Origin of the sequence: Xanthomonas sp. NCPPB 1325 (assembly GCF_041477645.2) — a bacterium.
Classification (GTDB): domain Bacteria; phylum Pseudomonadota; class Gammaproteobacteria; order Xanthomonadales; family Xanthomonadaceae; genus Xanthomonas; species Xanthomonas cannabis.
In genome coordinates this window covers 1,551,690-1,609,360 of sequence record NZ_CM192985.1, presented here as the reverse complement: position 1 = coordinate 1,609,360, position 57,671 = coordinate 1,551,690, and the positions used below count along the sequence as shown (strand labels likewise).

Genomic DNA, 57,671 nt, shown 5'->3' with positions numbered 1-57,671 from the left:
ACGCTGTCGTCGGTACCGGTACCACCAACCGTGACTGGTGGCCCAAACAGCTGCGCGTGGATCTGCTGAGCCAGCATTCGAACAAGTCCAACCCGCTGGGCGAGACGTTCAATTACGCCGAAGCCTTCAAGCGCATCGACCTGCAGGCGCTCAAGCAGGAACTGCGTGCGCTGATGACCGACTCGCAGGACTGGTGGCCGGCCGACTTCGGCCATTACGGCCCGCTGTTCGTGCGCATGGCCTGGCATAGCGCCGGCACCTACCGCATCGGCGATGGGCGCGGCGGCGGCGGCCGTGGTCAGCAGCGGTTTGCGCCGCTCAACAGCTGGCCGGACAACGTCAGCCTGGACAAGGCGCGCCGGCTGCTGTGGCCGATCAAGCAGAAGTATGGCCAGTCCATTTCCTGGGCCGACCTGATGATTCTCACCGGCAATGTCGCGCTGGAGTCGATGGGCTTCAAGACGTTCGGCTTTGCCGGCGGCCGCGAAGACACCTGGGAACCGGACCAGGACCTGTACTGGGGTCGCGAGACCAAGTGGCTGGGTGGCGACGACCGCTATTCGCGCGGCTCGCCCGGCGTGGACGAAGCGCACGGCGTGCTGGTCAAGGACGACGACAGCGAAGTGCCGCACACGCGCGATCTGGAAAACCCGCTGGCCGCCGTGCAGATGGGCCTGATCTACGTCAACCCGGAAGGTCCGGACGGCAACCCCGACCCGATCGCTGCCGCGCGCGACATCCGCGACACCTTCGCGCGCATGGCCATGAACGACGAAGAGACCGTGGCCCTGATCGCCGGTGGCCACACCTTCGGCAAGACCCACGGTGCCGGCCCGGCCGACAACGTCGGCGCCGAACCGGAAGCCGGCGAACTGGAAAGCCAGGGCCTGGGCTGGCACAACCGCTACGGCAGCGGCAAGGGCGCCGACACCATCACCAGCGGCCTGGAAGTCACCTGGACCACCACGCCGGCGCAGTGGAGCAACGATTTCTTCGACCACCTGTTCAAGTTCGAGTGGGAGCTGGGCAAGAGCCCGGCCGGCGCGCACCAGTGGGTGGCCAAGAACGCCGAGGCCATCATTCCCGATGCGCACGACGCATCGAAGAAGCACCGCCCCACCATGCTGACCACCGACCTGGCACTGCGTTTCGACCCTGCGTACGAAGCCATCTCGCGGCGTTTCCATCAGCACCCGGAGCAGTTTGCCGACGCCTTCGCACGCGCCTGGTTCAAGCTCACCCACCGCGACATGGGTCCGCGCTCGCGCTACCTGGGCCCGGACGTACCGGCCGAAGAATTGCTGTGGCAGGACCCGGTACCGGCAGTGGACCACGCGCTGGTCGACGCGCAGGATGCGGCCGCATTGAAGCAGACCATCCTGGCCTCGAGCCTGAGCGTGGCGCAGCTGGTGTCCACCGCGTGGGCCTCGGCCTCCACCTTCCGTGGCTCGGACAAGCGCGGCGGTGCCAACGGCGCCCGCATCCGCCTGGCACCGCAGAAGGACTGGCAGGCCAACCAGCCTGAGCAGCTGGCCAAGGTGCTGGCCACGCTGGAGCGCATCCAGGCCGACTTCAACGCCGCGCAATCGGGCGGCAAGAAGATCTCGCTCGCCGACCTGATCGTGCTGGCCGGCAACGCCGCGGTGGAACACGCGGCGCAGGCCGCCGGCCACAGTGTCACGGTGCCGTTCGCACCGGGCCGCACCGATGCCTCGCAGGAGCAGACCGATGTCGAGTCGTTTGCCGTGCTCGAACCGGTGGCCGATGGCTTCCGCAATTTCGCCAAACGCAACTACGCGGTGCCGGCCGAAGCGTTGCTGATCGACAAGGCGCAGCTGCTCACCCTCACCGCACCGGAGTTGACCGTGCTGGTCGGCGGCCTGCGCGTGCTGGGCGCCAATGCCGGCGACACCCAGCATGGCGTCTTCACCACCCGTCCCGGCGTGTTGAGCAACGACTTCTTCGCCAACCTGCTCGACATGCGCACCGAGTGGAAGGCGACCTCCGAAGCGAAGGACCTCTACGAAGGCCGCGACCGCGCCACCGGCGAGCTCAAGTGGACCGGTACGCGCGTGGATCTGGTGTTCGGCTCCAACTCCATCCTGCGTGCAGTGGCCGAGGTCTATGCCAGCGGCGATGCGCAGCAGAAGTTCGTGCACGACTTCGTCGCCGCCTGGACCAGGGTGATGCAGCTGGATCGATTCGATCTGGCGTAAGCCGCTGGATCGTTCGGCCTGATTCAGGCCCTGGCAATCAGACAATGCCCCGGACAACCGGGGCATTTCTTTTGCGCGACTTCCCGATTGCAGCGGCCATGTGTCGCCCTGCTGGCCCATCGAGCACGGCAGGGACAAGGTGCCAGACCGCTAGAGCGCGTCGATATCGCCCAATGCAGTGATCAAGCGGCGTGCGCGCTTGTCGGGCTTGCCCTCGGGCGCACGGTAACCGGTGCGTTCGGCAGCACGTTGCAGCCGCCACTGCGCACGCGCCTCGCGCGATGCCTCGCCCTCCACGTACAGGGCCTGCGCCACCGGCGCCGGTCCGCGTACGTCGCTGAGCCCGGCCACCGTGATCTCGAAGATTTCACCGCCCCGGTCGATACGCATATGCTCGCCGCAGCGCAGGCTGCGCGAGGGCTTGGGGCGCTGCCCGCCCACGTCCACCTTGCCGGTGTCGACCGCGTTTTTGGCCAGGCTGCGCGTCTTGAAAAAGCGCGCGGCCCACAGCCACACGTCCAGCCTGACTGTCGTGCCCTGTTCCAGCTCCGGATTCATGCGTCTTGCTGTCTCGCTCTGCCTGGTAACCGATGTTTGGGCAGCCACCCGGAACTCAAGCTGGGCCGTCGCCGCGGCCATCTGGGTCGATCGCCAGTTCGATGCTGGACGCTCGCCCCCATCCGCCCTACGGGCACCTTCCCCCGCAGGCGGGGGAAGGGAGCACTGCCAGCCCGCGCGGTACAGATCACACAAGCCCATTACGGTTCAATCAAGGCACCGCAATTCAAACAAGCCCATGACAGTTCAATCAACGCACTGCAGTTCAAACACGCCCATGACAGTTCAACAACGCGCTGCAATTCAAACAAGCCCATTACGGTTCAAGCAAAGCACCGCAGTTCAGACAAGCCCATTACAGTCCAAATAACACACTGCAGTTCAAACAAGCGCTCGGCCACATCCCTTCTCCCGCCTGCGGGAGAAGGTGGCGCGCAGCGCCGGATGAGGGACACTGCGGCTGCGCAGCTGAGAGAAGCAGCACAGCCCCCCGGCCAAGGCTGCATCGCTGACGGTGAATACGGAGCTCCCCCAACCGAGGTGCGCGCGCAAAGCGAGCACTGCACTGGATCTCACCCGCGCAATGCTAGGGTGCGCAACATCCGCATACCGATACAACCGCGATGCCCAAATCCGCTGTCCTGACCGAAGGCCCGATCGGCAAGAACCTGCTGCTCTTCGCACTGCCGATCATGGCGGGCAATATCGCCCAGTCGCTCAACGGCTCGGTCAACGCGATCTGGATCGGCCGCTACCTCGGCGAAGAAGCGCTGACCGCGGCAGCCAACGCCAACAGCATCATGTTCTTCCTGATCGGCTCGGTGTTCGGTATCGGCATGGCGTCCACCATCCTGATCGGCCAGGCGATGGGCGCGCGCAACATCGCCCAGGCACGCAAGGTCATGGGCACCAGCGCCAGCTTCTTTGGTGGGCTGTCGGCGCTGATCGCCGTGCTGGGCTGGTTCCTGGCGCCGCATCTGCTCACCGCGATGGGTACGCCCGCTGCCTCGCAGACGCTGGCCGAGGAGTATCTGCGCGTGATCTTCCTGGCGATGCCGACGCTGTATCTGTTCGCCTTTCTATCGGCAGCGTTGCGCGGTACCGGCGATGCGCGTACGCCCTTCCGCTTTCTGCTGCTGTCGGTGCTGCTGGATATCGTGTTCAACCCGTTGCTGCTGTTCGGCATCGGCCCGTTTCCGGCGCTGGGCATCGCCGGTGCTGCCTGGGCCACGCTGATTGCGCAGGTGGTTGCGCTGGCCGGCCTGCTGATCTATCTGCGGCACAAAAAACATGTGCTGTGGCTGGGACGACGCGACCTGCATCTGTTCCGGATCGATGCTGCCATCCTGCGCGCGCTCGTCGTCAAGGGCGTGCCGATGGGCCTGCAGATGGTGATGATCTCGCTGGCGATGATCGCGATGCTGTCGCTGGTCAACGGCTTCGGCACCGACACCGCCGCCGCGTTCGGCGCGGGGCTGCAGCTGTGGAACTACGTACAGATGCCGGCAATGGCGGTCGGCGCCGCCTGTTCGACCATGGCTGCCCAGAACGTGGGTGCCGGCCTGTGGTCGCGGGTGGATACCGTCGCCCGTACCGGCATCGCCGCCAACTTCCTGATGACGGGCCTGCTGATCGTGCTGTTGATCCTGTTAGACCGCTGGACCCTGGCCCTGTTCCTGCCCGAAGGCAGCGCCACCCTGGAGATCGCGCGGCATCTCAACCACATCGCGATCTGGTCGTTCCTGTTGTTTGGCGTCAGCTTTGTGGTGTCTGGGGTGGTGCGCTCCACCGGTGCGGTGATCCCACCGCTGTTGATTCTGGCGTTTTCGCTGTGGGGCGTACGCGTGCCTCTCGCAAATATCCTGCTGCCGCATCTGGGCGCAGACGCGGTGTGGTGGAGCTTCCCGATCAGTTCGACCTGCTCGATGCTGCTGTCGCTGGCGTACTACCGCTGGGGCGGCTGGCGCAAGGCGCGCATGCTGACCACGCCGAACCACCCTTCCGTACTGGCAGCGGCAGCCGAGGTACCCGCACATCCTGCATCGCCGGTTGCCGACCCCGCCCCCATTGCCGAGCCGATCACCGAGCCAACCCGGACACGCTCGCGCTGATGCATGCACGCTGATCCGCGCATGCCGGCCGCAGCCAAGCCACGTGATCGATGGCGATGCGCTGCATTGACCGGCCTCAAGCTGCGACTTGAGAACGGCTAACAAGACGTAGCACGCGGTTGTCAGGTGGCTGCGGGCATCGCGGCCGGAACCGCAGTGCGCGGGTGGCACATGCCGACTTCGAGCGCTCTCGCCATTCCGGTTCCACAAACGCAAACGGCCGCCCAAGGGCGGCCGTTTGGCAGTGGCAGATCGATGAGACCTGCCAGCAGTGTGGCTTACTCGGCCTTGGCAGCAGCCTGGCGAGCGGCTTTGGCCTGCGCAGCGGCGGCCAGATCTTCCTTGATGCGGGCGGCCTTGCCTTCCAGGCCACGCAGGTAGTACAGCTTGCCGGCGCGGACCTTACCGCGGCGCTTCACTTCGACCGAGTCGATGATGGCGCTGTGGGTCTGGAACACGCGCTCGACGCCGAAACCGTGCGAGATCTTGCGCACGGTGAAGGCGGAGTTCAGGCCGGCATTCTTGGTACCGATCACCACGCCCTCATAGGCCTGCACGCGCTCGCGGTTGCCTTCCTTCACCTTGACGTTCACCACAACGGTGTCGCCCTGGTTGAATTCCGGCAGCTTGCGCTGGATCTGGGCGGCTTCGAAGTCAGCCAGGATGGTCTTGTTGAGTTTGCTCATGGTGGGCACCGCGTGTCTGGTGATATTGGACCGGCAGTCGCCGCACGGCGATTGCTCGAGGTTCGTAAGAGGGCCAGACGCAAGGCTGGCCAGCAAGCCGCATATTGTACCCCAATCAATTCTTCAAGGGCTAGGGGTGCGCCCTTATTTCTCGTCGTCCCGGGTGAGTTCGCGGCGAAACTCCTCCAGGAGACGACGATCGTGCTTGTCCAGGCCTGCCTCGTCGAGCAGATCGGGACGACGCAGCCAGGTCCGGCCCAGCGACTGCTGCCGGCGCCAGCGCGCAATCGCGCCATGGTTGCCCGAGCGCAATACCTCGGGCACATCGCCCCAGGCATGCGCCGACGGGTGGCTGTAGTGCGGGCAGTCCAGCAGGCCCTGCGGGCCTTCAAAACTGTCCTGCGCAGCAGATTCGGCGTCGTTCAACACGCCGTCCTGCAGCCGCGTCACCACATCCACAAGGACTGCAGCGCCCAACTCGCCACCGGACAACACGTAGTCGCCGATGGAGATTTCCATATCCACCGCGTTGGCCAGGAAACGCTCGTCCACCCCTTCATAGCGCCCGCACAGCAAGACCATGCGCGGCAACTGCGCCAGCTCGCGCGCGAGGGGCTGGGTGAGCGGACGTCCCTGCGGGCTGAGATAGATCACCGGCGCCGGTCGCGCGTCGGCGGCCTGCACCGCATCCAGACAGGCCCGCAACGGCTCGATCAACATCACCATGCCGGGCCCGCCACCGAAGGGACGATCGTCCACGCGGCGGTAGTTGCCCTGCGCATGGTCGCGCGGATTCCAGCCCTGCAGGTCCAGCAGACCGCGCTCCTGCGCCCGCCCGACCACGCCGAACGCCGCGCACTGCGCGATGAACTCCGGGAACAGGCTGATGACGTCGATGCGCACGGGAATCGGGAATCGGGAGTGGAGAATGGGTAGAGCAAAAGCGGCGCCGGGGCACCGCTTCGATCAGAAATCCGGGTCCCAGTCGACCACGATCAGATTGGCCTCGAAGTCCACCGATTTGACGAACTCCGGCAGCACGAATGGAATCATCCGCTCGCGATCGCCGCGCACGACCACCACATCGTTGGAGCCGGTGGAAAACAGGTGCGATACCGTCCCGAGCTTGACGCCCTCGACGGTTTCCACCTGCAATCCTTCCAGATCCACCCAGTAGTATTCGTCGGGCTTGGGCGGCGGCAAGGCGCTGCGGGCCACATAGATTTCGGTGCCATGCATGGCCTCGACGGTGTCGCGGTCGGTCACGTCGGGAAACACCGCGATCAGATTCTTGCCCTGATCACGTCCCCGTACGCCGCTCACGACCGACTCCTGCCCCGATGGCGTGCGCACGACCCACGGCTGATACCGGAAGATCGCACTGCGCGGTTCGGTCCAGGATTCGAGCTTCAGCTCACCCTTGACACCAAAAGCGCCGACAATCCTGCCTAACAGGATGCGGCGCTCGGTCGGCTTCATCTGTGTCGACTCTGGCCGGGCAAACACGCCCGGCCTCAAGATCAGGCCGCAGCGGCCTGGGACTTGGATGCTTCGCGATACAGGTTACGCACCTTGTCGGTCAGCTGTGCACCGTTGCCGACCCAATGGTCGACGCGGGCGATATCTAGCACGACGCGCGGTTCGGCGCCCTGCGCAACCGGGTTGTAGTAACCCACGCGCTCGATGTTGCGGCCGTCGCGCGCGCTGCGCACGTCGGTCACGATGATGTGGTAGAAGGGACGCTTCTTGGCGCCGCCGCGGGTCAGTCGAATCTTGACCATGGTGTCGTTTTCCTGAGTTGCCCAGTCGCCAGAGTGGCGCGGTAAGCCGGCGATTATAGCGGGCTCCCTCGGCGAAGCCAAGCCAGCCGGTGTTTTTGCTCAGATCCCTTGCCAGGCCTGGGTTTGCAGCGCCCGCTCCAGCACGGGCAGCTGCGCGGCAACGGCCGACCACTGCGCCGGGCCCATGGCCACGATGGCCTGCTGCCCCCGCGCATTGCAGCTGAAGCCACCGTCGAAGCTGGCGAGCTCGTCAAGGGCAACCGGGCGGGAAGTCTGCGCGATCCCGAGCGCCCGCAGCCCGGCGTGCAACAACCGCTGCTGGGTGCCGTCCAGCGCCGGCCCGGCCGGCCAGACCACCCTGCCCTGCTGCCAGAACCCGACATTCCAGAACGCCCCTTCCAGGACATGGCCCTGGGGATCGACCAACACCGCATCGTCAACGCCGGCGGCCATCGCCTGGCGACGCAGGTGCAACAGCGCGAAGGTGCCGACGTGCTTGCACTGCGCCTGCTCGCGCACATGCGTGACTGCGTGCACGCGCAGCGCGGCATCGGGCAGTTGCGCGGCCGGCGATAGCGAAATCAATACATCCAGCGCCACCTGGCGCAATGGATCGCGCAGCGCAAACGCCTGCGAAAACACGGTGATGCGCACGCTCGCATCCGCGCGACCGGCACTGGCCAACGCCGCGCGCAGATACGTGCGCACCAGCGAGGCATCGATCGGTGCGCCGAACAGGGCGGCACTGTCGTGCTGCAGCCGTTGCAGATGCAGATCCAGCCCGCGCACGGCGGCGTTGCGCACCTGCAGCGTCGTGAAGTGCCCGTAGTTGATCAGGGCGGCCGCGCCGAGTTGCTGCGCGGTTGCTGCCTCGCCATTACAGAAGATCAGCGACACAGCAGTGCCTGCGTCTGCTCCCACCACTGCACGACCAATTGTGCGGCCGGCTGCGCCGGCGCCATCCAGGCCGACTGGCCTGCCCAGGCCTGCATCGCCTCCAGACGGTTGTCGCGCGCCGCTGCCTGGCGCATCGCGGCGGTCAGGCCGCGCTGCACCGGATATGGCGCAGGCGGCGGCGCATCCGCCGCAGTGGCGGCGCGCACGTAAGGGGTGAGCAATGCCCGCCCCAACCGACCTGAAAATGCGCGGGTTGGCCGGGTATGTTCCGGCTCGGCGGCAGCCAATGCATCGGCCCAGGCGCCGGGCAAGGCAGCCTCGGGCGTGCGCAGCAGACCGGTGCCGATCTGCACTGCACTGGCGCCCAGCGCCAGCGCCGCGGCAATGCCGCGCGCGTCGGCAATCCCGCCCGCGGCGATGACCGGGATCTCCAGGCCATCGACCAGCCGCGGCAGCAGGGCAAACAGTCCGGTCATCTGCTGCGCGGCGCGGCTGGCATCGAACGCGCCGCGGTGACCGCCAGCCTCGGCGCCTTGCGCGACCACGGCATCGGCCCCGGCCGCCTGCGCCGCCAGTGCTTCCTCCAGCGTGGTGGCGCAGGCGAACCAGGCGATGCCCGCATGCTTGAGGCGCGCAACCTGGTCGGGTCGGAACACACCCATGATCGACGAGGCCACTGCCGGGCGCGCGTTCAGCAATGCATCGAATTGCGCGTCGAAATCGGCTGGCATTGCATCGCCTGCTGCCTCCGGCACTGGCGGCCCCCACTGCGCAAGAAACACCCGCAGGCGCGCTTCGGCAGCGGCATCGCGGACAGGCGCCGGATCGGGAATCCACAGATTGACTTGCGCAGGCCCGGCACTTGCCTCACGAAAGGCGGCCATCCACGTCACGATGTCCTGCGGCTGCGACAACACCGCACCCATCGCGCCCATGCCACCGGCATTGGCGACCGCTGCCGACAACGGCACCGGACAGGCGCCGGCCATGGGGCTGAGCAGGATCGGCAGGCGCAGGCCGAAGCGTTGCTGGAAGGCATCGACGTTAGGGAATCTGGTCATCCACCACCTCGGCGGCCACGAGACGGAGCATGGTAACCGCGATGGACGGATGCGGATGCCGACACGCGCAAGACGGTCGTTCGCGCATGCACTGCGTGCGGCACGTTGCGTCTGGAGCGGCCACCAAACGTGGCAACCGTGATCAGGTGGACATGCAGTTGCCGGTGCATACCGCTGCTACATGCCGCAGCGAGCTCCGGCCGCCCCATGTGGCGCCGAGCACAGTGGTTCGTTCTTCACTCTCTCAATCCACCGGCACCGGCATCACTTGCCGGTACCAGTCTTCGACCCAGACATCCTGCAACGCGAACGCACGCAAGCTCAGAGGACGCTGCAGGTAATCACCCCACACGCGCAGGTCGACAACTGCAGTAACGGCTTGCTGGCGCCATGCCGGCGGGCCGAACAGCCGCAGTTCCAGGCAGTAATCGCCATCGACAGGACAGGTCATCTGCATGCAGGCGGCCGGTGCCGCGCTCGCCCATGCATGCACCAGATCCGGCCCACGCACGAGCTTGAACACACGCACCTCGCCCTGCGTGCGACCGGTGCATTGATCGGGCAACGGCAACGGGCGATCGAAGTGCTCGCCGGCCCAGGCCAGTTCCAGCGTCAGCACGTCGCCCTGGCTCAGGCGCAGGAAGTAACGGTAAAGATGGGTGTTTTCGGCACGCCACGACGATGCTGGATCGGAACCTGCGGACACATCCCAGGCATCGTCGGCACTGGCGAACAACAACCTCGAGCCAGCGGGCGCGCCGTGCACGGGCACTGACGGCAGATGCGCCTGCGACTGCAGCTGTGCGTCGTCTTCGAGATGCACCACCGCCGCGCCGTCGTCACGACGCGCGTATCGCATGGCCGACCCGAACGTGGGCTGCAGCGGCAGTGCCAGCCGATCCGGCTCGGGCACGCGCAGCCAAAGCGCGACCACGCCGGGGCACGTTCCATAGGCCTGGCCGATGCCGATCGAATACACCCCGGAGCGGGTGACCGGCACGTCCACCTCGCCATCGGCGGGCACCTCCCACCACTGCGATTGCGTGCCACCCGGGTGCCATACATCGCCGCGCCACGCGGCTACACCTGCAGCATCGTTGGCAGGATGGAACGCCAGCACGAGATGGTCGCCCGCACGCAGGAACACCTCGACCGTGGTGCAGATGTCCTGCCGCGGGTAGCGTTCTTCTTCGTATGGCGCCACGTCGACGATATGGCGCCGCCACTGGCGCACCGACGTGTCGTGCACGTGCTGCGCGACGACGCGTTTGGCGGCTGCGTCGCGTCGCGGCAGGCGAGCGATGGCCGGCGTACCGCCGATGCCGCCGCCAGTGCCGCCACCCTGCGCGTCGGAGGTGGGGGTCGACGCCGGTGCTACGACCGGCCGCGCGCCAAACAGGCGGTCGATTCCTGCGACCACCAGTGCGATACACAACCACAACACAACGCTTGCCGGCAGTAACGCCCACCCTGCCGTTAGCTGCCACGCCAGCACGAGGGCCAGCGCCAGATGCACGCAGTGCGCGCCTGCGGATGTGCTCACAGCGCGCGCGACCTGCGCAGGTTGCTCAACGGAACGGCATGCCGCCGCGGCCGCCCATGGCACCCATCATGCCCTTCATGTTGCGCATCAGGCCCTTCATGCCGCCGCCGGCCAGCTTGCCCATCATCTTTTCCATCTGCTGGTACTGCTTCATCAGCTTGTTGACGTCGGCCGGCTGCATGCCCGAGCCGCGTGCGATGCGGGCACGGCGCGAGCCATTGAGCAACGCCGGGTTGCGGCGCTCCTTCTTGGTCATCGAATTGATGATGGCAATCATGCGCGGCACTTCCTTGCCGGTGACCTGCTGCTTGACGTTGTCCGGGATCTGGCCCATGCCCGGCAGCTTGTCCATCAGCCCATGGATGCCACCCATGTTCTGCATCTGCTCGAGCTGCTCTTTCATGTCGTTGAGGTCGAACTTCTTGCCCTTGGCGACCTTGGCAGCGAGCTTGGCGGCCTTTTCCTGATCGACGCTGTGCTCGACCTGCTCCACCAGCGACAGCACGTCGCCCATGTCCAGGATGCGGCTGGCGACGCGATCGGGATGGAACACATCCAGGCCGTCGGTCTTTTCGCCGGTACCGACGAACTTGATCGGCTTGCCGGTGATGTAGCGCACGCTCAGCGCGGCACCGCCACGGGCGTCGCCGTCGGTCTTGGTCAGCACCACGCCGGTCAGCGGCAGCGCCTCGCCAAAGGCCTTGGCGGTGTTGGCCGCGTCCTGGCCGGTCATCGCATCGACCACGAACAGGGTTTCGGTGGGGGTGATCGCGGCGTGCAGCGCCTTGATCTCGTCCATCATCGCCTGATCGATCGCCAGGCGACCGGCGGTATCGACCAGCAGCACGTCGGCAAACGACTTGCGTGCGTCGCTGATGGCGGCGCGCACGATATCGACCGGCTTCTGCGAGGCGTCGGACGGGAAGAACAGCACGCCGACCTGCTCGGCCAGGGTCTTGAGCTGCTCGATCGCGGCCGGTCGGTAGACGTCGGCCGAGACCACCATGACCTTTTTCTTGCGCTTTTCCTTCAGATGCTTGGCGAGCTTGCCGACCGTGGTGGTCTTGCCCGCACCCTGCAGGCCGGCCATCAGGATGATCGCCGGCGCCGGCACGTTGAGGTTGAGGTCGGCCGCCGCCGCGCCCATGACCGCGGTGAGCTCGTCGCGCACGATCTTGATTAGCGCCTGGCCGGGGGTCAGCGACTTGAGCACTTCCTGGCCCACCGCGCGCACCTTGATGCGTTCGATCAGCGCCTGCACCACCGGCAGCGCGACGTCGGCTTCCAGCAGCGCGATGCGCACTTCACGGGTGGCTTCGCGGATGTTCTCCTCGGTCAGGCGGCCGCGGCCGCGCAGGCGCTCCATGGTGCCGGAGAGACGTTGGGTAAGGGACTCGAACATGCGCAAGGGACCGCGTGAGGGGAAACGGGCACCGATTATAGCGGCACCAGCCAACGCCCCGCCCCAATCGACCCGCCGGCCGAAGCGAGCCAATCCAGGGCAAATCCCTCCGGCTCGGCAGTCCCTGCAACCAGGGCAGCAGCACCGCAGAGACCCGACGTCAGCGGCCACGCCCGCAGGCAGGCTTACCCATACCCACTCGCTACCAACCAGCACACTTGCCTGCCCGCCCATCCCCACCCCCTGCCCGGCTTTCCCGAATCCCGATTCCCGAATCCCCGCCCCACCAATATGCGAAACTTCCACGATGACAATCGTTCTCATCGCGTTCGCCCTGTACCTGCTGGCTGCCGCCCTGCTCACCCGGGCGGTGCTGCGCGATGGCAACCAGGCCCCTGCGCGCTGGTTGGCGCCGGCGCTGGCTGCAGTTGCGCTGCACGCCGGCTATCACGTGGTGGTGGCGTTCCGCACCGCGGGCGGGCCGGACATGCATTTCTTTGCCGCGCTGTCGCTGACCGGCCTGGGCATGGCGGCGTTGACCGCGGTGTTCGGCGGGCGCGGCCGCATGGCCGCGGTGGGCGTGGTGGTGTTTCCGTTGTCGGCGATCCTGCTGGCCTGTTACCACGCCTACGGCCATGAGCCGAGCGCAGACCTGGGCTGGCGGCTGGAACTGCACGCCTGGATGGCGCTGCTGGCCTACGCCACCCTGGGCATCGCCGCCCTGCTGGCCATCATGCTGTGGCTGCAGGAGCGGGCGTTGCGGCGGCGCGACTTCCATCCCTGGCTGCGCGCGCTGCCTCCGTTGACCGAACTGGAAACCCTGCTGTTCCGCACGATCACCGTCGGCTTCGTGTTGCTGAGCCTGACCCTGCTGACCGGGCTGCTGTTCGTGCAGGATTTCCTGGCGCAACGATTGCTGCACAAGACCGTGCTCAGCATCCTGTCGTGGATCGTGTTTGGCGCGCTGCTGGTCGGCCGCTGGCGTAATGGCTGGCGCGGCACCAAGGCCGTGCACTGGACGCTGACCGCCATGGCGCTGCTGGTGCTGTCGTTCTTCGGCAGCAAGTTCGTGATCGAACTGGTGCTGGGGCCGCGCTGATCGCGCAGGCGGGCGCTGCCTGCCATGCAGCGAGTCCTGCACGTGGCCGGCCGCTTGTGTCCTGCAGACCCGGTGCCCGTGTGACGTACCGCACCTGACCAGAGATCACCCCGGCGATTCGGCCCGAACCGACAGACGCGAACAAGCCGCGCCGGCGGTCGGCTGACACGCGGTTGCGCGGTGCACGGACGGCACGGACGGCGCGGACCAGCCACAAGGACGCAGGACCCGTGCCGCCCCTCGACATCGGTCGCGCCTGCCCGATGGTTGCGCAATGCGTGGGTCGGCGGATTCAGGGCATCTGCCTGGACCCTGTCAGCGCTGCTCAGCCATCGAGTGCAGCGCTGACCGCCTCCCACGGCTGGTCCGGGCCTGGCGTGGCGAAGCGATAGACGATGCGGCGGCGATGAACCTCACCGGGACGCAGGATGGTCGAAGGAAAGTTGGCGTGGTTGGGGGCGTCCGGGTAGCTCTGCGGTTCCAGGCACACCCCGCGGCCCAGGCCCGGATGATGCGCGTCCAGATGCTGCCCCTCGTAGACCTGCACCGCCGGCGCGTCGCTGAGGATGCGCATGGCCACGCCACTGTGCGGCGAGTACAGCTCGGCGACCCGGTCGGCGCCTGGCGCCAGCACCAGACACTGGTCATAGCCCTTGCCGAGCACGACCTGCGGATGCGCCGGGTCGATCCGCTCGGCCAGCGCGGCCGGGTCGCGGAAATCGAACGGTGTGCCGGCCACCGACGCGATCTCCCCGGTCGGGATGGATTCTGCGTCCACCGGGAGATAGCGGTCGGCAGGCACCCGCAGCACCTGCGCTGCGGCACGCCGCTGCGGGTCGCCGGACAGATTGAAATACGGGTGATGGGTCAGGTTCAACGGCGTGGCCGCGTCGCAGCGGGCTTCGAAGTCCAGATGCAGGCTGCGCTGCTGCAGCGCAAGCCGGGCGCGCACCTGCAGATTGCCGGGGTAGCCCTCTTCGCCGTCGGGCGAGTCGTAGCCCAGCAGCACCTGATCCGGTGCCTGCTCCAGTACCGTCCAGACCCGCCGCCCGAACCCGCGCTCGCCGCCGTGCAACTGATTGCGCCCCTCGTTGGCGGCCAGCGTGTGGGTCACCCCGTCCAACGTATAGCGTGCACCGCCGATACGATTGCCGAAGCGGCCCACCAGGATGTTGAGGCTGTCGCCATCGGCGGCGTAGGCAGGCAGGTCCGGCAGACCCAGCAGCAGCGGCACCACGCCCTGCGCGGTGGTCAGCCGCAGCGCGTGCAGGATGCCGCCGTAGGTGAGGACGTCCGCCTCCAGCCCGTCGTCGCTGCGCAAGCTGAGCGCGTGAACCTCGACACCGTCTGGCAACTGCCCGAACACTCGCTGCATGAATCGCCCCACTGCGGATGGAAGCCCGCGAGCATAGCCGCGTCGCGCGTCCGCCGACCATGCCCTCGCGCACATCCTGGCCTGCCGAACGACGACCAGGCCGCACCGCATCGCGCGGGCGCGGCAGGGTTCGCCAGCGGCGAACGCGATGCAGCGACACAGCACCACCACTGCCACTACGCTACCGGCATGCGGCTGCGCCGGCAGTGCGCCAACACCTCGACCCACCCCTACAGGAGCGCCCCGCCGATGCATTGGATCTCCCTCGCGTTGCAGACCTCACGCCGGCGGCTGCTGCCCGCGCTCGTTGCCGTCACCCTGGCGACCAGTGCCTGCATCGCCTGCGCTGCCGAGGTCGAGGTGACCGGTAGCTTGCGTGCGGACCAACCCGGTGCACAGGTGTCGCGGCAGCTGTTCGGGCAGTTTGCCGAACACCTGGGTACCGGCATCTATGGCGGCGTGTGGGTGGGCGAGGACGCCTCCATTCCCAACACGCGCGGCTACCGCAACGACGTGCTCGCGGCGTTGAAGGCCATCGCGGTGCCCAACATCCGCTGGCCGGGCGGCTGCTTTGCCGACGAATACCACTGGCGCGACGGTGTCGGCGCGCCGGCCAGGCGCCCGATCCGCGTCAACACGCACTGGGGCGGCGTGGAAGAGTCCAATCGCTTCGGCACCCATGAGTTCATGGACTTCACCGAGCTGCTCGGCACCCAGGCCTATATCGCCGGCAATGTCGGCAATGCGGCGCCGGACGAGATCGCGCAGTGGACCGAATACATGACCGCCGACACCCGCTCCAGCCTGGCCAGCGAGCGCCGCGCCAACGGCCGCGATGCGCCCTGGCAGGTGCCCTACTTCGGCGTGGGCAACGAGCTGTGGGGTTGCGGCGGCAACATGCGGGTGGAATATGCCGCCGACGTGTATCGGCGCTACCAGACCTTCGTCAAGGCGCCGGCCAATCAGACGCTGCGCAAGATCGCGCCCGGCCCCAACAACGACGACTATCACTGGACCGAGGTGATGATGCGCGAAGCCGGCACGCTGATGGACGGCCTGAGCCTGCATTACTACACGGTGCCCGGTGGCTGGCCGCCGCGCGCCTCCTCGACCGATTTCGACGAAAGCGCCTGGATCGACACGCTGTCGCGCACGCTGGTGATGGACGAATTGATCACCAGGCACAGCGCGATCATGGACAAATACGACCCCGGCAAGAAGGTGGCGCTGGTGGTCGACGAATGGGGCACCTGGTACGCCGGCCTGCCCGGCGCAAACCCGGGATTCCTGCATCAGCAGAACAGCCTGCGCGATGCCCTGGTGGCGGCATTGAATATCGACATCTTCAGCAACCACGCCGAGCGCGTGCGCATGGCCAATATCGCGCAGATGGTCAACGTGTTGCAGGCGATGATTCTTACCGATGGCGACAAGATGGTGCTGACGCCGACCTACCACGTGTTCGCCCTGTACAAGCCCTATCAGGACGCCACCCACCTGCCGCTGCAGTTGCAGACACCGCACTACCGCCACGGCAATACGCAGGTGCCGGCGGTGCACGGCTCGGCAGTCAAGGCAAAAGATGGCCATGTGTATGTCGCGCTGACCAACCTGGACGCAACTGCACCCGCCAACGTCAGCGTGGACGTGCAAGGCCTTGCGCCGCAGCATGTGGAAGGACAGATCCTCAGTGCGGCGGCGATCACCGCGCACAACAGCTTCGCGCAGCCGCATGTGGTGGAGCCAAGGCCGTTCAACGGTGCACGCGTGCAGGGCAAAGCCTTGACGGTGGCACTGCCCGCGCATGCGGTGGTGATGCTCAGGCTGGACTGACGCGGCATGAGATCGCTCGACAGGCGTGCCGCTGTCGAGGCGTCTGCAGGTGTCGGGTCGGCCTCCGGCATGCCTGGAGCAACGCCGCCGGTCGCTGCGCTGCTGCGGTTCTACGCCGAGCCCGGCACCAATGCCGGCTCGGTCAGCCGCCAGTCCGGTGGCAGGCGCTGCAGTACGTGCTCCATGAAGGCGCGCACCTTCGGGGTGAAGTCGCGGCGGTCGGCCACGCACAGATACAGGCGCAATGGTTCGAGTGCGGCCTGGCCGGTGTCGGCGCTGTCGGGGGTGAACAGCTGCTGCAGCTGGCCGCGCTGCAGGTACGGTTGCACGACGAATGCGGCCAGCCGCGTGATGCCGCCACCGGCAGCGGCCATGGTGGCCAGCGCATCGACGTCGTCGCTGACCAGCGCCTGGCCAAGCTGAGGCTGGAAACGCACGCCGTCGCGTATGAAGTTCCAGCGCAGGAAGCGGCCATCGGCCGGATAGCGCAGCAGCAGGCAGTCGTGATACTTCAGCTCGTCCGGCCGCGTCGGTGTGCCGCAGCGGGCCAGATACTCGGGCGCGGCGCACACCACGAACGGCACCTGCGCGATACAGCGCGCCACCAGGCCGTCTTCCAGTTGCGCCTCGATGCGCAGGCTGACATCCACGCTTTCCTGCGCGTGCTGCACCACCCGGTCGGTGCACAGCAGCTCGATCTCCAGCTGCGGGTACTGCTGGCGCAGCGCCGGCAGCATCGGGGCCAGCACATGACGCGCGAACGCGGCGGTGCTGGCCACGCGCAATCGGCCTGCCGGTGCCTGCTGCGGGCCGGCCACCAGTTGCCGGGCACGCTCCAGGTCACGCTCCAGCTGCCGCACCTGCTCGAAGTACACCGCGCCGCGCTCGGTCAGTGCCAGGCTGCGGGTGGTTCGATGCAGCAAACGCACGCCCAGGTGCTGCTCCAGACGCGCGATGTTCTGGCTGACCGCCGCAGGGCTGACGCCGAGCAGCTTGGCCCCGCCGGCAATGCTGCCGGCATCGACCGTGCCGACAAAGCTTCGAATCGACTGAAGAATATTCATTAGTTGAGCAAGTATCGCGGCGCGATTCGTAAGATTTACTTACGTAAGCCGCAAGCTTACGCGATCTACCCCGTGCGCCACGGCTGCCCTAGAGTTCGGCCATCCCGCCGCTGTGCGGCAACCGAGGTCCTGCCATGTCGTCGTCCCCCTCTTCGTCTGCGATGGTGCGCCCGCGCTGGAAGCTCGGCGCGCGCGCCACGCCCTTCGTGTTTGCGCTCTACATGGCCGCGATCATGGCGCTGCTGATGTGCCTGGTCATCACCGGCATCACCACCGGGCCCACGCCGGACCTGGTGTGGCGCGCGCTCGATGCCTATCGCATCGCCATGCCTACCGCGTTCTGCTGCGTGCTGGTGGTGCGGCCGCTGGTGATCCGCCTGGTGGCCTGGACCGTGCACGCAGGGCACTGACGAGGCGCACCGCGCTGTTTGCCTATCGCCACGGGGGTGTCGCCTCGAACGCATGCGGCGATCGCGTGCCTGGACGAAGGCAGCGCGCACGGCTGCCCCGCATGCGCTTGCAACCGCTTCAACACGATGCACCTCCCATCGCTCGGCGTACGACTGCGCGACGGCACGCAACACGCATGCCCACTCCCGTCCGCCGCTGTTGCCACGCAACATGCCGCAGGCGCCATCTGCGACCGGCGTCATGCCAATGATGAAATATTCCGGAATGAACACCACGGAACTGAAACGCCGCGTTCAATTGCGTTGACTCCGACGTAGCCACTGCGCAGCGTCGCTCCTCCACGGACCGTCCGGTCCATCGTTGGAGACACGCATGCGCGCCTTACGTAGCGTCACCGTGCAGTTCGCTGTTGTGCTGGGCATGGCCCTGACACCGGGTGCGCATGCGCAGACACTGGTGTGGGAAGACAACTTCAACGGGCCCGGCATCGACGGCAGCAAGTGGACCTACGATGTCGGCAATGGCTGTCAGATCGGCCTGTGCGGTTGGGGCAATGGCGAGATGCAGTACTACACCAGCCGCCCCGACAACGCGCGCATCGAAAATGGCCGGCTGGTGATCGAAGCGCGTCGCGAAGCCTTCGGCGGAATGCCGTTCACGTCGGCGCGGCTCAAGACCGAAGGCCGCATGCACTTCCAGTACGGCACGCTGGAAGCGCGCATCAAGACACCGGTGGTGGGCAACGGGCTCTGGCCGGCCTACTGGATGCTGGGCACGATCGGCGTGTGGCCCGGGCGCGGTGAAATCGATCTGATGGAAGCCGGCATGGCTGCCGCGATCGCCAACGGCACCGTCAACCGCCGCATCGGCGCGGCCGTGCACTGGGACTACAACGGCTCGCAAGCCGATTACGACACCAGCTACACCAGCCCGGTGAACCTGCACAACGATTTCCATGTGTATCGCATGACCTGGGACCCGCAATTCATCCGTATTTCGATCGATGGCCAGCACTATTTCGAATTTGCGATCTCCAATATCGAGGGCGCCTCGTTGCACGAGTTCCATCAGCAGCACTACCTGCTGCTCAATCTCGCCGTCGGAGGCACCTATACCGGCGTGACCTCGCCGGCCGCAGTGACCGCGCCGCTGCCGGGCAAGATGGAAGTGGACTACATCCGGCTGTATCAAAACCCCGGGGCGCAGCTGTACGTAGGCAACCAGCATGCCGCGCCGGCGGGACGCTTCGGCGTATTCACCGACCAGACCGACACCAGCGCAGGACTGACCCTTGGCCAGGATGCCGAGCTGTACCTGTGGAACAACCTCACCCCGATCGCGCAGGCGCCGTTCGAGGGCCGCAACGTGATGGCCTACCGTGCCAACGCCGGTGCCTGGTACGGGTTGGGGATCCAGAGCGATTACCGCAATCTGGCGGCCTATGCGGGCGGCGCGCTCAAACTGCAGGTGAAGACCACGACCGCCTCCCCCTTCAGGATCGGCATCAACACCAGCTTCGGCGACAGCTGGGTGGCCATTGCGCCCGGTGGCAATCAGTACGGCGTGGTGCGCGATGGTGCCTGGCACGAGGTCACGATCCCGCTCGGCGCATTCCACGACCTGGATCTGCAGGCGGTCAGACAGCCCTTCATGCTGGCGGCCGATGCGCCGGCAGCGCCGGTGGAGATCGCCATCGACCAGGTTTACTACCAGAGTCGCTGAGCCGCCGTTGCAACGCTGCCGCACGCGTTCAGGCGTTGGCGGCAGCGCCCTTCAGCATGTCGATGAGCTGACGCAGGCGATAGGGTTTGGGAAGGAAATCCACGTGCGGCGGCAGTGGCGGCAGCTGCGCCTTGGCAAAGCCCGAAGCCAGGATGACGCGCGCGTCCGGCAGCAGTTGCGCCACCTGCTCGCTCAGTTCGATACCCGACATGCCATTGGGCATGCGGATGTCGCTGAACACCACATCGTAGGGGCCGCTGTCGCGCAGCATGCGCAATGCACCATGCCCGTCGTCGGCGGTGTCGACACGGATGCCGGCATCGCGCAGCGCCTCGCCGATCAACTCGCGCAGTTCTTCTTGATCTTCCACCATCAACAGGCGCAGGGATTCAGTCATGCTCGGCCTCCTCGATGGCCGGAAGAAACAGGGTCACGGTGGTGCCGCACCCGGGTGCGGTGTCAAGCTCGACAAAGCCGCCGGATTGGGAAGCAAAGCCATACACCTGGCTCAATCCCAGGCCGGAGCCCTTGCCGACATCTTTGGTGGTGAAAAACGGCTCGCTGGCGCAACGCGCCACCTGCGCCGACATGCCGGGGCCGTCGTCGCGCACCGCGATGCCGACGTATGCACGTGGCACGCCGTGCGGATCGGAGGGCGCCGCGCGCCGTTGCGCGGCAGTAGTCAGCTCGATCGCGCCACCGCCGGGCATTGCATCGCAGCTGTTGAAGACCAGATTGAGCAGGGCCGCTTCCAGCTGCCCGGGGTCCACGCGCACATCCGGCAGCGCATCGGCGAAGGTCAGCGACAACCCGACGCCTGCCGGGCAGGCGCGGCGCAACAATTCCAGCGAGCGCGTCACCACCGCGTTGGCCGCGTGACGTTCCGGAATCAGGCGCTGGCCGCGCGCAAACGCAAGCAACTGGCGCGTCAGCAGGGTGCCGCGATCCACGGCGGTCTGTGCGGCCTCCACCAACATGCGGGTGCGCGCATCCTCGCCGGCGCGCAACGCGATCAGGTCGAGGCTGGTCACCATCACGGTGAGCAGGTTGTTGAAGTCGTGCGCCATGCCCAGCGTCAGCCGGCCCAGCGCCTCGGTTTTCTGCGAGTGCAACAAGGCCTCCTGGGCATGTTGCAGCAGGCGCTGCGCTTCGTGGCGCTCGGTGATGTCACGGGTGATCTTGGCAAACCCCACCAGCACGCCGAATTCCAGCACCGGCTCGATCACCACGCTGGCCCAGAAACGGCTGCCGTCCTTGCGCACACGCCAGCCTTCGGCGGCAAGGCGCCCCTGGCGCTTGGCAATTTCCAGGTTGCGGGCGGGCTCGTCGCGCTGCACGTCTTCGGGAAGATAGAAACGCGAAAAATGCGAGCCGAGCACTTCGGCGGCGGAATAGCCCTTGATCCGCTCGCCGCCCGGGTTCCAGCTGCGAACATACCCGCCGATGTCGAGCATGTAGATGGCGTAATCGGAAACGCTCTGCACCAACAGCTGGCACTGCCGGCTGTCGTGCGACAGCGGGCCCGCGTTGTCGATGACCGTTTCCGTACCCATTTGCGCGAGGTTCCCGGAAAAACGCGCGACGTTAGTGACGTTGCCGTGAAGGGTACGTGCAAGCCAACCCGGCCGCAAAAGCGTCAAAAACCCGGCGATTGGCGCGTGAAACTTATCGGATACCATGACTGCCCCCTTTCGTCGGTGCGTGCGCCTCATGCAGAACATCTCGACCACACGCGACCGCTGGGTGTGGGTCATCGCGGGGGCCTTGATGGCGGGAACCCTGGGCGTGGAGTTGGTGACGCCCCTGGGTTATGCGGTGTGGCTGACCTATTTCATGGCCGTGGGCGTGACCGTTTTCCAGAATCGCCCGCAGGCGCCGCTGGTGGTGGGTGTGCTGTCGTGCGTGCTGTTGGCGATCGGGTTCCAGCTGGCGCCGCCGAGCACCAATTCAAGTTTTTCCTCGATCAACCGCAGCATCGGTGGCGTGTCGTTCCTGGCGATGGCGCTGGTGGTGACGCAGGCAATCCGTGCCCGGCGCCAGGCCGAATTCGCGCTGTGGCTGCAGCAGGCCGAGAACACCGTCGAGGCGAGCCTGCGCGGCGATCAAAGCCCGGAAGATCTGGCCGACGCTGCCCTGCGCGCGCTGTGCGACACGCTGGATGCGCAGGTGGGCGCGCTGTATCGCATCGAAGGCGAGCGCCTGCGGCTCACCGGCGGCGCGGCGCTGCCGGCAGATATCCCGAAGACCCTGCCGACCAATGCCGGCCAATGGGGCGAGGTGCTGCAGCGTGGCACGGTGCGCCGGGTGCGTGGGGTGGAGGCCGGGCATCTGCAGATTGCCTCCGGGCTGGGCCAGAGCGCATGCACGGAACTGCTGCTGGCGCCGGTCACCGCCGACGGCCGCGTGATCGGCCTGGTGGAACTGGGCCGCGTCACCGGCGCGCAGACGGCCGGTTCGCGCGAACAGGAGCTGCTTGCCCGTTGCGGTGAAAACATCGGCCTGGCGCTGCGCACCGCGCTGCTGCGTGCGCAGCTGGTGGCCTTGCTGGAAGAGACCCAACGCCAGAGCGAAGAGCTGCAGACGCAGCAGGAAGAACTGCGCGTTGCCAACGAAGAGCTGGAAGAACAAAGCCGCAGCCTGCAGCAATCGCAGAGCGATCTGGAGCAACAGCAGGCCGAGCTGGAACAGACCAACGTGCAGCTGGAAGAACGCACCCAGGCGCTGGAGGCGCAGAAACAGGCCTTGTTGATCGCGCAGAATCAGCTGGTGCGCAACAGCAACGAGTTGTCCACCGCCTCGCGCTACAAGTCCGAGTTTCTGGCCAACATGTCGCATGAGCTGCGCACCCCGCTCAATAGCGCACTGATCCTGGCCAAGCTGCTGGCCGACAACAAGGACGGCACGCTCAGCACCGAACAGGTCAAGTACGCCCAGGCAATCCTGTCGTCCAACAACGATCTGCTTGCGCTGATCAACGACATCCTGGACCTGTCCAAGATTGAAGCCGGGCACGTGGAGCTGGCCGACGAAACCGTGGCGACCGGTTCGGTGCTGCAGCGGCTGCGCGAGACCTTCGAACCGTTGGCACGGCAAAAAGGCCTGAGCCTGGAGATCGGCGCCGACGCCGGTGCGCCGACCCAGCTGGTGGTGGACAACCAACGTCTGCAGCAGATCCTCAAGAACCTGCTGGCCAATGCGATCAAGTTCACCGAGCATGGCACGGTGAGCCTGTCGGTGCAGGCGCATGCGCCAGGGCGCGTGCTGTTCAAGGTCAACGACACCGGTATCGGCATCGCGCGCGAACAGACGGAGGTGATCTTCGAGGCATTCCGTCAGGCCGATGGCAGCACGCGGCGGCGCTATGGCGGCACCGGGCTGGGCCTGTCGATCTCGCGCGATCTTGCGCAACGCATGGGTGGCAGCATCGCGGTGGACAGCGAACCGGGACGCGGCAGCTGCTTCACGCTGGAACTGCCCGTCGACGGCGCACCCGCAGAGACCGGCACTGCGGCCCAGGCACCCGGCGCGGCCACCGCATCGCCCCCCGTCATCACGGCGCAGCGGCACCCGCACGACGGCGCCCGCGTGCCCGCGCGCAGCAGCGAGGCCGTCGCCATCGCCAGCCCGCCGCAGCCGCTGCCGATTCCCGCGCCCAGCGCCGCGCCGCTGCAACGTGCAGACGACGATCGCGACCAGCGTACGCGCCCCGGGCGGCTGATCATGGCGGTGGAAGACGAGACCCGGTTTGCGCAGGCCCTGGTCGATCTGGCGCATGAACTGGACTTCGACTGCGTGGTCGCGCCCAATGCCGAAGAAGCGCTGCGCCTTGCCGGCGAACTGCGCCCCAGCGGCATCCTGCTGGACATCGGCCTGCCGGACGCCTCCGGTCTGAGCGTGCTCGAACGCCTCAAGCGCGACCCGGCCACGCGCCATATCCCGGTGCATGTGGTGTCGGCGCTGGAGCGCAGCCAGATTGCACTGGAGCTGGGTGCGGTGGGGTATCTGATCAAGCCGGCCACGCGCGAGCGGCTGGCCGGTGCGATCCGCCAGCTGGAAGAAACCAATGCGCGCGCGGTGCGGCGCCTGCTGATCGTCGAAGACGACAGCGCGCTGCGCGCGAACCTGCAATTGCTGCTGGCGCGCGATCAGCTGGACATCGTCGCGGTCGGCAGCATTGCCGAGGCGATGGAGCAGCTGGCCGGCTCCACCTTCGACTGCATGGTGACCGACCTGGCCCTGCCGGACGGCAGCGGCTACGACCTGCTGGAACGCATGGCCGGCAACGATGCGGTCGCCTTCCCGCCGGTGATCGTCTACACCGGCCGTGCCTTGACGCGCGACGAAGAACAGCGCCTGCGCCGGTATTCCAAGAGCATCATCATCAAGGGCGTGCGGTCGCCGGAGCGGCTGCTCGACGAAGTGACGCTGTTCCTGCACAGCGTGGAAGCCTCGCTGCCGAGCGACCAGCAACGGCTGCTGCGCGAGGCGCGTCGCCGCGATGCGGTACTCGACGGCGCCACCGTATTGCTGGCCGAAGACGATGTGCGCAACATCTTTGCGCTGTCCAGCGTGCTCGAACCGCTGGGCGTCACGCTGCAGATCGCACGCAATGGCCGCGAGGCGTTGGAGCATCTGGCCAAGCACGACGTGGACCTGGTGCTGATGGACATCATGATGCCGGAGATGGATGGCATCACCGCGATGCGGCAGATCCGTGCCAACCGCCAGTGGCAGGATCTGCCGATCATCGCGCTGACCGCCAAGGCGATGGCCGACGACCGCGAACGCTGCCTGGAGGCCGGTGCCAACGACTACATCGCCAAGCCCATCGACGTGGACAAGCTGGTGTCGCTGTGTCGCGTGTGGTGCTCGCGGCAATGACTCCGGTGGAGCTGTTCGACCTGGAGCTGCGCGTGTTGCTGGAAGCGGTCTACCAGCGCTATCACTACGACTTCCGCGACTACGCGGTGTCGTCGCTGCGGCGACGCATGCGTCACGCGATGGCGCGCTTCGAATGCGAGCGGGTGGCCGATCTGCAACACCGGCTGCTGCACGAGCCGGATGCGTTTGCGCAGGCGATGCAGTTCTTCACCGTGCAGGTCTCGGAAATGTTCCGCGACCCGGCCTACTTCCGCGTGCTGCGCGAGCATGCAGTGCCGGTCCTGCGCACCTATCCCTCGATCAAGCTGTGGGTGGCCGGATGCAGCACCGGCGAAGAAGTCTGGTCGCTGGCGATCCTGCTGCACGAGGAAGGCTTGCTGGAGCGGGCGGTGATCTATGCCACCGACATCAATCCGGAGGCGCTGACCATGGCCGAGGCCGGCGCCTATGGCATCGACCGCATCGCGCAGTTCAGCCGCAACTACCTGGAGGCCGGCGGCCGTGGCTCGCTGTCGGATTACTACACCACCGCCTACGACGGTGCGGTGTTCGACCGCCGACTGAAGCGCAATATCGTCTTCGCCGATCACAGCCTGGCCACCGACACGGTGTTTTCCGAAGTGCATCTGGTGTCGTGCCGCAATGTGCTGATCTATTTCAACCGCAGCCTGCAGGATCGCGCTGTGGGCCTGTTCTTCGATGCGCTGGTGCACCGCGGGTTTCTCGGGCTGGGCAGCAAGGAGTCGCTGCAGTTCGGCGCGCATGCACAGGCGTTCGAGACCTGCGCACGCGAGCAGCGCCTGTACCGGAAGGCCGCATGAGCACTGCAGCGGCGCATCCGCCCTTCGAGGCGATGGTGATCGGCGCATCCGCCGGCGGCGTGATGGCGTTGCAGGCGCTGTTGTCGCGCCTGCCCGGCAACCTGCCGATGCCGGTCCTGGTGGTGCTGCATCTGCCGCGCGACCGCGCCAGCCACGTGGCCGAACTGCTGGATGCGCGCTGCGCGCTGCCGGTGCGCGAGGCCGAAGACAAGCAACCCTTGCTGCCCGGCACGGTCACCATTGCCCCGCCCGACTACCATCTGCTGGTGGAAAGCCGCGACAGCCTGGCGCTGTCGATGGATGCGCCGGTGCTGTTTTCGCGCCCGGCCATCGACCCGTTGTTCGAATCGGCCGCGGACGTGTTTGCCGAGCGCCTGCTGGCGATCCTGCTCACCGGCGCCAGCAGCGACGGCAGCGCCGGTGTGGCCGCCGTGCGCGCGGCCGGCGGCACCGCCTGGATCCAGCTGCCCGACGATGCCGCCTCCCCGCTGATGCCCGCCTCTGCACTTGCCCACGCCGGTGCCGATGCGGTGCTGACCCTGCAGGCGATCTGCAGCCGACTGGAAACCTTTCATCCATGAACCTCACCGCGACCGGCCTCGCTGCACACAGCGACGAACCCGCCAAGCTGTTGATCGTCGATGACGTGCCGCAGAACCTGGTGGCCATGCAGGCGCTGTTGCAGCGCGACGGCATCCAGGTGCTGTGCGCATCGTCAGGTGCGCAAGCACTGGAGTTGCTGCTCGAACACGATGTGGCGCTGGCACTGCTCGATGTGCACATGCCGGAGATGGACGGGTTTTCGCTGGCGGAATTGATGCGCGGTTCGCAGCGCACCCGGCATGTGCCGATCATTTTCCTGACCGCCTCGCCGAACGATCCGATGCGTGCCTTCCAGGGGTACGAGACCGGCGCGGTGGATTTCCTGCACAAGCCGATCGAACCGCATGTGATCCTGAGCAAGGTCAACGTGTTCATCGAGTTGTACCAGCAGCGGCGCCTGCTCAAGGCACGCAATGCTTCGCTGGAACGCGCGCTCACCCTCAATGAAACCATGATGGCGGTGCTCACCCACGACCTGCGCACGCCGCTGTCGGTGATCCTGCTGTGCGCCGACAAGCTGAGCCTGGACGTGGATGCCGACGGATCGGCGGCGCGCACGCTCGAACACCTGGAAAACAGCGCACGGCGCATGGCGCGCATGGTCGAACAGCTGCTGGATTTCTCGCGCCTGCGCACCGATGGATTGTCGATGCAGTTCGGTCCCTGCAACCTCGGCGAGGTGGCGCACAGCGTGGTCGGCGAGGTGGCCCAGGCCAACCCGCATACCACCATCGACCTGCGCACCGAGGGCGACCTGGACGGCGACGGCGATGGCGACCGGCTGGCGCAGGTCGTCTCCAATCTGGTGGGCAACGCGGTGCTGCACGGCGGCCGCCACCCGGTGCAGGTGCACCTGGACGGCCGCGAGCGCGACGTCGTGCGGCTGTCGGTGCGCAATGCCGGGCACATTCCCGACAGCCTGATGCCGCGCCTGTTCGAGCCGTTCAAGGCGAGTTTCCACGCCAGCCAGGGCTTGGGCCTGGGACTGTTCATTGCCGATCAGTTCGTCAAGGCACACGGCGGCACGCTGCAGGCCCGCAACGAAGACGGCGACGTGGTGTTCGAGGCCAGGCTGCGGCGGCACAACCTGGCGGCGTGAGCGCAGCAGGCGTTGCGCTGGGTAAGATCGCGCTTGCCTGCACCATCGCGCGTCGCCGAAGCGGCTCCGTGCTCGATGTATTTGTCGACGGCGGCAACGGCGGCCGGGCCGCCTGACGCGGGGCTGTGCGCTGTCGCTGGTGGACTGATCCGTTCTCCAATCCAGCAGTGATTGGCAGGCAATCGCCCGCCGGGCGAGCTCGACACGTCACACGTCTTATGCGAGCGCGAGCAGTGCTCGGCAACGCAATGCGCCGTATGCTCGCCAGCAAGCGCACCGGCGTCGTGACGCCGCCCTACTCCTGCCGCCCCCCGTTCCGGCATCAGGACCTGTCTCGTCATCATCAGGCGCACGCCGTGCGTCATGTCAGCGGAGGTGGTCATGTCGTATGTGGATGGTTTCGTCCTTGCAGTCCCCAGAGCGAACAAGGATGCATTTATCGCGCACGCCCGCATGGGCGATGCAATCATCATGGAATATGGCGCACTGCGCGTGGTGGAGTGCTGGGGCGACGACGTCCAGCAGGGGCAATGGACCGACTTCCAGCGTGCGGTCGATGCCACCGACGACGAAACCGTGGTGTTCTCGTGGATCGAATGGCCAGACAAGGCCACCCGCGATGCCGGCATGCGCAAGATGATGGACGACCCGCGCATGGACCCGGCCGTCAACCCGATGCCGTTCGATGGCAGGCGCATGATCTATGGTGGCTTCGTGCCGGTGGTGGCCTTGGGCCAACCGGCCTGAGTGATGCCGGGCGATGGCGGCACTGCCACCTGCATGCCGCCATCGGCAGTGCCAGCTCGCCTGGAGTGTTGCACACAAGCGCCTGCGCCGTGATCGGTACACTGGCGGTGCGCCGTTGCGCGCGCCGCGAGGGCGCCGCCGCTGGACTGCCTGACCATCGGAGATCACTGCATGACCGACGCACCGCTTCTGATCGCCTGCCCCAGCTGCGCGGCGATGAACCGCGTGGCGGCCACGCGCCTGCACGAGGCGCCCAACTGCGGCAGCTGCCACCGGCCGCTGTTCCAGCGCGCGCCGGTCGCCCTGTCGGCGGCCGACTTCGACAAGTACGCGGTACGCAGCACGCTGCCGCTGGTGGTGGATTTCTGGGCACCGTGGTGCGGGCCGTGCCTGAACATGGCGCCGCAATTTGCCGCAGCCGCCGCCACGCTGGAACCACAGGTGCGGCTGGCCAAGGTGGACACCGACCTGCATCCGGCGCTGGGCACGCGCTTTGGCATCCGCAGCATCCCCACGTTGCTGGTCATCCAGGGCGGGCATGAGATCGGCCGGCATTCCGGTGCAGTGAGCAGTGCGCAGATCGTCAGCTGGGTGCGGTCGGTCCTGAGCAATCGATGAGGCAACAGAAAGGCCAGCTGCGCATGCACGCAGCTGGCCTATGGACACACGGCAATATCACTGCGACGCATCCACCGCAGTGACTGCACTCACCATGTCAACCCATTATTGCCAGTTGACGTTGACCGACACGCCCACGATGCGCGGCTCGTTGTACACCGCCGCCATGTAGTTTTCGATCACGCCCTTGACGTTCTTTTCGTTGGTGATGTTGCGCGCAAAAGCCGCCACTTCCCACGCACCGTAGCCCCCGGTGTAACCCAGCTTGAGGCCGCCTTCGAAGTTGCCGTCGGCGCGGAACTCGGTGGAGTCGTACAGCACGAAGCTGGTTTCGCCCTGCTTGTTCCAGTCGGTGGACACGAAGAACGCGCCATCGTTGCCCATAGGGATGTCGTAGCGCGCAGCCAGGTTGAGGTTGTACTTGGGCGCATTGGGCAACGGGTTGCCGTCGATCTGCGCAAAGGTGTTGGCACCCACGCGGATAGTGGGGTCGTTGACCGTGCACACCACCACGCCATTGAGCGCGCAGGCCTGCGCGAACACGCGCTTGTCGTTGATTTCGCTGTGCAGCAGGCTCAGGCCGGCGGTCAGCGACAGGTTGGAGATCGGGCGCCAGTCCAGGTCCGCTTCCAGACCGTAGGCCTTGGCCTTGTCGGCATTGAACAGCACACCATTGCCGTCCGAGTCGTTGCCGTTGAGCTGGATGTCATCGACGGTGTAGGTGAAGCCGCTGACATTCAAACGCAGGCGATTGTCGAACAGGCTGCTCTTGATGCCGGCCTCCCACGACAGGATGGTTTCCGAATCGGCGGTGGTGAAATCCGAATTGAACACCGCGCTGCGGCCCTGGATGGTGGGGCCACGAAAGCCGCGTGCCACACGTGCGTACACGCTCAGCTGCGGGTCGATTGCATACATCGCGCTCAGGTCCCAGCTGGGCTGGGTGTCGGACATGCGCACGTCGCGGCGGCCACGGTAGGTCACCGCACCGGCAGCGGTGTCGGCGGTCTTGAGCAGGCGGGTTTGCTTGGTGTCCTTGGTCTGGCGGATACCGGCGGTGAGCGTCAGCGCGTCGGTGGCCTTGTAGCTGAGCTGGCCGAAGCCGGCCCAGGAGGTATTGGTGTTGCGCAGCCGCACCCAGTTGTTCGGGTTACGCGCGGCGGTCTGCAGGAAGAAGGCACGCTGATAGAAATCGGTGGTGTCGCGGCCATCGAAATAGAACGCGCCCATCTGCCATTGCAGCGCGGCGTCGCCTTCGCTGGCCAGGCGCAACTCCTGGGTGTACTGGTCCAGGTCGCGGATCTGCCCCATCGACTGGCCGAACCCGTTCGGCACGCCGTTGACCGGGAAATTGGCAGCCGCGCCACCATCGGTGTCGCCACGGCTGAAGCCGGAGGTGGTTTCGTAGGCGGTGATGGAGGTCAGCGACACGCCACCGAAATCGTAGACCGCCTTGATCGAGCCGCCGTCGGTTTGATAGGCCTGCGGGTTGTCGTGCGCTTCATCGTAGGCCACGCGGTCGCGCGGCACATCGACCTTGTCGCTGCCGCGGGTGACCGCGTTGCGCAGGAACAGCGTGGAGGTGCCGTCGTAGTCGCGCGTGTGCACCGAGCCCAGCAACGAGAACGCATCGCTGGGCTTGAGCAGCACCTGCAGGCGCACATTGCGGTCGTTGTAGCCGCCCATCGCGTCCTTGCGCGGGGTACGCGTGCCATCGGCGCTGCTGCCGGCAAAGGTGTTGTCCACCCAATCGTCGCGGTGCTGGTACAGGGCCGACACGCGGAACGACAGCACGTCGTTGATCGGCCCACCGAAACCGCCGTCCAGCGACACGCTGTTGTAGCTGCCGTAGCTGGCATCGAGACGGCCGGTATAGGTATCGCCCGGTTTGACGGTGTCGAACTTGACGATGCCGGCGGTGGTATTGCGGCCGAACAGAGTGCCTTGCGGGCCGCGCAGCACTTCGACCTGGTCCACGTCGTAGACCGGGTTGGACTTGAGCACCACGTGCTCCAGCACCACGTCGTCCTGGATGATGGACACCGGCTGCGAGGCGCCCAGGTAGAAGTCGATATTGCCCAGGCCGCGGATATAGAAGCGCGGGAAGATGCGCCCGGTGGTGGTCTCGGCATAGAAGCCTGGCACGCGGCCGGACAGCGCCAGCAGCGTGTCGTCGCCACCGGCGGTGTACTCGCGCATCGCCGCGCCCTGCACCACGCCCACCGACACCGGCACTTCCTGCAGGTTCTGCTCGCGGTGCTCGGCGGTGACGGTGACGGCATCCAGCGCGGTCGGGCTACCCTCGCCCTGGCTGCTCGGCGCTTGCTGCGCCGATGCGGCGGCCGCCATCGAGGCCAGCAGCAGCCCGGCGCAGGCACGCGCCAGCGGCGTGCGCTGCGGAGCGGTGCTGCGAGCAGCGGCGTGCGGGGCGGACGTCAGCGACGGGGAGACAGACGAGTACAACGACATGCGGGAGGATCCTTGGGATGAGACGCGGAAGTGAGTGCGTTCGGCATGGGCATGCCGGAGGGAGGCGCAGCATGGCGCCGCGCGCACGATATGTCAGCAATGTTGCAGCGGCGTGGCAGACGTCCACCGACGCAGATCGGTGCGGTCGCGGAGGGCATGCCACCGCGCGCAGCACCTCGCTCCCTCATGCCTCGCCCGGTCGCGAGCTGTCATGCTGGCCGGGCTGGCGCCGCGCCAGGGCTGAGCATCGGAGAACTGTCTTGAAACGCGTCGGATGGATGATGGGCCTGCTGGCCGCCATGAGTTGCCCGCTGGCCTACGCGGGCAGCGCGCTGATCACCCAGGTGGACTATCAGGGCGACGACGACGGGCCGTTGCCCACCCAGGCGCAATACCGCAATCCGGTGCTGGCCGGCTTCCATCCGGACCCATCCGCGATCCGGGTCGGCGACGACTTTTATCTGGTCAACTCCACGTTCGGCTACTTTCCCGGCCTGCCGGTGTTCAAGAGTAGCGACCTGGTGCACTGGACCCAGATCGGCAACGCCATCGATCGCCCGACCCAGATCAACTACGGCAACGACGAACTGACCCGCGGCCTGTTCGCCGCCAGCATCAGCCACCACGACGGCACCTTCTACATCGCCAACACCTGTTTTTACTGCGATGGCGGCAATTTCCTGGTCACCGCCAAGGACCCGGCCGGGCCATGGTCAGACCCCATCTGGCTGGATGCCAAGGGCATCGACCCCTCGCTGTTCTTCGATGACGACGGCAGCGCGTGGCTGGTCAACAACGATGTGCCCGCCGGCAAGCTGCGCTACGACGGGCACCGCGCCATCTGGCTGCAGCAGCTGGATCTGGCGCGCTTGAAACTGGTCGGCCCGCGCCAGGTGATCGTGGATTCCGGCTTCCAGCCGGCGACCAATCCGGAACATATCGAAGGCCCGCACCTGTTCCGCCGCGATGGCTATTACTACCTCACCGCCGCCGAAGGCGGCACCGGCGAGCAGCACGCGCAGATGATCTACCGTAGCCGCCAGATCAGCGGGCCCTACGAAACCTGGAGCGGCAATCCGGTGCTGACCCAGCGCGATCTGGACCCAACGCGCCACGCGCCGATCACATCGGCCGGGCACGCGCAGTTCGTCGAACTCAAGGACGGCTCATGGTGGGCGGTGTTCCTGGCTACGCGCCCGTACCAGGGCAACCACTACGCCCTGGGCCGCGAAACCTTTTTGCTGCCGGTGCAATGGCGCGATGGCTGGCCGGTGGTGCTGCCGCATGGCAGCGCAGTGCCACCGGTGGCTACGCGGCCGCCGCTGCCGGCTGGCACCCAGGCGATACCCACCAGTGGCCCGATGCAATGGAGCGAGCGCTTTCAGGACGCGCACGTGCCGATGCAATGGATGACCATCCACCCACCGGCCACGCCGTGGTATCTCCCTGGCCCGCAGGGTCTGCGCATCACGCCGTCGAACGTGGCGCTGGGCGACCTTGGCCGCGGTCAGCCGGCCTATCTGGGCCATCGCCTGCAGCATCACCATGCCACCCTGGTCGCGCACGTGGATGGCAGCGCGCTGGCAGCCGGCGAACAGGCAGGTCTGGCAGTGGTCGCCAAGGAAAGTCACTTTCTGGCGGCCATGCTGGTGCGCGACGACGCCGCTGCCGCGGTCGTGCTGTATCGCCGCGCCGGCCTGCAGGACCCGGGCCCCGGAACCGTGCTGGCGCGCGCGCCGCTGCCCGATGCAAGCCAGCCGGTGCAGCTGCGCGTCACGCTGGATGCCGCGCGGGTACATGTGGACTACGCGGTTGGCGCAGGCCAATGGCAGACGCTGCTCGATCAGGGCGATGCCACGCTGCTCAGCACCCAGACCGCCGGCGGCTTTCTGGGCGCCACGTTCGGGCCGTATGCGTATTCGCGCTGATGGCGGTCACCGCTGACGACGAACGATCGGCGATCCGGGCCGTTGGATAGACGCGCATCACGGTTGCCTGCCACCGCGCAGCCCGCGGCAGACACAACGCCACGCGAGCCGCACAAGCGCGCCGTCGCACTGCGGCGCCATTGGCGGTGGGGGCGCGGCACCGCACCGGCGCGCGCCGCTGCGCCCTACGTGCGTGCCTGCGCGCTGCTGTCGAGCATCTGCCCGACCGTGTTGAGCAGGTCGTTGAGGCTGAAGGGCTTGGGCAGCAGGGCCATGCCGTCGGCCAGAAATTCCTGCCGGGTGATTGCGTTTTCGGCGTAGCCGGTGATGAACAGGATCGGCAACGCGGGCCGCAACGTGCGCGCCACATCGGCCATGTCGCGCCCGTTCATGCCCGGCAGACCGACATCGGACACCACCAGGTCGATCGGCACATCGCTGCGCAGCTGCTCCAACGCACCGGTGGCATCTTGGGCTTCGACCACCTGATACCCGGCGTCGCTGAGCACCTCGCTCACCATCATGCGCACCACATCGGTGTCGTCCACCAGCAGGATGCGCTCGTTGCGCGCGCGCGGCGTGCTCGGCGCCGGCGCCGGTGCCACCTCGCCTGCAGACAGCCCCCGCGGCAGCAGCAACACCACCGTCGTGCCCTGCCCGACCTGACTGCTGATCCGCGCGGTGCCACCGGACTGGCGCGCAAACCCGTAGGTCATCGACAGGCCCAGCCCGGTGCCTTCGCCGATCGGCTTGGTGGTGAAGAACGGCTCGAAGACCTGGTTGAGGATGGCCGGCGCGATGCCGCTGCCGTTGTCGATGACGTTCACCGCCACGTATTCGCCGTCCTCCAGCTCGGGGTCCTGGTGCGCGGTGTAGGCGGCCGTCTGCACACGGATGGTGCCGTGCCCCTGCAATGCGTCGCGGGCGTTGATCACCAGGTTGAGTACCACGTTCTCGAGCTGGTTGGCATCGGCAACCGCCACCAGCGAGGCGTCGGCCAGCTCCAGCTCCAAGGCGATGTTCTCGCCGATGGAGCGGTGCAGCATGTCTTCCAGCGAGCGCACCCGCAGGTTGACGTCGAATGGTTGCGCATCCAGCGATTGCTTGCGCGCAAACGCCAGCATGCGCTGGGTCAGTGCGGCCGCGCGGTGCGCCGATCCGGTGGCGATCTCGGCCAGCCGCGGCACCCGCTCGATACGGTTGGATTCCACCGCCAGCTGGATCATGTCCAGGCCGGAAATGATGCTGGTCAGCAGGTTGTTGAAGTCATGCGCGATGCCGCCGGTGAGCTTGCCCAGCGCTTCCATCTTCTGCGCCTGCAGCAGCTGGATTTCGGTGCGCTGGCGCTCGGCGATCTGGTGCGCCAGCTCGGTGGTGGCGGTATCCAGCTCCTGGCGCTGTTCGCGCTCGCGCAGGCGTTGTTCGGTGACATCTTCCACCAGCAGCAGGCCCAGGTCCGGCTCGCGGTACGGCGACACCCGCCATTCGGTTTCGCACAGCTTGCCCTCGCGCAGGAGCGACACCGCGCCGCTCCAGCGCTCACGCCGCGCCAGTGCGGTGGTCAGCGCCTGCACCGTGGCCGCCTGATCCAGCCCGGCCGCGCGAATCGCCTCGCCCGGCGTGGCGCTGCCGATCAGGCGCTGGAAGGCCGCATTGAGTTCGTGTGTCTGCAGGTTGGCATCGACCACCGCAATCGGCGCGCTGATGTGTTCGAACATCTCGCGAAAGCGTGCCTCGCTGACCCGCAGTGCCTCCTCGGCGTTGCGCGCGCGCAACAACGTACGCAAGGTGGCGACCAGCACGTTGGGGTCGACCGGATGGATCAGGTACGCATCCGCGCCGGCATCCAGGCCGGTGATCATGTCGCCGGTGGCGATCGAGGCGGCCGACACATGCACCACCGGCAGCAGCGCGGTGCGTGGCTCGGCGCGCAAGGTGCGCACGATGTCGAAGCCGCTCATGTCCGGCAGGTTGACGTCCAGCACCACGCCGGCAAACGACTGCGCGGCCAGCTTGGCCAGACCCTCGGCGCCGGTGCCGGCCTCCTCGACCACGAACCGGTGGTGTTCGAGCACGCGCCGCACCGAATACCGCGTCACCGCGTTGTCGTCGACGACCAGAATGTGCTGCCTGCTGCTCACGTTGCGTTCTCCGCTGCCAGCGTCACCGGCAGCACCACGAAAAATTCCGAGCCCTGCCCGACCACGCTGTTGATGCCCACCCGGCCGCCCAGCAGCTCGGCGAACCGCTTGCAGATCGACAGCCCCAGCCCCGTCCCGGTCAGGCGCTTCTGCAGCGGCGAGTCCACCTGTACAAAATCCTCGAACAAGGCATCGTGAAGCTCGGGCGCAATGCCGATACCGGTGTCCTGCACGCTGAAGCGCACGTGGCTGTCGCCTTCCACCTGCGCCAGCACGCGCACGTGGCCTTGCGGGGTGAACTTGAGCGCATTGGAAATGAAGTTGCGCAGGATCTGCGCCAGCTTCTTGTCGTCGGTATAGAGCATCGGCAGCACCGGCGGATCTTCGAAGATCAGCGTGGTGGTGCCGACATCGGTGAGCGGGCGAAACATGCCGCGCAGCGCGGCGAACAGGTCCATCAGGTCGAACCAACCCGGCGAAATGGTGATGCGGCCGGCCTCGATCTTGGCCAGGTCCAGCAGGTCGTCCACCATCTCGGTGAGCTCGCGCGCCGACGCGCTGACAAAGCGCACCTGCTTGAGTTGTTCGTCGTTGAGCGGGCCGTCCATGCCGTCTTCCAGCAGCCGCGTGATGCTCAGGATCGAGCCCAGCGGGGTGCGGAATTCGTGGCTCATGTACGACAGGAACCGGCTCTTGAGCTCGGACACCTCGCGCAGTTGCTCGGCCTGCTGATCGAGCTCGGCATACAGGGCCAGCACGCCCTGGTTGGTTTCTTCCAGCTCCTCGCGCAAGGCCTGGTTCTGCTGGCGCAAGTTCGCCAGTTCGGTGTCAGACGCGTGGCCCGACGCCGCATCGGATGAATTCATTGCATGCCTCCCAGGCGCATGACGAAAACGCAGGCATCGTCGCGGCCGCGCGCGTAGTCGCGCAACAGCACGGCGGCGATGATGCGTGGATGGCGCGACAACAGCCCAGGGTGGTCGCGCAGGTTCCAGCGCGATTGCAGGCCGTCGCTGTGCATCACCAGCAACTTGCCGGCGGCCTGCGGAAAATCGAACGGCTGCGCCTTGCGAAATTGCACCCCCACGATGCCCGGATGCGAGGGCATGCCGCGCGCGCCATCGCCATCGCAGAGCGCTGCACCGAGATTGCCGACACCGGCAAAGCGCACCTGCCCGCTGCTGCCGTCGAACTGCATGACCGCCGCCGCACCGCCACGGGTGCCGCACATGCCCGCATGCAGCCGCGCGATGCGCTCGCCAGGCTCACCGCTGGTCGTCGCCGCCGCCCGGATGCCGGCATCGGCGGCATCGGCCGCGCCCGGCCCATGGCCCAGACCATCGATCATGGTGACCGTCACACGTGACCCATCGACGCCCAGGTGCCAGCCATCGCCGCACACCACTTCGGTGTGCAGCGGGAGCCGGATCGCGCCATACGGCAGGTCGGGCGTGGCCTGCATATCGGCATACACCCGCGCCAGCACCACCGCGCCGGTGGCATCCGAATACGCGTCCAGCACCGCCGCATGCCGCTGCACCGCGCCCAGGCCGTTGCCCGGTGTGCTGCCGGTGGAATAGCCGTCCGGCAGACAATCGGCGAGCACGAAGCCCGGGCCCCGGTCGATCGAACACAGCTCCACGCCGAGGCCACCGCGCCCGGCCACGGTGCACAATTGCAGTTGCCCGCCGCCGCCGTGATTGAGCAGGTTGGTGCACAACTCGGTGGCGACCAGCGCAACACGTCCGCAGGCGTCCTGGTCGAATCCGCTGGCCTGGGCAAGCGCCACCGCATCGCGGCGCACCTGTCCCACCTGGGTCACTTCCTCGACACGGATGACCTGGGTGAGCGCGCCGGCAACATTCACTTCCATTTGGTGATGGTGATGCGCGTGCCCTTCCCCGCAGCGCTGTCCAACACGAAGTCGTCCACCAACCGCCGGCTGCCGGACAGGCCCAGGCCCAGTCCGCTGCCGGAGGTCCAGCCATCGGTGAGCGCAAGTTCCAGATCGGGGATGCCCGGGCCGTCGTCGCGGAAGGTCAGCTGCACGCCCTTGCGGATGCCGCTTTCCACCACCGCCCAGTCCATGTCGCCGCCGCCGCCATAGATCACCGTATTGCGCGCCAGCTCGCTGGCGGCGGTGACCAGCTTGGTCTGGTCGACCAGGCGCAGGCCGCACTGCACCACCAGCTTGCGCACGGTCTGCCGCGCCAGCACCACATCCTGCTCGGTGCGCACCGGTTGCGAGCCGGCGCTCATGACGATGCGTCGGGTTGTTGCAGCAGCCGCATGCCGCGTTCGACATCGAGCGCGGTGCGCACCGAAGGCAGGGTCAGGCCCAGCTCGACCAGGGTGATCGCCACCGCCGGCTGCATGCCGACCACCACGGTCCTGGCGCCCATCAGCGCGGCCAGCCCGGAGATGGTGCTGATCATGCGGCCGATGAACGAATCGACGATATCCAGCGCGGAGATGTCGATCAGCACGCCACGCGCCGAGGTGGCGCTGATCTTTTCCGACAGGTCTTCCTGCAGTTGCAGCGCGAGCTGGTCATGCATGTCCACCTGGATGGTGACCAGCAACAGGTTGCCCATCCGCAGGATCGGGATGCGCTCCATGTCAGTCTGCCCTGCTGACGGTCAGGCCGGTGCGCTTGAGCGCCAGCGCCAACGCGTCGGCCAGGTTGGCCTTGGTCACGATGCCCTGCAGATCCAGCCCCAGATGCACGATGGTCTGCGCAATCTGCGGGCGCACGCCGCTGATGATGGCATCGGCGCCCATCAACCGGATCGCGGTGACGGTCTTGAGCAGATGCTGCGCCACCAGCGTGTCCACGGTGGGCACGCCGGTGATGTCGATGATGGCGATTTCCGAACCGGTGTCGACGATGCGCTGCAACAGCGATTCCATCACCACCTGGGTACGTTGCGAATCCAGCGTGCCGATCATCGGCAGCGCCAGCACGCCCTCCCACAGTTTCACCACCGGCGTGGACAGCTCCAGCATCTCTTCCTGCTGCCGCACGATGATGTCTTCGCGGGTCTTCTGGAACGCCTTGACGGTGTACAGACCCAGGCGGTCGAGCAGTTCGGACAGCGCCCACAGCTGCTGCCCGAGGTCTTCCGGCGTGCTGGCGTATTGGCGCTGCACCAGTTCGAACAGCACGCGTTTGAGCGAGAAAATGAAGTTGGCGGTTTCCTGCGAATCGAAGCCGCGCGTGGCGCGATCGCGCGAAAGCGTCTCCAGGAAGCGCCGCACTTCGCTCCACTCGGCGCTGTCGAGACTGCTGCCGTCATCCTTCAGCGAGGCGACCAGCAAGCGCAGGAAGTCCGCGCCCTGGGCCTGCAGATCCTGCCGCGAGATGCGCGCATCGTTGCCAAGGCCCGACCCCAGCCAGGCGGCCAGCAACGCGGCTTCCTGGTCACGAATCGCGTCGATCGAGCGCTGCTGCAGTGCCACCATGAGATCACCCGCCAAAGTAAAAGTAGAGAGGCTGGGCATGCGGGCTGGACTGCGCCCTGTCCGACGCGGCGCCCCCACGCCGATGCGCAGCAGAGTAAAGCAATTCAGATTCGGCAACCAGCACGCAAATCTGTAGCGGTCAGAGGACGCCACCGCGGCAGTTTGACATTGCGGCGCCACCACCGAACGTGCGCCGGGCCACGCCTGCAGACAACGCCGGCGCGGCGCATCGATGGCGACCGGAGCGGGCCGCCGCAACAGCGGCGTGCCTCTGCCCTGCTGCATCGGGTGCGAACCGCACCACCCTGCATCCGTCCTTCGCATCGGCGCATTCCCGAAATCGACGGCCGCGACGAACAGATGCTGGCCGGGGCCATCGCGCCAACCCGCCACTTCAAACGCAGCGGCCTGGACCTGCCGGATGTCAGCAAGGGCTTCAGCACGCCGAGTGCGCAGATTCCGTGGGGGCCGGCGCTGTTGGCGCAGATCGCCGAACGCCTCAGCCGCGAGGCGCAATTACCGGTTGCCTCGTCTAGGAATATCCACGACCCGCACAAGGCAGACCGGGTGGCGGCCGACGGGCAGATGACGCTGGTGATGATCAGCCGCGCGCACCTTGCCAACCCGCAGTGGCCGTCTCCGGCGGCACTGGCACTGGGCCAGATAGGCCTGTCGTAGGTGCTGCCGGCCTCCTGCGCACACTGGCTGGAGCGCTACGTCAGACACAGTTGATCGTCGGCATGCTGCAAGGGTGCCGCTGGATGCGCAGCCTCGCAGCCAGCGCAGCGTGTTATCTACCGACTGCCTTACAGCCCGTAGCGCTCCACCGCATCCAGATGCGGGCGCGGGTCCTGATCGCAGGCCTCGGCCAGGCGCAGCCAGCACATCGGGTGCGACCAGCGCGAGGTCGTACAGCGCAAGACGCGGTGCAATTCCTGCGGCGAGACGTTTTCCGGAAGCGCCACCGTGAACAACACACCCGGCAGACCCGAGGCGGGGTCCTCCGGATCGAACGCCTCCGGGTGTTCCGGGTCGACCACGCGGTAGTCCGCGCGGCTATGCCGCCACAGCTTCCATCCACGCATCTCCAGGTCGGCACGCAAGGCCTCGACCACCTCTTCTCCCGGGTCCACACCATCCACCAGCCAGCTGCTGCCGTAGCCGCCGGTCTGCAGCACGTGTACCTGCGCATAGGTCGGCACGAAGCGCTCGCGCTCGGCATCCTCTTCCGGCGCCGGGTACAGCAACTCGGCATCGAACACGACCCAATCGCCCACATGCTGGCGGCGGTGCGCGGGCGCATTTTCGATGATGCGCGCCGTCACCGGGCCGGTGCGGCGCGCGTAGTACTCGGCCACTTCGCCATCGTCGACGCAACGCACGATCACCCAGCCCCAGTCTTCCTCGACCACCCCGCTGGTGCTGCTCAGTTCCATGCCGATCGCCGCTGCCGAGGCCCGCACCGCGTCCCAGTCCTGCGCAGCGCTGGCCGCGGTCATGTGGTCCCAGTACGCCGAACGTGGCTCCTCCAGCACCGCGATCAACTGGCGATACACCGCGGCCGCCTCGGTAAAACGGCCGGTGGTGAGATACATGCGCGCCAGCAATCCACGCGCGCCATGCGAGCCCGGAGAAAGCTCCAGCAGCGCCATGCAGGCCTGCTCCAGCGCCGGCCAGTCGGCCAGCCGCTGGGCCAGTTGTGCCTCGCACCACAACGCCACCACCGGCACCTGCGGGCGGTACAGCAGCGCCAGGCGGCGCGCACCGGCATCGTCGCCACGGCCCAGCAATAAATTCATCAGGCGGAAGGTGGGACTGGTTTCGTGGTCGGCATGCCGCTGCACGAAAGACCACAGCAGCGCGATGGCCTGCTCGTCCGCCGCGCAGGCGCTCAGCGCCGATGCCGCGGTGTCGACCAATTCGGCGTCGTCGGGGCGCTCGGCGGCCGCCTGCAACAGCCATTGCGCTTCACGCTCCGGGTTACGCACCACCTCCTCGCCCTGCGCGTTCAACCACGCCAGCAACTGCGCGGCTGGCACCGGTGGCGCCTCGCCGGTGGAAGCCGCCTCGATACGCGCGGCCCAGCCATCCAGCGCCTGCGTCGCGCCACGGTCCTGGCGCAGCTTGGACGCATGCGTGCGTGCCAGGACCAGATGCCGGCGCGCGGTCCACACCGCGCCACGCTGCAGTGCCAGGTCGATCGCCAGCTCGGCCGCCTCGATCAGAATGCGATGCGCACCGACCTGCGCGTAATGATCGAGCATCAGCTGCAGGCGGCTGCCCAGATCCCAGGTGTTGCGCGCAGGTGCGCGCGCGGCCAGCACCGCCACCGCGCGCAGCCAGTGCAGGCGATACCGCGGCGCCACCTCGCGCCACGGCAGCAGCGACTCCATCGCTTCGTCATCGCGATGCAACATGGCCAGCGCGCGCGCCTTCTGCAAGCGACGCGGCTGGCTGCAATTGGCCCACTCCGCGCCTTCGCGCGCCGCGTCGCGTTCGCGTTGTTCGATCAAAGCCAGCGCCTCGTCTGCACGCCCCAGCGACAGCAGGATCGAGATGCGCATGTCCGGCACGCCATCAAAGATCTCGCCGCCGTGCGCAACGATGGCCTGCGATTGTTGATCCAGGTACGCCAGTGCAGCGTCGCCGCGACCGTCGTCGAGCAGGGCATCGGCCTTTTCGCAGCTCAGGCACTGATAGCACGACCAGCTCGGGTCGATGCGGCCCAGGGTTTCGTCGCAGACCTCGATACGCTCCCGCACCCAGCCCGGGCCATCGATATTGGCGTAGCACGCCGCCAGGTCCTGCGTCACGCACACCGATTGCGGGCACTCCACTGCATCGGCACGGTGCGCCCGCTCGAACAAGGCCACCGCATCGCCCAGCGCACGCTCGCCCTCGCACAGATTGCCGACCCGGTTGCGCATCTCCCAGTGGCCGACGAACACCTCCAGCCACGGGTTGGCGAGCGTCTTGCCCAGCGCACGCGCCTCGGGCAACAGGGCCTCGGCGCGCTCGATCTGCAGATCGCAGATATGGTCGGTCAGGCGCGTCAGCAGCTGCGCGTTCTGCGGCTGCCCGGCGTCGCCCAGGTCGTCCTGCAGCTTTTCCACCCAGTTCCAGATTTCCATCGCGTGCGTCCTTCAGTGCGGCGCTCAGCGCGCCAGCAATTGCGTCACGGCCCCGGCAAGATCGCCGAACGCCTGGTTGAGATCCGGACCGCCCGATGCGCCGCCGCCGGGTGGCGGCTGCGTGCGCCCCTGTGCCGACACGATCACCTTGAGCGAGCGCAGCAGGCGCGCGGCAACCGCTGCCTGCGGGTTGCCGGCGCGCTGCGCGGCCAGCAATGCCTGCAACGCCGGATTGTCCAGATTGAGATACAGCCGCTGGGTCTGACGTGCTTCGATGCGCGCGGTGAACTGGCGCGCCAGCCGCAATGCGGCGGTGGACACCCGCTTGTCGTTTTCGTCCTGCTCCAGCCGGCGTTTGAGCTCAGCCTCGCGGTCGGGCACCACCACCAGCGGCAGTTCTTCGGGGCTGAAGCGCGCCGGCACCAGCGCTTCGCCATCGCCCAGGTGCTGTTCCAGCCACGCCAGTTCGTCGGCCGGCAACGTGTCCAGATGGAACAGTTGGCGGTTGCCGTGCTCGGTGCCCAGTTCGACCAGCCGCACCCCCTTGGCCTGCGCCCAGCGACGCAGGAACGGCACCACCGCATAGCGGTTTCCATAAGCCACCGGCACGCCCATCGCACGGAACAGCATTTCCTCGAAACCGCCGTCGCTGTCGAGGATCACATGCACCGCGCCACGCGCCGGCAATTGCTGCGCCGGCAGGTCGCCCTGCGAGGTGGGTACGCGCACGTGTTCCAGCAGCAGTTCGAACAGGCGCTCATCGCACAACGCCGCGCCGAGCAACGCTTCGTTGTGCCGCAACAGGATGCGGCGCCACGCCTCCGGTTGCTGGCGCGCCACCTCCGCCAGCCCCTGCACCAGCGCCTCGGACAAGGCATGCTGCACCGCGCTGTAAACCGTGTCTCGCTGCAGATCCTCGCGGCTTGCGGTCGGGGTCAGGCGGTTGGATTCGATCACCCCGCCGATGAAGCCCGCCCATGGTGGCAGCAGTTCGCGCGCATTGTCGTCTAGCAACATGCCACGCAGAAACACCGACAGATTGCGGTTGTCGCTGGTGCCATAGGTTGCGCCGTCCTGCACCCACAGCAGGCCCACCGCATCGCTGCCATCGTCGGCACGTACCGGCATGCAGCACAGCGGTTCGAAGTTGCGCTCGAAGCGTGCCGCGAACTCACGTTGCCGGCGCCACGCCTGCACCGGATGCAGCGGCACCGCATCGTGCGTGCGCCATGGCGGCGGCTCGGGATTGATCGGCTGCGCATCGGCGCCGACCCAGATCGGCTCGCGCAGCAATGCGCAGTAACGCGACAGGATCTCGTGCAGCCGCCCCTGCTGCGCCAATGGCACATATTGCTCATGCAGTTCCAGCACCACCTCGGTGCCCACCTGGGCACGCGCCGGAATCGGGCTCGCCGTGTAGTGCTCGGCATTGCTGGAGATGTAGCAATGGCCCAACGTCGGGCTCTGGTAGGAGGTGGTGCGCACGGTGACGCGCCGTGCCAGCACGAAGGCGGACAAGAACCCCAGCCCGAACATGCCGATCAAACCGCTGTCTTCATGCCCGCCCTGACGCAGCCCGCGGGTGTATCCCACCCCGACGGTGGCCAGATAGTCGTGGATTTCCTGCTGGGTGAGCCCGGCACCGGTATCGATGATGCGCACGATGCCCTGCGCCGGATCGGCCTGCACATGGATGCGCGACTCGCCATGCCAATCAGGCTGCTCCAGGCGGCGGCGCAGAATCGAATCGTGCGCGTTCTGCACCAGCTCGCGCAGCGCGACCACCGGCGTGGAATACAGATGCTTGCTGAGCACGGACATCAGTCCATTGAGATCGACGCCGGCGCGGCGGATCTGTGAGGCGTCCGTCGCCTCGGAGATAGGATCTTGCATGATCGTCGTCGTTTCCTTGGCGGCCACGCCCGTCCTCGGACGCGCCTCCTGATGGCAGTGCGAGCCGGCAAGGATAGCCGCTGGCCATCTTGTACGCACGTCTCACTTCGGCTCCTGCCCTACCGTGCGTACAGCCAACGGCGCCTGTCTCCGGTCATCGAAAACGACGCGCCACGGCCCGGCATGCGCACCGGGCCGCGGCCGGCTCGACTAGCGCTGCAAGGTTTCCATCGGCGCCTCGTTGAAGTGCTGGCGGTACCCCTTGGCCAGCGCTGAACGACTGCCAACGCCCCAGCGGCTGGCCGCCTGCAGCACACTGCCGCATCCGCCGTCGGCCAGCAGTTCGTCGCGGATGCTCTGCATGCGGTAACGCCGCAGGACCTGGGTCGGCGACAGCCCGGTGGCCGACTTGAACGCCTGCTGCAGCGCGCGCCCGGTCACCCCGATCTGCGCGGCGACTTCATTGATCGACAGATCCGAGCGGTGCGCGTTGGTGATCATGTAGCTATACGCGCGCCGGTACTTGGCCGGCAACCGCGCGGAGATGTCGTCGCTCACATGCGCAGGCGTGCCGCTTTCCAGCAGCCGCGGCGCCTGCACTTCGCTGCGCAGGCATTGCACCGCACCCAGCGCGTAGCGGTTGTACAGCAGCAAGGCCTGTTCGGTACGACCCAGCGCCTGGCTGATCTTGGCCTGGCAATACTCGTACTCCAGATTCCAGCGTGGCGCGTGATGCCGCCCGGCGCCGGCCAGCGCACGCTCGGCCAGATCGGCCCGGCCCACCGCCAGCGCCGCCAGCGCCAGCTCCACCTGCGCATCCTGTCGTGCGCACGGCGGGCAGCCGTTCGCCGCCGCCGGCAATGCGTCGATCTGGGCGTCGAAGCCGAACGTGTCGCCGCCGGCAATCCGCAGCAGGTTGCGGACATGCCGCATGCGCTGTGCAAGCACCGGCATGCTCTCGGCCAGATCGGCAATGCAGGCCCGCAGTTCGCTGGGCTCGAACGCATGCGCGGCATCTTCCTGGCGCAGCGTGGCCTGCCAGAACACGTGGTCGCTCATGCGGTCGGCACGGCGGATGCGCAGCTGCGCGATCATGTCCAGCCGCAACGCGGTGGTGATCCGCACCCAGTCCGAGGCTCCGCTTTCCAGCTCCGCCAGCACCTCGTGCGCCCGCTCCAGGGTCTGCAGTGCCAGCGTGCTCTGGCCAAGGTGGAAATGGGTCAGCGCCTTGCCCAGCAGGCTCTCGCCGCCCAGGCAGGCGGGGGTATCGCGATCCATCGCCAGCTGCGCGAAGCAGTTCAGTGCAGCGCTGAGTCGGCGCTGGCTGAGCATCAACCATGCGGTATTGCGGCAGGAGAGCAGCCGCAGTTGCCGCTGATGGCCACGCATTGCCTTCAGGGCGTGGCGGTAGGCGTCTTCGGCCTCCTCCTGGTACTCCAGGATCAACAACGCATCGCCACTGGCACCGAGCAGCGCGACTTCATCGTCGGTTCCCTCGGGCGCGGCCTGTCCATCGCGGCGTTGTTGAAGATGTTGCAGACCTTGCGGCCAGGCACCAACCAGCATCCTGCTTGTATAGGTAGGAAGACGATCTGCGTACGACAAGGCAGAAATCGCTGCGAAGTAGGTGGTAAGGATCATGCCGGGCTCTCTCATAGGGGGATGAGCAAATGACAACAGCGCGCCGCTCTCGCTGGCGCAAACGATTGTATGCAGCGGATCCAATGGAATTTCTCACCTTGGAGCGCCGCAAAAATCAAAAAACCTCACTCTGTCCACCACCGGCCCTGCCGTGCGTTTTGCATAAGCGTCTTTGTCATTTGCGTACGCCAGAGAATGTCTAGCGCAGGACATTGCAACCGAGTCGAGCGTGCATCGAAGACACGTTGGCGCCACTTCCTGCGCGCTCATTGCACAACGTCTGCCAACACATCACCTCGATGTGGATTTTGGGCGGTTAGCGGTCGCTGCGCATCGGCACGTCTGATGATCCAGAGCATTCAACGCACGCGCGTCGGCCACTCATAACCGAAGTCACTTTCTGGTTACCGACCCCGCAAACCTATTCCAACTGCGATGCGCGAGCGTCCTAATCGCAATACCCTGGTCTAGACCTCTCACGACCAATTTCATGGCTGCCGCCCAGCCAGTTGCACAGCTGAAGCCGCCAGGATTCCGCTGCAAACTGCGCGTCTATGCGTCTTTCGTATCGCGCATGCCCTGTGTGTAAGAGCTGCATTACGCATACATGAGCGCAAGTTAAAGCGCGCCTACCCGAACCCGAAGAAAAGTGCGCAGCAGTGAAACTTTCTGCCTTTGGAATGGTACATACCATTCGTCCGACCTCGGTCAGACCCTTCCCCCGGCAGCCCGATGGTATGGCGATGCACTTATCCAGAGATGTGGGTTTCATCATGGCGCCAACCGCCCGTTGCCGGCATCCAATACATGGCCTGTCTGCGTGCCAGCACGGGAAGGCCGGCTGATGCACGGCAACGCCTCCGGGAAGCAGGGATCGGCTTTCCTGTTGACGCAGGACGCACGCCTGGCCTCGCAGGTCAATGCGAGCCTTGCCCCGCTGACTCCGCACGTCGCGGTGTTTTCCGATGAACTGGAGCTCTTGCGGACGCTGCGGCATTCGCCCTGCGAGCTGCTGATCTTCGACGCCACTTGCGTGGCCTCGGACGACAGCTCGGTGCTGGCCTGGCAGCGCTGCCACAGCGGCCATCCCACGCCACTGATCGTGCTGGGGCGTTTCGACTGCCCGAACGACATCCTGGCCTGGTACCAGTCCGGCGCACAGGAAGTGTTAGCGCTCCCATTCAACTCGCACGAGCTGCAGGTGCGTGCGGCGTTGGCGGTCAGCCCGGCGCCCCAGGCCTGCCAGGAGGTCCAGCAACTGAGTGTCGGCCCGTACCAACTCGTGCGCGAGGAAAACACCGTCTATCTGCATGGCAAGCCGATCGTGCTGACCTCGCGCGAATTTTCGATTGCCTGGCTCCTCTTCTCCAGCCCTGGCGTGTGCTTCCGCCGCTGCCAGTTGGCCAAGGCGGTCTGGGGTAGCCACACCGAATTCACCGACCGCACGATGGAACAGCACATCTACAAGCTGCGCAAGAAACTGCAGCTATGCAATCACAGTGGTGCGGTACGTATCCGGACCGTGTATTCGCACGGATACAAGCTGGAACTTGCCTCATCAGACAAGGATCCGCTTTTGCCAGGTAAGAGCCTGAGTGCAACCACTGCCCATCATTCGGCCGCCTGCTGAGCAAGCTGCCGATGAGGTCGTGCCTCATGCCACGCGCCGCGCCGTAGACAACCGGCCGCGTAAACGACGATGGCGCAGGGGATGCCTGCGCCATCGTTCGATCACGCTTGAACCAGCTGCTTACAGCTTCGGGTTTTCGCCGTATTGATTCGGGCCGGGCGTACCTTCCAGGCACATGAAGACCAGCACGACAAGACCGCCGACGTACGGCACGAAGCTGATCAGATAGAACCAGCCCGACTTGTCCTGGTCATGCAGGCGACGCACGGTCACCGCGATACTCGGCACCATCATCGCCAATACCACGATGATCATGATGGCGAACACCAGCCACGCCAGCGGGCCGGGGTTGCCGTCGCCGCCCATGACCGCTGCCGCAATACCGAACATGATGGTCAGGACGACCAGGATGATCGCCTGCAACAGCATGAACATCCAATATTCCTTGCGACGCGAACGCCCTTCGAAGTCGGCATAGCGCTTGAGCGGCAACAACATCCATTCCATTGTGTTTCTCCAGTACGGGCAGGCAGCGGTGTTTGTGATCCGCTGCTCGATGCAGCGGCCGCGCATGTTGCCATAGCGCACACCGCGTGAAAACGGTTTCTGTCTCCACAGATGCAGATGACACCGGGCCAGCCGACAGACGGTCGCAGCCTCGGTAGAGGCCGTTTCTGCCGGGACGGCGCACTGTCCGGCAGGCTGGGCTCGCAAGGCGTTCGGTGTCTCGCGACAGCGCAACCGCCTGCTGCAGCTGCTCGCGGTGCCCCGCCCGGCAACGGGCCGACCGGGTTGTCCTCGTGCAGGCTGCCTGCACGAATCAAGCGGGAATGCCGCTACTCCGCCGCCGCCTCCAGCGCCTGGCTCAGCCGCTCCACCGCGATGATCTCCATGCCCTTGATGCTGGCAGTCTTGGGCGCGTTGGCCCGGGGCACGATTGCCCGCTTGAAGCCATGGGTGGCGGCCTCCTTCAACCGGTCCTCACCGTTGGGCACCGGGCGGATCTCGCCGGACAGGCCTACTTCGCCAAAGGCGATGGTCTTCTCGGACAACGGCCGGTCGCGCAACGAGGACAGCACCGCCAGCAGCACCGGCAGGTCGGCCGCGGTTTCCTGCACGCGAATGCCGCCCACCACGTTGACGAATACGTCCTGATCGCCCACCACGATGCCGCCGTGCCGATGCAGCACTGCCAGCAACATCGCCAGGCGGTTCTGCTCCAGCCCCACGGCGACCCGCCGCGGATTGGACAAGGGGGATGAATCCACCAGCGCCTGCACTTCCACCATCAACGGCCGGGTGCCTTCGCGGGTGACCATCACGCAACTGCCCGGCTGCTGGGTGCTGCCGCCGGACAGGAAGATCGCCGACGGGTTGGAGACCTCCTTGAGGCCCTTCTCGCCCATCGCGAACACGCCCAGCTCGTTCACCGCACCGAAGCGGTTCTTGAACGCGCGCAACAAGCGGAACCGGCTGCCGCTCTCGCCTTCGAAATACAGCACCGCATCGACCATGTGCTCGAGCACGCGCGGGCCGGCGATACCGCCCTCCTTGGTGACATGGCCAACCAGGAACACGGCGGTGCCGGTCTCCTTGGCGAAGCGCACCAGCCGCGCCGCGCTCTCGCGCACCTGGCTCACCGAGCCCGGCGCCGCAGTCAGCGACTCGGTCCATAACGTCTGCACCGAGTCGGCCACGATGAGTTTGGGCCGCGCCACGCTGGCGTGCTGCAGGATGTGTTCGATGCCGGTTTCGGCCAGGGCGTTGAGCCCTTCCAGCGGCAGATCCAGGCGCACCGCGCGTCCGGCCACCTGCGCCAGCGACTCCTCGCCCGTGACGTACAGCACCGGCAGCGTGCTGGCCATGCTGGCCAGCGCCTGCAGCAGCAACGTCGACTTGCCGATACCCGGGTCGCCGCCGATCAGCACCACCGCCCCTTCCACCAGCCCGCCGCCCAGCACGCGGTCGAACTCGCCGATGCCGGTGGACACGCGCGCCTGCTCGGTCTGCTGCACGTCCTTGAGCGCCATGATCTTGGGCGCCTCGGCCTTGCCGGCCCAGCCGCTGCGCCGCGACGCCGCCGGCGAGGCCTTGCTGCCGGGCGTGGCGCTTTCGAGCACGATCTCGCTGAGCGTATTCCAGACACCGCACTCAGTGCACTGCCCCTGCCACTTGGTGTACTCGGCGCCGCACTCGCCGCAGACATAGGCCGTTTTCGCCTTCGCCATCGTCTCTTGCCTGTTGTTCTCGAACCGACAGGATAGTGGCTGACGGTCTCAGCATGCGCGACGCACGCGTTCGGGAATCGGGAATCGGGAATCGGGAATCGTCAGAGTCGATGACGACCTGGTGCGCTATGCAATGACGTGCGCGCAGACGATGCCAATGTGCTCGGCTGGTGTCCATCTCGGATCACATCGACGCATCAATGCAAAAAAGCTGCCTGACCGGCACGAGCAGTCAGGCAGCTTCGGCTCCACCACTCCCACGGTGCGGAACGCCGTGGGAGTGCATGACTTAGCGCGGCTTGTACAACTCGCTCAGGCGATCCGGCTTGCCGGCGATGCGTTCCAGATGCGGGTACAACAGCCCACCGTGATAATCGAGGCGCACGGTGTCGTAGCAGTCCAGGCGCTTGACCAGCAATTCGATCGGCGCGGTGGTGCCCTTGGCCGCCTTGATGGCGTCCTTGATCACCTCGCTGCTGAAAGCGCGGCCATTCACCGCCACGATGGTGTTGCCGGTAATCAGCCCCGCATTGAACGCAGGACCGTCCCACAGCACATCGCTGATATCGCCCGAGGCTTTCAAGGACAGGCCAAGCGAATAGGTCAGGCTGACGTCCTTGTCGTCGCTCTCGTCTGCCTTGGTCGCCAGGTTCGGCTCCTCGGTGTAGACCAGCTTCCAGCCATTGGCCTCGATGCCGCCATTCAACGAGCCGTGCCCGTCCATGCGCTCGCGCAACAGACTCGCCCAGTCGTACGGTGCAATGCCGTTGAGCGTGCTCACGATATCGTCGAAGGTGTACGGGTTGACGTCCCAATCTCCATTCTTCATGCCGAAGAACGCCTTGCCGAAGTCGTCGATGGAGCGCTTGTTGTTGGTCAGCGCGCGCAGCTTGCTGTCCACTTCCAGCCACATCATCTGGCCGCCGGAATAGTAATCCTCGCTCATCTGATAGTTGCGGTACGCCTTCGGGCGGCGCATCGACATGGTCGGATCGTTGGTGGTGTCCTGCACCGTGCGCCAGGCCATGCCGGGGCGACCACGCTCGTACTGGGCCGCCACGCCGGCCAGCATGTCGCGCGCCTGGTCCTGCGTCCACAGGCCGGACCGCGCAGCCATCACTTCGCCCCAGAACTGGGTCTGGCCTTCGTACAACCACAGCAGGCTGTCGCCCATTGGCACGTTGAAATTGGGCGTGGCCAGGTCGGCGCCACGGCGGTACTTGCCGTTCCAGGAATGGTTGAATTCGTGCGCGAGCAGGTCGCGCCCGGTCCAGCTCTTGTCCCACTCGGTGAAGTAGGTCGGCACGCCGCTGTTTTCACTGGAGCGATGGTGCTCCAGGCCGATGCCGCCCAGCTTTTTGGTCAGCGCCAGCAGGAATTCGTAATGATCGAAATGCCGCGCACCGTAGAGCTTGTCCATCTGCTGCACCAGCGCCGCATGCGCCTTGATCTGCTCGGGCTTGGCTTCCAGCGACTTGGCTTCGTCGGCAAACACATTGAGATAGACCGGCTGCTTGCCCGCGCTCAGCTCCACACGCTTGTAGTACTTGCCGGCGAACATCGGCGAATCGACCAGGTCGTCGAAATCGATCGGCTTGAAGGTCACCGTGTCGCCCACGCGGCGGTCGGTTTCCAGCGCGGTGGCATAGCTCCAGCCGGCAGGCAAGGTGACGCTGGCCTGCGCCTTGATGTTGCGTGCGAAATAACCGGCCGGATACAGCGCCGTGGTGTTCCACTGCAGGTTGAGCATCTCCGGGGTCATCATCACCCGGCCCTGGGTGGGAGCCTGCGGCGAGAGGAACTTGAACTCGGCGGTCAGCTCGGTGGCACCCTGCGGCACGTCCACCTTGAACGCGTAGACGTCGAACTGGTCGCGCGTCCATGGCACCACCTTGCCATCGACCTTGATCACCAGACCGGCCAGCTTGTCGATCGGGCCGGTCGGCGAATGGTTGCCGGGAATCCATTGCGGGTACAGCAGCGTCATCGGGCCGGGCTTGGCCGACATGGTGGTCTTGACCTTGAAGATGCGGTGCGCCAGATCGGTGGCATCCACGTCGATCTTCAAGGTGCCGTCGAACGGCACGTCCTGCGGCGGTGCGGTTTGCGCGGCCGCAGGCAACGACAGTGCCGCCAGCAACGACACGGACAACAGGGTGGGCATCTTCATCGCAACTCCGCAGGGACCTGGAACAGGCAAGCCCACGATGCTAAGCGCCCGCCTGTGCTTCCCCGTATGCCATTGGTCATGTTGCGCGCGATTGACGCATAAAAAAAAACCGCCAATCGCTTGGCGGCTTTTTTCTTCAACGGTGCGTCGATCGGGCGTGGTGCCGTCTCAATGCATCATGTTGACGTTCATGTTGTGCAGCACCCACAGCGAGCCGACGATTACGATGCCGATGATCAGCAGCGAGAACAGGCCCACCTGCACGTTGGAGCGCTGCTCGGGCGTGCGGTCCATATGCAGGAAATACACCATGTGCACCAGCATCTGCACCGCGGCCATGACCGAGATGACGACGATGGTGACGCCCTTGGAGAAGGCGCCGCTCATCACCATCGCAAACGGGATGACAGTGAGGATCACGGCCATCACGAAGCCGATCAGGTAGGACTTCAAGCCGCCGGCATGCGCATCGGCAGCAGTATCGGTGTGGTGGTGATTGGCCATTACAGCGCTCCCAGCAGATAGACGACGGTGAACACACCGATCCAGATGATGTCCAGGAAGTGCCAGAACAGGCTCAGGCAGGCCAGACGCGTGCTGTTGCGCGGGGTCAGGCCGTTCTTTGAGATCTGGATCACCAGCACCGCCATCCACAGCAGACCCGATGCCACGTGCAGACCGTGCGTGCCCACCAGGGTGAAGAAGGCGGACAGGAACGCACTGCGACCCGGGCCGGCACCTTCATGGATCAGGTGATTGAACTCCCACACTTCCATGCACAGGAAGCCGATACCCAGCAGCGCGGTGACGCCCAGCCAGCCATACAGGCCGGTCATGCTGCGCTTGTGCGCGGAGATCATCGCAAAGCCGAAGCTCAGGCTGCTGAACAACAGCAGGAAGGTTTCCACCAGCACGAACTTCAGGTCGAACAGCTCCTTGGCTGTCGGCCCGTCCACCGTGGCGCCCGAGAGCACCGCATAGGTGGCGAACAGGCCCGCAAACAGCAGGCAGTCGCTCATCAGGTAGACCCAGAACCCGAAGACGGTGTTGCCACCGCCGTCGTGATGCTCGTCGTGGTCGTGATCGTGGCCGCCCGCATGGGCGGCGTGGTCAAGCGTGGTCGAGGAAGCCATGGTCATACCACCTTCGCGGCCTGCGCCGCCTGTTGCTGTTCGAGCAGGGCAAAGCGTGCGTTTTCGATGCGCTCCACTTCATCGGCCGGCACCCAGTAATCGATATCGTCATCGAAGGTGCGTGCAATGAAGCTGCCGATCATGCCCACCAGGCCGATGATGGCCAGCCACCAGATGTGCCAGATCAGGCCGAAACCCAGCAGCACACTGAAGGCACCGATATAGACGCCTGCACCGGTGTTACGCGGCATGTGGATCGGCTCGTACTTGGACGGACGCACCCAGCCCTTGCCGTTCTGCTTGTCGGCCCAGAACTGGTCGCGGTCGTCGATATGCGGCAGCACGGCGAAGTTGTAGAACGGCGGCGGCGAGGAGGTGGCCCATTCCAGCGTGCGGCCATCCCACGGATCGCCCGTGTAGTCCATATGCTCCTTGCGCTTCCACACGCTGTAGCCGATCTGCACCAGGTTCAGGAAGATACCCAGGCCGATGATCGCAGCACCCACCGCGGCGACATACAGCCACGGCGCCCACTCGGGGTGGTTGTAGGTGTTCATGCGACGGGTCATGCCCATGAAGCCAAGCACGTACAGCGGCATGAAGGCGACGAAGAAACCGATGATCCAGCACCAGAACGACGCCTTGCCGATCTTCTCGTTGAGCTTGAAGCCGAACGCCTTCGGGAACCAGTAGGTCAGACCTGCCAGGTAACCGAACACCACGCCACCGATGATCACGTTATGGAAGTGCGCGATCAGGAACAGGCTGTTGTGCAGCACGAAGTCCACGGCCGGAATCGCCAGCATCACGCCGGTCATGCCGCCGATGGTGAAGGTGATGATGAAGCCGATCGTCCACAGCACCGGCGAGGTCATGTGCACGCGACCGCGGAACATGGTGAACAGCCAGTTGAAGATCTTCACGCCGGTGGGAATCGAGATGATCATCGTCGTGATGCCGAAGAAGGCATTGACGTTGGCACCCGAGCCCATGGTGAAGAAGTGGTGCAACCACACCACGAACGACAGCACGCCGATGCACGAGGTGGCATAGACCATCGAGGTGTAGCCGAACAACCGCTTGCGGCTATAAGTCGCAATCAACTCAGAGAAGATACCGAACGCCGGCAGGATCAGGATGTAGACCTCCGGGTGACCCCAGATCCAGATCAGGTTGACGTACATCATGGCGTTGCCGCCACCGTCGTTGGTGAAGAAGTGCGTGCCCAGGTAACGGTCGGCACCCAGCAGCGCCAGCGCCACGGTCAGGATCGGGAACGCGGCAATGATCAGGATGTTGGTGATCAGCGCGGTCCAGGTGAAGATCGGCATGCGCATCAGGGTCATGCCCGGCGCGCGCATCCGCATGATCGTCACGAAGAAGTTGATGCCGGTCAGCAAGGTGCCCAACCCGGACACCTGCAACGCCCAAATGTAGTAGTCGACACCGACCCCTGGACTGTATTCCAGCCCCGACAACGGCGGATACGCCAGCCAGCCGGTCTGCGCGAATTCACCGACACCCAGCGAGATGTTGATCAGCGCCGCACCGGCCACGAACAGCCAGAAGCTCAGCGAGTTCAGGAACGGGAACGCCACGTCGCGTGCGCCGATCTGCAGCGGCACGATCAGGTTCAACAGGCCGGTCATGAACGGCATGGCCATGAAGAAGATCATGATCACGCCATGCGCGGTAAAGATCTGGTCGTAGTGGTGCGGCGGCAGCACACCTTCGCCGCCGTTACCTGCCAGCGCCTGTTGGGTACGCATCATGGCCGCGTCGGCAAAGCCGCGCAGCAGCATGACCAGCGCCACGATGATGTACATCACACCGATGCGCTTGTGGTCCACCGAGGTGAACCACTCCTTCCACAGGTAGCCCCACAGCTTGTACTTGGTGATGGCGCCCGCGATGAGCAGGCCGAGCAGCCCTGCACCACCCAGCGCGACCATGATGATCGGCTCGTGGTACGGAACTGCCTCGATCGTAAGTTTGCCTAGCATCACTTGTCTCCAGAAGTGCACATGGCGACCGGCTCTGCAGCCGATGCCTCATGGTCGCCATGACCCTTGCTGTGGCCCGGACCATTCATGTATTTGTCGACCAGCGAGCGGAACATGCCGTCCTGCACCGACGAGTAGTAGGTGACCGGATACTGTTCCTTGTCGTTGCGATTGGCGGCCAGCACCTGGTACTCGGCAGCATTCAACGCGGTCGGCGAGGCCTTGACCTTGGCCACCCACGCCTCGAAGCCGGCCTGATCGACCGCATGCGCCTTGAAGCTCATCTTCGAGAAGCCGTGACCGCTGTAGTTGGTCGACAGGCCGAAGTATTCGCCCGGCTCGTTGGCCACCAGATGCAGCTTGGTTTCCATGCCCGCCATGGCGTAGATCATGGTGCCCAGGTGCGGAATGAAGAACGAGTTCATCACCGTGTCGGAGGTGATCTTGAAGTTCAGCGGCGTGTGCACCGGGAACGCGATCTCGTTGACGGTGGCGATGTTCTGGTCCGGGTAGATGAACATCCACTTCCAGTCCAGCGACACCGCTTCGATGTTGATCGGCTTGACGTCCGAATCCAGCGGCCGGTACGGGTCCAGTGCGTGCGAGGAGCGCCAGGTCAGCACCGCCAGCACCAGGATGATCACGCACGGGATCGACCACACCACCACTTCGATGGCGGTGGAGTGCGACCAATCCGGCTCGTAGCGTGCCTTCGTGTTGGACGCGCGATACTTCCAGGCGAACGCAATCGTCATCACGATCACCGGGATGACCACGATCAGCATCAACACCACCGAGGTGATCAGCAGTTGCTTCTCGTCGTGGCCGATCTGGCCTTTCGGATTGAGGATGGCCGAGTTGCAGCCTGCCAGCAGCAGGAACGGCAACATCAGGCCTGGACGAAGTAAACGCCCGAGATGTTTCAGCGGAATCATCGGTCGATCCAAGTGCGAAGGAACGCCAGCCTCGTTCGTCGCTCCGCAAGGGAGATGTCCGACACTGCCCTTCCTGGTGAAGGCGGGCCCGCGCAGACCGAAGACACGGGTTAGCGCGCCAATTTTAATCTTTGCTGCACCTGCACGAAACCCATTGGCAATGATCTGCCGCAATTAATGCGCGCAAAAGTGTGCGACATGTTGTCGCAGCGCAGCGCGCGGGTGCAGTGGGCGGCCGTGGCCGTTACTGAAGCGCTGCGACCGTGCCAAAAAAGCGGTGTTGAAAAACGCATCCAGTTGCGCGCCGTCCCAAAACGCGACTGGGCCGGCCAAGGGCCGACCCAGTGCTGAAGCGTTGGTGCCGGAAATAGGAATCGAACCTACGACCTACGCATTACGAATGCGCCGCTCTACCAACTGAGCTATTCCGGCGAGCCGTGCATTGTAGGAGCACGACGCAGCCCGGTCAATCGATGCCGCCTGTCGCGCCATCGCCGATGCCGCCGGCGTCCGCCGCGCTCAACTGACCAGGCGCAGCCGCAGTTCCTTGGGCAGCGCGAACACCATCGATTCCGGCTCGCCTTCCAGTTCGGACACGCCTGCCGCACCGAGCTCGCGCAACCGGGCCAGCACGCCGTCGACCAGCACCTGCGGAGCGGAGGCACCGGCAGTCAGGCCGATATGCTGTTTGCCGACGACCCAGGCCGGGTCGATCTCGCTGGCATTGTCGATCAGGTACGACTCCACGCCATCGCGCCGGGCCAGCTCGCTCAGCCGGTTGGAGTTGGAACTGTTGGGCGAACCGACCACCAGCACCAGGTCGCACTGGCGCGCCAGATCGCGCACGGCGTCCTGGCGGTTCTGGGTGGCGTAGCAGATGTCGTCGTGCCTGGGCCCCTGCATCGCCGGGTAGCGTGCGCGCAGGGCCTCGATGATGCCCATGGTGTCGTCCACCGACAGCGTGGTCTGGGTGGTGTAGGCCAGGTTTTCCGGCTGGTTGATGTGGAGTGTGGCCACCTGCGCGATGTCCTCGACCAGATAGATGGTGCCCGCGCCACGCTCACGGCTCCACTGCCCCATCGTGCCTTCCACCTCCGGATGCCCGGCATGGCCGATCAGCACCACATCGCGGCCGGCCCGGCAGTGCCGCGCCACCTCGAAATGCACCTTGGTCACCAGCGGGCAGGTGGCATCGAACACCTTGAGCCCACGGCGCTCGGCTTCCTGGCGCACCGCCTGTGAGACGCCGTGCGCACTGAAGATCACCGTGGCGTTGTCGGGCACCTCGTCCAGCTCTTCGACGAAGATCGCACCGCGCTGCTTGAGGTCGTCGACCACGAAACGGTTGTGCACCACCTCGTGCCGCACATAGATCGGCGCGCCCAGCGTCTCGATCGCACGCTTGACGATCTCGATCGCGCGGTCGACGCCGGCACAAAAACCACGGGGATTGGCGAGCAGGACATCCATGCGGTGCATTCTACGGGAATGGCGATTGGGGAATGGAGCCGGGCAGCGCCGGTCCGCGGGAACTTCAGCGGCGATTCCCGATTCCCGGCTCCCGCTTGCCGGACTTGTCGAACAGGCCGAACACGGCAATCCCGATCGCGCCCCCCACGATCGCCGAATCGGCGATGTTGAACGACGGCCAGGTATGGCTGCCGATGTACCACTGGATGAAATCGACCACATGGCCGTGCACCAGCCGGTCGATCACATTGCCGATCGCCCCGCCGATCACCAGTGCATACGGCAGCGCGCTGCGCCACTCGTTGCGCGCGGTGCGCGACAGCCAGAACGCCAGCAGGCCGCTGATACCCACCGCCAACGCAGTGAAGAACCACAGCTGCCAGCCGCCGGCATCGCTCAGAAAGCTGAAGGCCGCGCCGGTGTTATAGGTGCGGTACCAGTTCCAAAAACCCTCGATGACCGGCACCGGGGTGTACTCGGGCAGGCTGGACAGCACCCAGGCCTTGCTCCACTGGTCCAGCCCGATCACCACGGCCGACAGCAGCAACCAGATCAATGCGGAGGGTTTGGGTCTTGCGGTCATCGAATCACCTTAGCTGTTGCTGCTCCCGGGTTCGGAAGAAGCTGCCCGACGGGCAAATCGGCAAGCGGTGCCGAATGCGCCGGCGAGGCCCTCATCCGGCGCTGCGCGCCACCTTCTCCCGCTTGCGGGAGAAGGGTATTGAAACGGACTCCCGCTTGCGGGAGAGGGAATCAAGCCATCAGAACCAGCGACGGTCCTCGCCAGGGCCTTCGATGTTGCTGACGCAGCGGCTGCACAGCTCGGGATGCCGCGGGTCGCTGCCCACGCTGGCCTGGTGATGCCAGCAGCGCACGCACTTGGCCTTGGTGGTCGGCTGCGCACTGACG

At 66.0% G+C, this 57,671-nt stretch carries 48 protein-coding genes, 1 tRNA gene and 1 other RNA gene (2 of these 50 cut by a window edge); 15 read left to right on the top strand and 35 right to left on the bottom strand.

Annotation, left to right across the window (positions count from 1 at the left end; all coding sequences use genetic code 11):
- Positions 1 to 2,216 carry the 3' portion of a catalase/peroxidase HPI gene (katG, locus tag ACCQ10_RS06705; protein ID WP_372362573.1) on the top strand. It extends 31 nt beyond the left edge of the window, so only the last 2,216 of its 2,247 coding nucleotides appear in the window; its start codon lies beyond the left edge, outside the window; it ends in the stop codon at positions 2,214 to 2,216.
- Between the two features lie 150 nt (positions 2,217 to 2,366).
- Here katG and ACCQ10_RS06700 read toward each other — a convergent pair whose 3' ends face one another.
- Positions 2,367 to 2,774, bottom strand: a complete 408-nt coding sequence (locus ACCQ10_RS06700; RefSeq protein ID WP_372362572.1) for an RNA-binding S4 domain-containing protein — start codon at positions 2,772 to 2,774, stop codon at positions 2,367 to 2,369.
- Between the two features lie 623 nt (positions 2,775 to 3,397).
- Between ACCQ10_RS06700 and ACCQ10_RS06695 the strand changes: the two genes are divergently transcribed.
- Positions 3,398 to 4,885, top strand: a complete 1,488-nt coding sequence (locus tag ACCQ10_RS06695; protein ID WP_372362571.1) for an MATE family efflux transporter — start codon at positions 3,398 to 3,400, stop codon at positions 4,883 to 4,885.
- 96 nt (positions 4,886 to 4,981) lie between these two features.
- Here the strand turns inward: ACCQ10_RS06695 and ACCQ10_RS06690 are convergent.
- The 9 genes from ACCQ10_RS06690 to ffh form a co-directional block, all read right to left on the bottom strand.
- A non-coding RNA gene (locus ACCQ10_RS06690) (sX9 sRNA) lies at positions 4,982 to 5,058 on the bottom strand.
- A 105-nt stretch (positions 5,059 to 5,163) separates the two neighbouring features.
- A complete protein-coding gene (gene rplS / locus ACCQ10_RS06685; RefSeq protein WP_005989873.1) occupies positions 5,164 to 5,571 on the bottom strand; it encodes a 50S ribosomal protein L19 in 408 nt (135 codons plus the stop codon).
- Positions 5,572 to 5,715: 144 nt separating this feature from the next.
- Positions 5,716 to 6,474 (bottom strand): tRNA (guanosine(37)-N1)-methyltransferase TrmD, encoded by a 759-nt coding sequence (gene trmD / locus ACCQ10_RS06680; RefSeq protein WP_372362570.1) that lies wholly within the window; start codon positions 6,472 to 6,474, stop codon positions 5,716 to 5,718.
- A 63-nt stretch (positions 6,475 to 6,537) separates the two neighbouring features.
- Positions 6,538 to 7,050 carry a ribosome maturation factor RimM gene (rimM, locus tag ACCQ10_RS06675; protein ID WP_039566183.1) on the bottom strand — a complete coding sequence of 171 codons (513 nt, stop codon included), beginning with the start codon at positions 7,048 to 7,050 and terminating at the stop codon, positions 6,538 to 6,540.
- A gap of 41 nt (positions 7,051 to 7,091) precedes the next feature.
- Positions 7,092 to 7,352: a 30S ribosomal protein S16 gene (gene rpsP, locus ACCQ10_RS06670; RefSeq protein ID WP_039414145.1), complete on the bottom strand. Its 261-nt coding sequence runs from the start codon at positions 7,350 to 7,352 to the stop codon at positions 7,092 to 7,094.
- 99 nt (positions 7,353 to 7,451) lie between these two features.
- Positions 7,452 to 8,249 carry an aminotransferase class IV family protein gene (locus ACCQ10_RS06665; protein ID WP_372362569.1) on the bottom strand — a complete coding sequence of 266 codons (798 nt, stop codon included), beginning with the start codon at positions 8,247 to 8,249 and terminating at the stop codon, positions 7,452 to 7,454.
- On the bottom strand, positions 8,240 to 9,310 hold the full coding sequence (locus ACCQ10_RS06660) for an NAD(P)H-dependent flavin oxidoreductase (protein WP_372362568.1): 1,071 nt from the start codon (positions 9,308 to 9,310) through the stop codon (positions 8,240 to 8,242). The genes ACCQ10_RS06665 and ACCQ10_RS06660 overlap by 10 nt, the downstream gene beginning before the upstream one ends.
- A gap of 244 nt (positions 9,311 to 9,554) precedes the next feature.
- On the bottom strand, positions 9,555 to 10,853 hold the full coding sequence (locus ACCQ10_RS06655; protein WP_372362567.1) for a hypothetical protein: 1,299 nt from the start codon (positions 10,851 to 10,853) through the stop codon (positions 9,555 to 9,557).
- Between the two features lie 25 nt (positions 10,854 to 10,878).
- A complete protein-coding gene (ffh, locus tag ACCQ10_RS06650) occupies positions 10,879 to 12,255 on the bottom strand; it encodes a signal recognition particle protein (RefSeq protein WP_047694273.1) in 1,377 nt (458 codons plus the stop codon).
- Positions 12,256 to 12,562: 307 nt separating this feature from the next.
- Here ffh and ACCQ10_RS06645 point away from each other — a divergent pair, with 307 nt between their 5' ends.
- Complete coding sequence (locus ACCQ10_RS06645) at positions 12,563 to 13,354, top strand: cytochrome C assembly family protein (RefSeq protein ID WP_372362566.1); 792 nt, start codon at positions 12,563 to 12,565, stop codon at positions 13,352 to 13,354.
- A gap of 325 nt (positions 13,355 to 13,679) precedes the next feature.
- Here ACCQ10_RS06645 and ACCQ10_RS06640 read toward each other — a convergent pair whose 3' ends face one another.
- A complete protein-coding gene (locus ACCQ10_RS06640; protein WP_372362565.1) occupies positions 13,680 to 14,729 on the bottom strand; it encodes an aldose epimerase family protein in 1,050 nt (349 codons plus the stop codon).
- Between the two features lie 249 nt (positions 14,730 to 14,978).
- Here ACCQ10_RS06640 and ACCQ10_RS06635 point away from each other — a divergent pair, with 249 nt between their 5' ends.
- Positions 14,979 to 16,562, top strand: coding sequence for an alpha-N-arabinofuranosidase (locus tag ACCQ10_RS06635; protein WP_372362564.1), 1,584 nt, complete (start codon positions 14,979 to 14,981; stop codon positions 16,560 to 16,562).
- 110 nt (positions 16,563 to 16,672) lie between these two features.
- Here the strand turns inward: ACCQ10_RS06635 and ACCQ10_RS06630 are convergent, their stop codons facing one another.
- The gene (locus ACCQ10_RS06630) at positions 16,673 to 17,626 is read right to left on the bottom strand and encodes a LysR family transcriptional regulator (RefSeq protein ID WP_372362563.1); all 954 of its coding nucleotides are present in this window, start codon (positions 17,624 to 17,626) and stop codon (positions 16,673 to 16,675) included.
- 134 nt (positions 17,627 to 17,760) lie between these two features.
- Between ACCQ10_RS06630 and ACCQ10_RS06625 the strand changes: the two genes are divergently transcribed.
- Positions 17,761 to 18,036, top strand: coding sequence for a DUF2798 domain-containing protein (locus ACCQ10_RS06625; RefSeq protein ID WP_372362562.1), 276 nt, complete (start codon positions 17,761 to 17,763; stop codon positions 18,034 to 18,036).
- 373 nt (positions 18,037 to 18,409) lie between these two features.
- Positions 18,410 to 19,759: a glycoside hydrolase family 16 protein gene (locus tag ACCQ10_RS06620; RefSeq protein ID WP_372362561.1), complete on the top strand. Its 1,350-nt coding sequence runs from the start codon at positions 18,410 to 18,412 to the stop codon at positions 19,757 to 19,759.
- Between the two features lie 28 nt (positions 19,760 to 19,787).
- On the opposite strand, the gene ACCQ10_RS06615 is transcribed toward ACCQ10_RS06620, so the two are convergent.
- Together ACCQ10_RS06615 and ACCQ10_RS06610 are read right to left on the bottom strand one after the other, a co-directional pair.
- Complete coding sequence (locus ACCQ10_RS06615) at positions 19,788 to 20,156, bottom strand: response regulator (RefSeq protein ID WP_372362560.1); 369 nt, start codon at positions 20,154 to 20,156, stop codon at positions 19,788 to 19,790.
- Positions 20,149 to 21,312 (bottom strand): PAS domain-containing hybrid sensor histidine kinase/response regulator family protein, encoded by a 1,164-nt coding sequence (locus tag ACCQ10_RS06610; protein ID WP_372362559.1) that lies wholly within the window; start codon positions 21,310 to 21,312, stop codon positions 20,149 to 20,151. Before ACCQ10_RS06610 ends, ACCQ10_RS06615 begins: the two co-directional genes overlap by 8 nt.
- Before the next feature lie 157 nt (positions 21,313 to 21,469).
- Here ACCQ10_RS06610 and ACCQ10_RS06605 point away from each other — a divergent pair, with 157 nt between their 5' ends.
- The 6 genes from ACCQ10_RS06605 (at position 21,470) to trxC (ending at position 28,528) form a co-directional block, all read left to right on the top strand.
- Positions 21,470 to 24,640, top strand: a complete 3,171-nt coding sequence (locus ACCQ10_RS06605; protein ID WP_372362558.1) for a response regulator — start codon at positions 21,470 to 21,472, stop codon at positions 24,638 to 24,640.
- Entirely contained in the window at positions 24,613 to 25,461 is an 849-nt protein-coding gene (locus ACCQ10_RS06600; RefSeq protein ID WP_372362557.1) for a CheR family methyltransferase, read from the top strand. Before ACCQ10_RS06605 ends, ACCQ10_RS06600 begins: the two co-directional genes overlap by 28 nt.
- Complete coding sequence (locus tag ACCQ10_RS06595) at positions 25,458 to 26,042, top strand: chemotaxis protein CheB (protein ID WP_166750543.1); 585 nt, start codon at positions 25,458 to 25,460, stop codon at positions 26,040 to 26,042. Before ACCQ10_RS06600 ends, ACCQ10_RS06595 begins: the two co-directional genes overlap by 4 nt.
- Positions 26,039 to 27,163, top strand: coding sequence for a hybrid sensor histidine kinase/response regulator (locus ACCQ10_RS06590; protein WP_039410116.1), 1,125 nt, complete (start codon positions 26,039 to 26,041; stop codon positions 27,161 to 27,163). Before ACCQ10_RS06595 ends, ACCQ10_RS06590 begins: the two co-directional genes overlap by 4 nt.
- 381 nt (positions 27,164 to 27,544) lie before the next feature.
- Entirely contained in the window at positions 27,545 to 27,910 is a 366-nt protein-coding gene (locus ACCQ10_RS06585; protein ID WP_372362556.1) for a DUF1428 domain-containing protein, read from the top strand.
- Between the two features lie 171 nt (positions 27,911 to 28,081).
- A complete protein-coding gene (trxC, locus tag ACCQ10_RS06580; protein WP_372362555.1) occupies positions 28,082 to 28,528 on the top strand; it encodes a thioredoxin TrxC in 447 nt (148 codons plus the stop codon).
- Between the two features lie 105 nt (positions 28,529 to 28,633).
- Here trxC and ACCQ10_RS06575 read toward each other — a convergent pair whose 3' ends face one another.
- Positions 28,634 to 30,997 carry a TonB-dependent receptor gene (locus tag ACCQ10_RS06575; protein WP_372362554.1) on the bottom strand — a complete coding sequence of 788 codons (2,364 nt, stop codon included), beginning with the start codon at positions 30,995 to 30,997 and terminating at the stop codon, positions 28,634 to 28,636.
- Positions 30,998 to 31,275: 278 nt separating this feature from the next.
- Between ACCQ10_RS06575 and ACCQ10_RS06570 the strand changes: the two genes are divergently transcribed.
- Positions 31,276 to 32,925: a glycoside hydrolase family 43 protein gene (locus tag ACCQ10_RS06570; protein WP_372363070.1), complete on the top strand. Its 1,650-nt coding sequence runs from the start codon at positions 31,276 to 31,278 to the stop codon at positions 32,923 to 32,925.
- Between the two features lie 185 nt (positions 32,926 to 33,110).
- On the opposite strand, the gene ACCQ10_RS06565 is transcribed toward ACCQ10_RS06570, so the two are convergent.
- Genes ACCQ10_RS06565 through ACCQ10_RS06540 form a run of 6 tightly spaced genes read right to left on the bottom strand, consistent with a single transcriptional unit; the run spans position 33,111 to position 38,528 of the window.
- A complete protein-coding gene (locus tag ACCQ10_RS06565) occupies positions 33,111 to 35,066 on the bottom strand; it encodes a response regulator (RefSeq protein WP_372362553.1) in 1,956 nt (651 codons plus the stop codon).
- Positions 35,063 to 35,932 carry a sensor histidine kinase gene (locus ACCQ10_RS06560; RefSeq protein ID WP_372362552.1) on the bottom strand — a complete coding sequence of 290 codons (870 nt, stop codon included), beginning with the start codon at positions 35,930 to 35,932 and terminating at the stop codon, positions 35,063 to 35,065. The genes ACCQ10_RS06565 and ACCQ10_RS06560 overlap by 4 nt, the downstream gene beginning before the upstream one ends.
- A complete protein-coding gene (locus tag ACCQ10_RS06555) occupies positions 35,929 to 36,939 on the bottom strand; it encodes an ATP-binding protein (RefSeq protein ID WP_372362551.1) in 1,011 nt (336 codons plus the stop codon). The genes ACCQ10_RS06560 and ACCQ10_RS06555 overlap by 4 nt, the downstream gene beginning before the upstream one ends.
- On the bottom strand, positions 36,930 to 37,325 hold the full coding sequence (locus ACCQ10_RS06550) for an ATP-binding protein (protein WP_039410100.1): 396 nt from the start codon (positions 37,323 to 37,325) through the stop codon (positions 36,930 to 36,932). Before ACCQ10_RS06550 ends, ACCQ10_RS06555 begins: the two co-directional genes overlap by 10 nt.
- Positions 37,322 to 37,684, bottom strand: coding sequence for an STAS domain-containing protein (locus tag ACCQ10_RS06545; RefSeq protein ID WP_228333177.1), 363 nt, complete (start codon positions 37,682 to 37,684; stop codon positions 37,322 to 37,324). Before ACCQ10_RS06545 ends, ACCQ10_RS06550 begins: the two co-directional genes overlap by 4 nt.
- A 1-nt stretch (position 37,685) precedes the next feature.
- On the bottom strand, positions 37,686 to 38,528 hold the full coding sequence (locus ACCQ10_RS06540; RefSeq protein ID WP_372362550.1) for an STAS domain-containing protein: 843 nt from the start codon (positions 38,526 to 38,528) through the stop codon (positions 37,686 to 37,688).
- 288 nt (positions 38,529 to 38,816) lie between these two features.
- On the opposite strand from ACCQ10_RS06540, the gene ACCQ10_RS06535 reads away from it, so the two are divergent.
- On the top strand, positions 38,817 to 39,206 hold the full coding sequence (locus ACCQ10_RS06535; RefSeq protein WP_372362549.1) for a beta/alpha barrel domain-containing protein: 390 nt from the start codon (positions 38,817 to 38,819) through the stop codon (positions 39,204 to 39,206).
- A gap of 128 nt (positions 39,207 to 39,334) precedes the next feature.
- Here ACCQ10_RS06535 and ACCQ10_RS06530 read toward each other — a convergent pair whose 3' ends face one another.
- From ACCQ10_RS06530 to ACCQ10_RS06520, 3 genes are all read right to left on the bottom strand, one after another.
- Positions 39,335 to 41,659 (bottom strand): tetratricopeptide repeat protein, encoded by a 2,325-nt coding sequence (locus ACCQ10_RS06530; protein ID WP_372362548.1) that lies wholly within the window; start codon positions 41,657 to 41,659, stop codon positions 39,335 to 39,337.
- Positions 41,660 to 41,683: 24 nt separating this feature from the next.
- Complete coding sequence (locus ACCQ10_RS06525) at positions 41,684 to 43,552, bottom strand: ATP-binding protein (RefSeq protein ID WP_372362547.1); 1,869 nt, start codon at positions 43,550 to 43,552, stop codon at positions 41,684 to 41,686.
- Between the two features lie 210 nt (positions 43,553 to 43,762).
- Complete coding sequence (locus ACCQ10_RS06520) at positions 43,763 to 45,118, bottom strand: helix-turn-helix transcriptional regulator (RefSeq protein WP_372363069.1); 1,356 nt, start codon at positions 45,116 to 45,118, stop codon at positions 43,763 to 43,765.
- Between the two features lie 919 nt (positions 45,119 to 46,037).
- Here ACCQ10_RS06520 and ACCQ10_RS06515 point away from each other — a divergent pair.
- Positions 46,038 to 46,823 carry a winged helix-turn-helix transcriptional regulator gene (locus tag ACCQ10_RS06515; RefSeq protein WP_166743421.1) on the top strand — a complete coding sequence of 262 codons (786 nt, stop codon included), beginning with the start codon at positions 46,038 to 46,040 and terminating at the stop codon, positions 46,821 to 46,823.
- Positions 46,824 to 46,943: 120 nt separating this feature from the next.
- On the opposite strand, the gene ACCQ10_RS06510 is transcribed toward ACCQ10_RS06515, so the two are convergent.
- The 11 genes from ACCQ10_RS06510 to ileS form a co-directional block, all read right to left on the bottom strand.
- Positions 46,944 to 47,330 (bottom strand): DUF805 domain-containing protein, encoded by a 387-nt coding sequence (locus ACCQ10_RS06510; RefSeq protein WP_047695990.1) that lies wholly within the window; start codon positions 47,328 to 47,330, stop codon positions 46,944 to 46,946.
- A 329-nt stretch (positions 47,331 to 47,659) separates the two neighbouring features.
- A complete protein-coding gene (gene radA, locus ACCQ10_RS06505; RefSeq protein ID WP_184376001.1) occupies positions 47,660 to 49,051 on the bottom strand; it encodes a DNA repair protein RadA in 1,392 nt (463 codons plus the stop codon).
- A gap of 289 nt (positions 49,052 to 49,340) precedes the next feature.
- Complete coding sequence (locus tag ACCQ10_RS06500) at positions 49,341 to 51,221, bottom strand: M61 family metallopeptidase (RefSeq protein ID WP_372362546.1); 1,881 nt, start codon at positions 51,219 to 51,221, stop codon at positions 49,341 to 49,343.
- A 168-nt stretch (positions 51,222 to 51,389) separates the two neighbouring features.
- Positions 51,390 to 51,725 carry a cytochrome o ubiquinol oxidase subunit IV gene (cyoD, locus tag ACCQ10_RS06495; RefSeq protein WP_003484294.1) on the bottom strand — a complete coding sequence of 112 codons (336 nt, stop codon included), beginning with the start codon at positions 51,723 to 51,725 and terminating at the stop codon, positions 51,390 to 51,392.
- Entirely contained in the window at positions 51,725 to 52,360 is a 636-nt protein-coding gene (cyoC, locus tag ACCQ10_RS06490) for a cytochrome o ubiquinol oxidase subunit III (RefSeq protein ID WP_179454805.1), read from the bottom strand. The genes cyoD and cyoC overlap by 1 nt, the downstream gene beginning before the upstream one ends.
- Positions 52,357 to 54,357 (bottom strand): cytochrome o ubiquinol oxidase subunit I, encoded by a 2,001-nt coding sequence (gene cyoB / locus ACCQ10_RS06485; RefSeq protein ID WP_047696032.1) that lies wholly within the window; start codon positions 54,355 to 54,357, stop codon positions 52,357 to 52,359. The genes cyoC and cyoB overlap by 4 nt, the downstream gene beginning before the upstream one ends.
- Positions 54,357 to 55,292, bottom strand: a complete 936-nt coding sequence (gene cyoA, locus ACCQ10_RS06480; RefSeq protein WP_372362545.1) for a ubiquinol oxidase subunit II — start codon at positions 55,290 to 55,292, stop codon at positions 54,357 to 54,359. The genes cyoB and cyoA overlap by 1 nt, the downstream gene beginning before the upstream one ends.
- A 356-nt stretch (positions 55,293 to 55,648) precedes the next feature.
- A tRNA-Thr gene (locus ACCQ10_RS06475) sits at positions 55,649 to 55,724 on the bottom strand.
- 87 nt (positions 55,725 to 55,811) lie between these two features.
- A complete protein-coding gene (gene ispH / locus ACCQ10_RS06470; protein ID WP_179454807.1) occupies positions 55,812 to 56,762 on the bottom strand; it encodes a 4-hydroxy-3-methylbut-2-enyl diphosphate reductase in 951 nt (316 codons plus the stop codon).
- Positions 56,763 to 56,826: 64 nt separating this feature from the next.
- The gene (gene lspA, locus ACCQ10_RS06465) at positions 56,827 to 57,345 is read right to left on the bottom strand and encodes a signal peptidase II (protein WP_372362544.1); all 519 of its coding nucleotides are present in this window, start codon (positions 57,343 to 57,345) and stop codon (positions 56,827 to 56,829) included.
- Positions 57,346 to 57,523: 178 nt separating this feature from the next.
- Positions 57,524 to 57,671: the final stretch of an isoleucine--tRNA ligase gene (gene ileS, locus ACCQ10_RS06460; RefSeq protein WP_372362543.1), read on the bottom strand. Its footprint extends 2,684 nt past the window's final position; the window shows 148 of its 2,832 coding nt (coding positions 2,685–2,832); its start codon lies beyond the right edge, outside the window — the gene reads right to left on this strand; its stop codon occupies positions 57,524 to 57,526.

Coding starts and splice junctions, on each gene's coding strand:
- ACCQ10_RS06615 (WP_372362560.1), bottom strand. CDS start 20,156: ATGACTGAATCCCTGCGCCTGTTGATGGTGGAAGATCAAGAAGAACTG.
- ACCQ10_RS06515 (WP_166743421.1), top strand. CDS start 46,038: ATGCACGGCAACGCCTCCGGGAAGCAGGGATCGGCTTTCCTGTTGACG.
- ACCQ10_RS06530 (WP_372362548.1), bottom strand. CDS start 41,659: ATGGAAATCTGGAACTGGGTGGAAAAGCTGCAGGACGACCTGGGCGAC.
- ACCQ10_RS06550 (WP_039410100.1), bottom strand. CDS start 37,325: ATGAGCGCCGGCTCGCAACCGGTGCGCACCGAGCAGGATGTGGTGCTG.
- ACCQ10_RS06635 (WP_372362564.1), top strand. CDS start 14,979: ATGCATTGGATCTCCCTCGCGTTGCAGACCTCACGCCGGCGGCTGCTG.
- cyoC (WP_179454805.1), bottom strand. CDS start 52,360: ATGACCATGGCTTCCTCGACCACGCTTGACCACGCCGCCCATGCGGGC.
- ACCQ10_RS06595 (WP_166750543.1), top strand. CDS start 25,458: ATGAGCACTGCAGCGGCGCATCCGCCCTTCGAGGCGATGGTGATCGGC.
- ACCQ10_RS06575 (WP_372362554.1), bottom strand. CDS start 30,997: ATGTCGTTGTACTCGTCTGTCTCCCCGTCGCTGACGTCCGCCCCGCAC.
- rplS (WP_005989873.1), bottom strand. CDS start 5,571: ATGAGCAAACTCAACAAGACCATCCTGGCTGACTTCGAAGCCGCCCAG.
- ACCQ10_RS06590 (WP_039410116.1), top strand. CDS start 26,039: ATGAACCTCACCGCGACCGGCCTCGCTGCACACAGCGACGAACCCGCC.
- ispH (WP_179454807.1), bottom strand. CDS start 56,762: ATGGATGTCCTGCTCGCCAATCCCCGTGGTTTTTGTGCCGGCGTCGAC.
- ACCQ10_RS06700 (WP_372362572.1), bottom strand. CDS start 2,774: ATGAATCCGGAGCTGGAACAGGGCACGACAGTCAGGCTGGACGTGTGG.
- trxC (WP_372362555.1), top strand. CDS start 28,082: ATGACCGACGCACCGCTTCTGATCGCCTGCCCCAGCTGCGCGGCGATG.
- cyoD (WP_003484294.1), bottom strand. CDS start 51,725: ATGGCCAATCACCACCACACCGATACTGCTGCCGATGCGCATGCCGGC.
- ACCQ10_RS06500 (WP_372362546.1), bottom strand. CDS start 51,221: ATGAAGATGCCCACCCTGTTGTCCGTGTCGTTGCTGGCGGCACTGTCG.
- ACCQ10_RS06605 (WP_372362558.1), top strand. CDS start 21,470: ATGCAGAACATCTCGACCACACGCGACCGCTGGGTGTGGGTCATCGCG.
- ACCQ10_RS06645 (WP_372362566.1), top strand. CDS start 12,563: ATGACAATCGTTCTCATCGCGTTCGCCCTGTACCTGCTGGCTGCCGCC.
- ACCQ10_RS06560 (WP_372362552.1), bottom strand. CDS start 35,932: ATGAATTCATCCGATGCGGCGTCGGGCCACGCGTCTGACACCGAACTG.
- ACCQ10_RS06620 (WP_372362561.1), top strand. CDS start 18,410: ATGCGCGCCTTACGTAGCGTCACCGTGCAGTTCGCTGTTGTGCTGGGC.
- rpsP (WP_039414145.1), bottom strand. CDS start 7,352: ATGGTCAAGATTCGACTGACCCGCGGCGGCGCCAAGAAGCGTCCCTTC.
- radA (WP_184376001.1), bottom strand. CDS start 49,051: ATGGCGAAGGCGAAAACGGCCTATGTCTGCGGCGAGTGCGGCGCCGAG.
- rimM (WP_039566183.1), bottom strand. CDS start 7,050: ATGAAGCCGACCGAGCGCCGCATCCTGTTAGGCAGGATTGTCGGCGCT.
- ACCQ10_RS06660 (WP_372362568.1), bottom strand. CDS start 9,310: ATGACCAGATTCCCTAACGTCGATGCCTTCCAGCAACGCTTCGGCCTG.
- ACCQ10_RS06555 (WP_372362551.1), bottom strand. CDS start 36,939: ATGGAAGTGAATGTTGCCGGCGCGCTCACCCAGGTCATCCGTGTCGAG.
- ACCQ10_RS06695 (WP_372362571.1), top strand. CDS start 3,398: ATGCCCAAATCCGCTGTCCTGACCGAAGGCCCGATCGGCAAGAACCTG.
- cyoB (WP_047696032.1), bottom strand. CDS start 54,357: ATGCTAGGCAAACTTACGATCGAGGCAGTTCCGTACCACGAGCCGATC.
- ACCQ10_RS06540 (WP_372362550.1), bottom strand. CDS start 38,528: ATGGTGGCACTGCAGCAGCGCTCGATCGACGCGATTCGTGACCAGGAA.
- cyoA (WP_372362545.1), bottom strand. CDS start 55,292: ATGATTCCGCTGAAACATCTCGGGCGTTTACTTCGTCCAGGCCTGATG.
- ACCQ10_RS06510 (WP_047695990.1), bottom strand. CDS start 47,330: ATGGAATGGATGTTGTTGCCGCTCAAGCGCTATGCCGACTTCGAAGGG.
- ACCQ10_RS06585 (WP_372362556.1), top strand. CDS start 27,545: ATGTCGTATGTGGATGGTTTCGTCCTTGCAGTCCCCAGAGCGAACAAG.
- ACCQ10_RS06610 (WP_372362559.1), bottom strand. CDS start 21,312: ATGGGTACGGAAACGGTCATCGACAACGCGGGCCCGCTGTCGCACGAC.
- ACCQ10_RS06525 (WP_372362547.1), bottom strand. CDS start 43,552: ATGCAAGATCCTATCTCCGAGGCGACGGACGCCTCACAGATCCGCCGC.
- ACCQ10_RS06545 (WP_228333177.1), bottom strand. CDS start 37,684: ATGGAGCGCATCCCGATCCTGCGGATGGGCAACCTGTTGCTGGTCACC.
- ACCQ10_RS06570 (WP_372363070.1), top strand. CDS start 31,276: ATGATGGGCCTGCTGGCCGCCATGAGTTGCCCGCTGGCCTACGCGGGC.
- ffh (WP_047694273.1), bottom strand. CDS start 12,255: ATGTTCGAGTCCCTTACCCAACGTCTCTCCGGCACCATGGAGCGCCTG.
- lspA (WP_372362544.1), bottom strand. CDS start 57,345: ATGACCGCAAGACCCAAACCCTCCGCATTGATCTGGTTGCTGCTGTCG.
- ACCQ10_RS06520 (WP_372363069.1), bottom strand. CDS start 45,118: ATGCTGGTTGGTGCCTGGCCGCAAGGTCTGCAACATCTTCAACAACGC.
- ACCQ10_RS06640 (WP_372362565.1), bottom strand. CDS start 14,729: ATGCAGCGAGTGTTCGGGCAGTTGCCAGACGGTGTCGAGGTTCACGCG.
- ACCQ10_RS06625 (WP_372362562.1), top strand. CDS start 17,761: ATGTCGTCGTCCCCCTCTTCGTCTGCGATGGTGCGCCCGCGCTGGAAG.
- ACCQ10_RS06630 (WP_372362563.1), bottom strand. CDS start 17,626: ATGAATATTCTTCAGTCGATTCGAAGCTTTGTCGGCACGGTCGATGCC.